Annotated in this window: 38 protein-coding genes and 1 riboswitch (2 of these 39 cut by a window edge); of the genes, 27 read left to right on the forward strand and 11 right to left on the reverse strand. The window is 63.5% G+C overall.

Going from position 1 to position 57671, the window contains the following annotated elements; all coding sequences use genetic code 11:
* From GX515_00605 to GX515_00615, 3 genes are all read left to right on the forward strand, one after another.
* Window positions 1-70, forward strand: partial view of a TIGR00300 family protein gene (locus GX515_00605; protein HHY31511.1) — the 3' end only. It extends 1151 nt beyond the left edge of the window; only the last 70 of its 1221 coding nucleotides appear in the window; the start codon falls outside the window, past its left edge; its stop codon occupies window positions 68-70.
* Between the two features lie 185 nt (window positions 71-255).
* Window positions 256-1200: a signal peptide peptidase SppA gene (gene sppA / locus GX515_00610; GenBank protein HHY31512.1), complete on the forward strand. Its 945-nt coding sequence runs from the start codon at window positions 256-258 to the stop codon at window positions 1198-1200.
* A gap of 45 nt (window positions 1201-1245) precedes the next feature.
* A complete protein-coding gene (locus tag GX515_00615) occupies window positions 1246-1854 on the forward strand; it encodes a YIP1 family protein (GenBank protein ID HHY31513.1) in 609 nt (202 codons plus the stop codon).
* 205 nt (window positions 1855-2059) lie between these two features.
* On the opposite strand, the gene GX515_00620 is transcribed toward GX515_00615, so the two are convergent.
* From GX515_00620 to GX515_00630, 3 genes are read right to left on the reverse strand one after another with little or no spacing between them, the layout of a single operon-like run.
* Window positions 2060-2695: a LemA family protein gene (locus GX515_00620; protein ID HHY31514.1), complete on the reverse strand. Its 636-nt coding sequence runs from the start codon at window positions 2693-2695 to the stop codon at window positions 2060-2062.
* On the reverse strand, window positions 2692-4767 hold the full coding sequence (locus GX515_00625) for a TPM domain-containing protein (GenBank protein ID HHY31515.1): 2076 nt from the start codon (window positions 4765-4767) through the stop codon (window positions 2692-2694). Before GX515_00625 ends, GX515_00620 begins: the two co-directional genes overlap by 4 nt.
* Window positions 4764-6281, reverse strand: coding sequence for a radical SAM protein (locus GX515_00630; protein ID HHY31516.1), 1518 nt, complete (start codon window positions 6279-6281; stop codon window positions 4764-4766). The genes GX515_00625 and GX515_00630 overlap by 4 nt, the downstream gene beginning before the upstream one ends.
* 310 nt (window positions 6282-6591) lie before the next feature.
* Between GX515_00630 and addB the strand changes: the two genes are divergently transcribed.
* Both addB and GX515_00640 read left to right on the forward strand, forming a co-directional pair.
* The gene (gene addB / locus GX515_00635; GenBank protein ID HHY31517.1) at window positions 6592-10203 is read left to right on the forward strand and encodes a helicase-exonuclease AddAB subunit AddB; all 3612 of its coding nucleotides are present in this window, start codon (window positions 6592-6594) and stop codon (window positions 10201-10203) included.
* A complete protein-coding gene (locus GX515_00640) occupies window positions 10200-14291 on the forward strand; it encodes a UvrD-helicase domain-containing protein (GenBank protein ID HHY31518.1) in 4092 nt (1363 codons plus the stop codon). Before addB ends, GX515_00640 begins: the two co-directional genes overlap by 4 nt.
* Before the next feature lie 64 nt (window positions 14292-14355).
* Here the strand turns inward: GX515_00640 and GX515_00645 are convergent, their stop codons facing one another.
* Both GX515_00645 and thiT read right to left on the reverse strand, forming a co-directional pair.
* Complete coding sequence (locus GX515_00645; protein HHY31519.1) at window positions 14356-15291, reverse strand: hypothetical protein; 936 nt, start codon at window positions 15289-15291, stop codon at window positions 14356-14358.
* Between the two features lie 983 nt (window positions 15292-16274).
* Window positions 16275-16904 carry an energy-coupled thiamine transporter ThiT gene (gene thiT, locus GX515_00650; GenBank protein HHY31520.1) on the reverse strand — a complete coding sequence of 210 codons (630 nt, stop codon included), beginning with the start codon at window positions 16902-16904 and terminating at the stop codon, window positions 16275-16277.
* A 193-nt stretch (window positions 16905-17097) separates the two neighbouring features.
* A riboswitch (TPP riboswitch) is annotated at window positions 17098-17219 on the reverse strand.
* A 73-nt stretch (window positions 17220-17292) separates the two neighbouring features.
* Here thiT and GX515_00655 point away from each other — a divergent pair.
* Window positions 17293-18291, forward strand: coding sequence for a hydroxyacid dehydrogenase (locus GX515_00655; protein HHY31521.1), 999 nt, complete (start codon window positions 17293-17295; stop codon window positions 18289-18291).
* Between the two features lie 8 nt (window positions 18292-18299).
* Here the strand turns inward: GX515_00655 and gmk are convergent, their stop codons facing one another.
* Window positions 18300-18869, reverse strand: coding sequence for a guanylate kinase (gmk, locus tag GX515_00660; GenBank protein HHY31522.1), 570 nt, complete (start codon window positions 18867-18869; stop codon window positions 18300-18302).
* 94 nt (window positions 18870-18963) lie between these two features.
* On the opposite strand from gmk, the gene ade reads away from it, so the two are divergent.
* The 3 genes from ade to GX515_00675 all read left to right on the forward strand — a co-directional run bounded on the left by ade (window position 18964) and on the right by GX515_00675 (window position 21301).
* Window positions 18964-20796 (forward strand): adenine deaminase, encoded by a 1833-nt coding sequence (gene ade, locus GX515_00665; protein ID HHY31523.1) that lies wholly within the window; start codon window positions 18964-18966, stop codon window positions 20794-20796.
* A gap of 101 nt (window positions 20797-20897) precedes the next feature.
* Entirely contained in the window at window positions 20898-21101 is a 204-nt protein-coding gene (locus GX515_00670; protein HHY31524.1) for a hypothetical protein, read from the forward strand.
* A complete protein-coding gene (locus GX515_00675; protein HHY31525.1) occupies window positions 21098-21301 on the forward strand; it encodes a hypothetical protein in 204 nt (67 codons plus the stop codon). The genes GX515_00670 and GX515_00675 overlap by 4 nt, the downstream gene beginning before the upstream one ends.
* A 237-nt stretch (window positions 21302-21538) precedes the next feature.
* Here GX515_00675 and GX515_00680 read toward each other — a convergent pair whose 3' ends face one another.
* Window positions 21539-22225 carry a YIP1 family protein gene (locus tag GX515_00680; GenBank protein HHY31526.1) on the reverse strand — a complete coding sequence of 229 codons (687 nt, stop codon included), beginning with the start codon at window positions 22223-22225 and terminating at the stop codon, window positions 21539-21541.
* Between the two features lie 235 nt (window positions 22226-22460).
* On the opposite strand from GX515_00680, the gene GX515_00685 reads away from it, so the two are divergent.
* From GX515_00685 to GX515_00720, 8 genes are all read left to right on the forward strand, one after another.
* Window positions 22461-23948 (forward strand): efflux RND transporter periplasmic adaptor subunit, encoded by a 1488-nt coding sequence (locus GX515_00685; GenBank protein ID HHY31527.1) that lies wholly within the window; start codon window positions 22461-22463, stop codon window positions 23946-23948.
* A gap of 39 nt (window positions 23949-23987) precedes the next feature.
* Window positions 23988-24686, forward strand: a complete 699-nt coding sequence (locus tag GX515_00690) for an ABC transporter ATP-binding protein (protein HHY31528.1) — start codon at window positions 23988-23990, stop codon at window positions 24684-24686.
* Entirely contained in the window at window positions 24683-25879 is a 1197-nt protein-coding gene (locus tag GX515_00695) for an FtsX-like permease family protein (GenBank protein ID HHY31529.1), read from the forward strand. Before GX515_00690 ends, GX515_00695 begins: the two co-directional genes overlap by 4 nt.
* A gap of 178 nt (window positions 25880-26057) precedes the next feature.
* Window positions 26058-28766, forward strand: a complete 2709-nt coding sequence (spoIIE, locus tag GX515_00700; protein HHY31530.1) for a stage II sporulation protein E — start codon at window positions 26058-26060, stop codon at window positions 28764-28766.
* A 105-nt stretch (window positions 28767-28871) separates the two neighbouring features.
* Entirely contained in the window at window positions 28872-30599 is a 1728-nt protein-coding gene (gene tilS, locus GX515_00705; protein ID HHY31531.1) for a tRNA lysidine(34) synthetase TilS, read from the forward strand.
* Between the two features lie 273 nt (window positions 30600-30872).
* Entirely contained in the window at window positions 30873-32840 is a 1968-nt protein-coding gene (locus GX515_00710; GenBank protein ID HHY31532.1) for an ATP-dependent metallopeptidase FtsH/Yme1/Tma family protein, read from the forward strand.
* Window positions 32841-32923: 83 nt separating this feature from the next.
* The gene (gene hutU, locus GX515_00715) at window positions 32924-34585 is read left to right on the forward strand and encodes a urocanate hydratase (GenBank protein ID HHY31533.1); all 1662 of its coding nucleotides are present in this window, start codon (window positions 32924-32926) and stop codon (window positions 34583-34585) included.
* A 53-nt stretch (window positions 34586-34638) separates the two neighbouring features.
* Window positions 34639-34848, forward strand: coding sequence for a DUF2294 family protein (locus GX515_00720; protein ID HHY31534.1), 210 nt, complete (start codon window positions 34639-34641; stop codon window positions 34846-34848).
* 359 nt (window positions 34849-35207) lie between these two features.
* On the opposite strand, the gene GX515_00725 is transcribed toward GX515_00720, so the two are convergent.
* Window positions 35208-37139, reverse strand: a complete 1932-nt coding sequence (locus GX515_00725; protein HHY31535.1) for a HAMP domain-containing protein — start codon at window positions 37137-37139, stop codon at window positions 35208-35210.
* Between the two features lie 449 nt (window positions 37140-37588).
* Here GX515_00725 and GX515_00730 point away from each other — a divergent pair, with 449 nt between their 5' ends.
* The 5 genes from GX515_00730 to GX515_00750 all read left to right on the forward strand — a co-directional run bounded on the left by GX515_00730 (window position 37589) and on the right by GX515_00750 (window position 42903).
* Entirely contained in the window at window positions 37589-38701 is a 1113-nt protein-coding gene (locus GX515_00730; GenBank protein ID HHY31536.1) for a GGDEF domain-containing protein, read from the forward strand.
* 76 nt (window positions 38702-38777) lie between these two features.
* The gene (locus tag GX515_00735; protein HHY31537.1) at window positions 38778-39260 is read left to right on the forward strand and encodes a 4Fe-4S dicluster domain-containing protein; all 483 of its coding nucleotides are present in this window, start codon (window positions 38778-38780) and stop codon (window positions 39258-39260) included.
* A complete protein-coding gene (locus GX515_00740) occupies window positions 39260-41071 on the forward strand; it encodes an aldehyde ferredoxin oxidoreductase family protein (GenBank protein ID HHY31538.1) in 1812 nt (603 codons plus the stop codon). Before GX515_00735 ends, GX515_00740 begins: the two co-directional genes overlap by 1 nt.
* 16 nt (window positions 41072-41087) lie before the next feature.
* A complete protein-coding gene (locus GX515_00745) occupies window positions 41088-41366 on the forward strand; it encodes a MoaD/ThiS family protein (GenBank protein ID HHY31539.1) in 279 nt (92 codons plus the stop codon).
* A gap of 265 nt (window positions 41367-41631) precedes the next feature.
* Window positions 41632-42903: an NAD(P)/FAD-dependent oxidoreductase gene (locus GX515_00750; protein HHY31540.1), complete on the forward strand. Its 1272-nt coding sequence runs from the start codon at window positions 41632-41634 to the stop codon at window positions 42901-42903.
* A 232-nt stretch (window positions 42904-43135) separates the two neighbouring features.
* Here the strand turns inward: GX515_00750 and GX515_00755 are convergent, their stop codons facing one another.
* Both GX515_00755 and GX515_00760 read right to left on the reverse strand, forming a co-directional pair.
* Window positions 43136-43354, reverse strand: coding sequence for a NifU family protein (locus GX515_00755; GenBank protein HHY31541.1), 219 nt, complete (start codon window positions 43352-43354; stop codon window positions 43136-43138).
* Window positions 43355-43465: 111 nt separating this feature from the next.
* The gene (locus GX515_00760) at window positions 43466-44347 is read right to left on the reverse strand and encodes a LysM peptidoglycan-binding domain-containing protein (GenBank protein HHY31542.1); all 882 of its coding nucleotides are present in this window, start codon (window positions 44345-44347) and stop codon (window positions 43466-43468) included.
* A gap of 303 nt (window positions 44348-44650) precedes the next feature.
* Here GX515_00760 and GX515_00765 point away from each other — a divergent pair, with 303 nt between their 5' ends.
* The 4 genes from GX515_00765 (at window position 44651) to GX515_00780 (ending at window position 55366) form a co-directional block, all read left to right on the forward strand.
* Window positions 44651-45493 carry an AMMECR1 domain-containing protein gene (locus tag GX515_00765; protein HHY31543.1) on the forward strand — a complete coding sequence of 281 codons (843 nt, stop codon included), beginning with the start codon at window positions 44651-44653 and terminating at the stop codon, window positions 45491-45493.
* Window positions 45490-50655 carry a hypothetical protein gene (locus GX515_00770; GenBank protein ID HHY31544.1) on the forward strand — a complete coding sequence of 1722 codons (5166 nt, stop codon included), beginning with the start codon at window positions 45490-45492 and terminating at the stop codon, window positions 50653-50655. Before GX515_00765 ends, GX515_00770 begins: the two co-directional genes overlap by 4 nt.
* Window positions 50656-50914: 259 nt before the next feature.
* Window positions 50915-52285: an MATE family efflux transporter gene (locus GX515_00775; protein HHY31545.1), complete on the forward strand. Its 1371-nt coding sequence runs from the start codon at window positions 50915-50917 to the stop codon at window positions 52283-52285.
* A 459-nt stretch (window positions 52286-52744) separates the two neighbouring features.
* Window positions 52745-55366 carry a vitamin B12-dependent ribonucleotide reductase gene (locus GX515_00780; protein ID HHY31546.1) on the forward strand — a complete coding sequence of 874 codons (2622 nt, stop codon included), beginning with the start codon at window positions 52745-52747 and terminating at the stop codon, window positions 55364-55366.
* Between the two features lie 34 nt (window positions 55367-55400).
* Here GX515_00780 and GX515_00785 read toward each other — a convergent pair whose 3' ends face one another.
* A complete protein-coding gene (locus tag GX515_00785; protein HHY31547.1) occupies window positions 55401-57065 on the reverse strand; it encodes an amidohydrolase in 1665 nt (554 codons plus the stop codon).
* A 504-nt stretch (window positions 57066-57569) separates the two neighbouring features.
* Between GX515_00785 and GX515_00790 the strand changes: the two genes are divergently transcribed.
* Window positions 57570-57671, forward strand: the 5' end (the start) of a protein-coding gene (locus GX515_00790) for a MarR family transcriptional regulator (protein ID HHY31548.1). It continues 387 nt past the right edge of the window; 102 of the gene's 489 nt are visible here — the first part of the coding sequence; it begins with the start codon at window positions 57570-57572; its stop codon lies beyond the right edge, outside the window.

Raw genomic sequence — 57671 nt, forward strand, 5'->3', positions numbered from 1 at the left:
GCAGGCCGTGGGCATCGTGAGCGACGTGGAGTGGTTCCTGAAAGAACTCGTCGCACGGCTCTCCGCTTGAAGCCCGAAGCCAAGACCGCTTGTGTTTCGTGAGCCGGGAGGAACTCAAGCGCCATTATCGAAACATACGGCTGTAATCGCGCGAATATGGTGAGAAAGGGCGCACCGCTGGCAGCCCGCCGGCCTCCTGCGTGATACGGGGCGGGGGCCGATAGGGCTCGGCGGACGGCAGGGGGTGGAGACGCGGTGAGGAAGAGGAGAGTCCTAGTCTTCGGCGTGATCGGTCTGGCGCTCCTCTCCGTGGTCGTGCTCATCCAGATGGGGCCGTCCTCTCCTTCGAACCAACCACTGGCGACGCGCGGTCGCTTGGGGGCGTCAGGCAACAAGATCGCCGTGGCATACCTGGATGGTGCGATCGCCGAGGGGCGATCGTCAGTGGCGACGACGGGGGGCATAACCCCGAGGTTGGTCGCCAGGTACCTCAAGAAGCTGGAGGCTGATTCCTCGGTCAGAGCGGTCGTCTTCAGGATAGATAGCCCAGGAGGGTCGGTTGCCGCTTCCCAGGCCATAGCCGGAATGATCGAGGAGTTCTCAAAGCCGGTCGTGGTCTCCATGGGGGACATCGTTGCCTCGGGAGGCTATTACATAGCAGCACCTGCGGACCGCATCTTCGCGATGCCGGGCACGATGACTGGCTCAATAGGGGTCATCACAAGCATCATGGACCTACACGGGCTGTACGACAAGCTCGGCATCAAGGATCAGGTCATAAAATCCGGCCAGCACAAAGACATGTACCAGCGCACCCTCACCCAAGAAGAACGTGAGCTCGTTCAGAAACTATCCGACGCAGCCTATGAGCAGTTTGTGGCGTACGTCGCGACTCATCGGGGCCTGCCCGTCGAGAGGGTGCGCGAGCTCGCCACGGGCGAGTTGTTCTTGGGAAGCCAAGCAGTGGAGCTCGGGCTCGTCGACTCTCTCGGCGACCTCGACGACGCTGTGGCGGCTGCTGCGGAGCTTGCGGGCGTGGAGTCTCCGGTCGTGTACGAGGTGCCGGCACCCGTGTTCCTGGTCGACTTGTGGGGCCTCCTGGGAGAGGTGCAGGCATTTGCGAAGACCGTCGTGCTCAGCCCTGAGGAACGCCTCCTGTGGCGGCTGCGCGAACAGCCGATGTTGGAGATGCGTTATTGAGGGGATGCCGCGAGGAACGGGTGGGGCGCGAAGGGGAGGATGGATGTGTCCGGCCGAGTTCTCGATTGGCTGTACGGGGTGATGGCGAGCCCCGTTGAGGCGCTCCGGGCCGTGGCCGAGGAGAAGCCTGTGTGGTGGGCGTTCGCGGTCGTCGTCGGAGCCGTGACGCTTCTGTCTTTCGGCATGCTCTCCCAAGCGAACCTGGACGCTTTGCCGGGGGTGACGTTCGAGGACCTGCTGGGGTCGGTTCTCATCGTTGCCATCGTTGCGTCGACCGTGGGCTACTTCATCGGAGTGGGCATCCTTCACCTTGCAGCGTTGCTTTTCGGTGGCGAGGGGAGTTTCGCCGGGCTTGTCTCGGCGATGGGGTTTGCCCAGTTCCCAGCGTTGCTTCTCCTTCCTCTCATGGTGCTCGCGCGAGTGGGTGGTCCCGTGGTGGCAGGCTTGTCCACCGTTGCATCGATCGGGGTCGTGGTCTGGGTGGCCGCTCTGAGCGTGATCTCACTGCGCGAGGCACACGGGATGTCCACGAGGGCAGCCATCGGCACGTGTGTCTTCAGCATAGTGATTCCAGTGGCGGCCCTGGTTGGCCTCGCGCTTTTGGTCGTCGTGATCGCAGGGATCATAGGCGCCGGGTCGTCCATCGCCCTTTGAGCCATCGGAGGTTGAAGCGACAACGCGGGAAGCTCAGGTTGGGCGGGCCGGGCCGCCGGTGCGCGCACTACAGGTGCCGGGGTTTGGCGGGCTCACGTGCGGAATTCGCGAACGAGGCGCGCCGCAGGCGGCCGTCCCAAGAGGGCAAGGCCGGCAGCCCTTGGCGCGCATCCTCAGTGATCCTGCGTGATCCCTTGGTGATCCCTCAGTCTTTCGGCATGAGAGCATCCATGTCGAGCTTCGCTTTCTCGGCCTTGTAGTAGTCGTAGGAGGCCGGGAAGTTGAGCGCCCCGCCCACGAAGCTTTGCGGCCATTGCGACCTATACGTGTTATAGTCCCTTATAGCCACCTGCCAGTCATCGAGCGCTGTGCGGATCTCGTTCACTGCCTCCTCAAGCCCTCTCATGGTTTGCTGAACTATGGCTGGCGAGAAGAGCTGCGGATACGCTTCACGCAGGGCATTCACGTTGACCGAGAGCGCAAGGCCCTCGGCAGCCTCACGAAACCGCGTCGCGGCCTCAATGGTCTTCTGTGGGTCTCCTTCGGCCGCCGCAGCCGCAAATTCCTGCCCGGCGCTGTCCAATGCCTGGGCGCGGGCCTTTATAACGTCGGTCAGCGTATCCTTCTCATGTTCCAGGAAGTCTTTCTCCATGGCCCATATGCCTTTGATCTTCTCGCTTAGAGTCTCGAGCGCGGCGCCGTATCGTCCTTCCTGGGCGAGCACGCTTTGTTGGAGATTGACCATGTTGCGCTGAATCCCCATGACCCACGAGAATCCAGCAGCTGCCACCAAGAGCACGATGACCAGGCCCGCGATTCCGAAGAGGCATCCCCTTCTCATTGCTCTCCCTCCCCATAAACCTTGCGCAGAATGTCGTCGATATTCCTCGCGATAGACACAACAGCTCCGTCGAGGTCTCCAGCGTTGGCGTAAGATGCGGCCTCCTCTATGAGCGGTCCCAGGTCAGACGACGTGAGACGCGGCAACCCTCGGCCGACGCTGTACCAGACCCGCCCTTCCTCGGGACGGGCATCGGGGATGATCAGGAACACCAGGCCGTTGTTACGTTGGGAGCCCTCTCGTTCCCCCAGCATCAGCCAGCGACCGTAGTGCGTGGACCAGTCGGCGGGGTGCTTCACGCCAGGCTGCACGACTATGACCGTCTCCGCCAGCCCGGCCGCACGCAAGGCTTCGAGGGTCTGGTCCGCGGCTCTGGCCGCCCGCTCCCCCACGAGCCCCTGCGGGTCGACGACCCAGTAACGACCAAGGCGTGGAAACGCCGGGTCGCCGGTAGGCACCTCAACGTTCTCGTCGTATGGGCCTCTCTCGTGCTGCGGCGCGGAAGACGCGCCGCCTCGGACGCAGCCTGCAGCGTTTGAGGCCACGAAGAGCGAAAGCCCGGCCGCGACGACCACCATCAGCAGCAGAGAGAGCGTGTGGGCGCCCCTCGGGTGTTTGCCCGGATCCTCAGCTCCGGGCTGACCGGGCTGACTACGGTCTCTCGGGCGAGCTTCCGGGCGAGCTCCAGATGGCCCAGATGCCTCGCATGCTCCGGGCGCTCCAGATGCCCCAGGCGACTTAGCCGTTTCGGGCGCTCCGGATGCCCCGGGTGTCGCGGACGCATCGGTGGAGACTGCGGTGGCGACTGCATCCCCTGGCGAAGGGGATGCTGCGATGGAGGCTGAGGCGCCCGCATGGGCCGGACGTGCGCCTCCGCCGTCGAACTTGCGGGCACAACCGGCTCCGCCGCCGCCCGCGCACGCGCAGGCGCAGGCGCACGATACGCACGCGCAAGCGCATGAGACGCAAGCACAGCCGATGGCTCTGCCGCCGAAGCCGCCTCCTCCGCCTGACTTGCGAGACCCGCCTGACTTGTCGCCGGAGTCGCCCGCGTGCGGGGAACGGCCAGGCCTTGAGCCCCACGAAGGATGCCCGACCGGGGGGATGGGGAAATAGGTGCCGTAGTAGACACCGCGTCTGCCTGTGTACCCGCCCCGTGTGGCGGCCGCAAGAGCGACGATGATGGTGACCAGGATCACGACTGCAATGACTACCATCAGCGCGAACACGGCGACCACCGCGGGGGCCGCGCGCCTCGCGGCTGATTGCTGGCCCACCGCCCCGGTCCCCCGAAGCCCATCGCCTCCCGCGCCGGCTCCCGACTTGGTCGGGGCTTTCAGGTCGGGAAAGAGGCCTGACGAGAACGCGAAACTTACCCTGAAACGCTCCCCCCGGTCGAGGCTGGTTCGCCAGACGAGCTCTTCACCGGTCCTCTGTGAGGGCTCCGGCGACGCGTACAAAACGTCCTCGGGACCGCCCGGGTTCTTCACGCGGATCTCTAGCTGCTCGACCCTTGCCCGGTCGTACCACCCGGGGACGAACTCGAATCCGACAGCGTCCGCTCCGCTGGGGTGCCCCATGCTCTCCTGACGGACCCGGAAGCTGAGGTCGAAGACATCGCCCGTGCCGTAGTCTGCGTCGAGATCGACCCGCACGCCGCTCCAAGAGCCGTAGTCAGCGCGGCTAACCTCTGCGGCCGCGCCTCCGCGGGAGAGAATGACGTAGTCGTGGTCCGGGAGACCCACGGTGACCCAAGGAATGTGGCCGCCCGTCACCTCCCACTCCTGGTGGTAATCGGCTATCCAGCTGCCATCCGGCTCAGGGGCGATGCTCACGACGTAACTGCGTATGCGGTACGTGCCGGTATCCTGGGCAGCGCATGCCACGCTCGCGCCAGGACCGGTGACCCGCCACCCGGCGGCGAGGAGACACGCGAGGCACATCGCCAGAGCCCATACGAGTCTGCGCAAGTCTCGGGTGGGGCGCGACCCGGTTACTTGCCTTGACACTGCCGCGCCTGGTGTCTCCGATAACGCTGTCGGGGGGTGAAGCCTTCTGGGCACGTTCGTCATCGTGCTTTCCTCCCTGTCAGGCTCGTGCTGGGCTGCTCCTCCAGGCCGCCTTCGCTGCGGCTACGCGGGGCGCCGCAAGCGACGTCGCTCTCCGCACCGGCTTTCCCGCGCTCCCCGTGCCCGCCCCGCGCGTTCAACATCTCGAGGGGACACGCGCCCCCGCACAAGACGAAGTGACGGCATCGAGCACACTCCGGCGGAGCGAAGCCGTGGGCCCTGACCTTGCGTGCGAGCGGATGGTTGAATATGCGTTCCCACGGGGTCGTAAGGATGTTTCCGAGACCTTCGCCGTGCAGCCAGGACTGGCAGGGCACGACCACCCCGTCCGGCCGCACCGCCATGTTCGTGTGGCACGCCGAACACGATTTGGCCCCGAACCCCATTGCCACCGGGTCGAGGTCCTTGTAACACGTGGGCGAAAACCAGCTGAACTCCAGGTCCAGTTCGCGCGCCACGGCCGCGGCCTCGGCAAGCACGCCCTTGAGGGCCTGGGGTTCTATGGCGTCGGGATGTCTCGCACCACGTCCTGTCTGGATGAGAGTGTTGCAGCCCACATACCTTACCCCGATGCCCGCCAAGAAACGCAGGAGCTTGGGGAACCCGTCGGCGTTCGCCTTTGTGAGCGTGGTATTGGTGGAGACATACATGCCCGCGCCGAGAGCCGCCTTGAGGCCCGCGCACGTCTCCTCCCAAGCGCCCGCCGAGCCCACGATGGCATCGTGCACCGTCGGGTCGGCCGACTCGATGCTCACCTGAACGTAATCGAGGCTCGCGGCCTTCAACTTGCCCACGAGGTCCGCAAGTGCTCTGCCATTGGTGATGAGCCCCGTCACGAACTTCTCGGCGTGGCGTACAAGCTCCACCAAGTCGCGCCGCATGGTGGGCTCGCCACCCGTGAAATTCACCATAGGTATCCCAGCGCGCCACAAGCGGTCGAGCACCTGTTTCCATGACTCGGTGTCGAGCTCTCGCACGTTGGGCATATCCGAGGCATAGCACCAGGCGCACGCGTTCTGACAACCTGAGCGCCCCATGGAGGCGATCATGAGGTCCATGCGGGCGGGAGCTCGCCACTCGACCCGAGACATGACGCGCCCGGGAACGCCACGCTCGGCCGGGCACGCGCCGCGCGAAAGCTCCGCGATGAGCCCATACATGTAGTCGATGTCCGCTTCTATCTCGGCTGTCGGCACGCGCGGGTAAAGCTCATGCACGCGGCGGGCGGTCTCGCGCTTCACCTCTGACCAGGTCTCCTCCGAGACCTCACTGCCCGGCCGCGTGAGCTCGTGAACCACTTCTATGAGCGCCTGCACCACGTCGGCGGCGCTTTCGTCCAGGAGCAGGAGCTGGCTGCCGTTTATCCATAGGAGGTTCCTGGGGCGCCTCGCGATAGCAGCGAGCACCGTTCCTCCAGACCGCCTGAGGTGGAGGCGGATCACGCCTGGTCCCTCAGGGTCTATGGTCGCGTGGAACATCCCTGGGTCCCTCGAGAACCGTCGACGTCGCGCTCTCAACTTGCCTCGCTCCTCCTTCTGCCCGTCTCCGCGGGCGGGGCGTGCCACCACGTGTGTGCGCCTGCGCCGGCTCGCACCCGCTTCCTTGCCCGTCCGTCGGGGGCGGAAACGCACGAGGCCGGCGGCGCCGCGTCCATATAACCAGAATGACGTAACGAGCGCCGTTCGTCAAGGCTTAATCGACAAGGCTAATCGACCGGGCGACGGGGCTTGACGGTCGCCAGGGAGGTGCAGGATTTCCAGGCGCGGCAAGGAAAACATAATAAGATACGGCACTCCCGGTCATCTCTTCCGGAAGCGGGGTGCGCTTGTGGGAGTCAGGTTTGTTCTCGGTCGCGCGGGAACGGGAAAGACCACGCTGTGCTTGAACGAGGTCCGCGAGGCCCTTCGCAAGGATCCGTGTGGCCCACCCATGATAATCCTCGTCCCCGAGCAGGCGACGTTTCAGGTGGAACGCGCGCTCGTCAACACCCCGGATCTGCCCGGCTTCATGAGGGCGCAGGTCCTGAGCTTCAAACGGCTTGCCGGCCGCGTGCTCCAGGAGCTTGGCGGCGGCGCCCGCCGGGACATAGGGGATCTGGGAAAGCTCATGGTGCTGCGGTCTCTCATCCGGCAAAAGGCGGGCGAGCTTTCGCTCTTCGTGAAAGGGTCGGAGAGGTACGGGTTCGCGCAGTGCCTTGCGGAAACTCTCCGGGAGCTCGCGATGTACCGGGTAACCCCCGAGGATCTCGAAGCCAGGGCCGCCGAGTTGGACAAGGCAGGCCTCGGCATGACGCCAGTCGCCCTCAAGCTGCATGACCTTGCGGTGGTGGTGCGGGCATATCGCGAGTACCTGGGCGACAAGTTCCAAGACCCCGACGACCATCTCTCGCTAGCCGCCTCGAGGATCGCCCACTCCACGCTGACGAGAGGCGCTTTGGTCTGGGTGGACGGCTTCCGAGGGTTCACGCCTCAGGAGTACTCGGTGCTCGAAGCGCTTCTCTGCGCGGCTCGTCGGGTTAGCGTGGCGCTGTGTTTGGACCCCGATGCGATCGACCACCCTTTTCGTGACACGGATGTGTTCCGCCCCACGAGGGAGACATACGAGAGACTGGTCGCGCTTGCGCGAGAGCTCGGCGTGGGGGTCGAGCCCCCCGTGATCCTGCGGGCGCCTGCGGCGTCCGGCGCCGGGCCGGGAATGGGCGGGAGCACGTCGACGGGCGTGCGGTCCGCTCCCCTTCGCCACCTCGAGCGGGAGTTCGGGCCACGGCGTCCCGCACCTTTCAAGGGGGAGCCGCACGGAATACGGCTTGTGGCTGCGACGAACCCCCGCGCCGAGGTGGAAGCCGCCGCGCGTGAGATCCTGAGGTTGGCACGCGAGGACGGGATGAGATTCCGGGACATCGGCGTGATAGTGGGGGACCTCGAAGCCTACCACGACCTCATCGAGCCCATCTTCAAGGACCACGGCATTCCGTTTTTCATTGATCGTCGGCGTTCCGTGGGCCATCATCCCCTCGTGGAGCTCGTGAGGTCCGCCCTCGATGTGGTGTGTGAGGATTGGGCTTACGACCCAGTCTTCCGCTATCTCAAGACAGACCTCGTTCCGCTATCCCGTCGCGAGGTGGACCTCCTCGAGAATTTCGTGCTGGCCCGCGGCATAAGGGGCACGCGCTGGTTTGATGACAAGGTGTGGACGTGCACGCGCGCCTCGGACTCGGCCTCGGGCTTGGGCTCCGACTCAGCCTCGGAATCGGGCTCGGACCCAGGCTCGAGCCGCGTGCGCTCCGAAGACGAGGACATGACGCGCACGCTCGGTGAGGCGCGCGCCAAAGCCACGGCGGCGCTCGCCGAGTTCCATCACAAGGTGGCGGCGTGCGACGCAAAGCCTGTACACGACATGGCGAGGGCCCTCTTCGAGCTTCTTGCCGCGCTCGGCGTGCGCGAGCGCCTGCAGGAATGGGCGCGCGAGGCTGCGGATGCCGGTGACGTCGAAGGTGCCCGCGAGCATCAGCAGGTGTGGAAGGCTGTGCTCGACCTCCTGGACGAGGTGGTCCAGGCCCTGGGCGACCAAGTCACGGACGTTTCGAGCTTCAGGGAGCTCGTCGAGGCGGGCCTCCAGGGAATGACCCTTGGCCTCATCCCCCCTGCTCTCGACCAGGTTATCGTGGGGTCCGTGGAAAGGTCGAGGCACCCGGCCCTTCGCGCTGCATTCGTGCTCGGAGCCACGTATGACGCCTTCCCCAGGCGGGTGTCGGAGGGAACCGTGCTCTCCGACCGGGAGCGAGAGATACTGCAGGAGAGAGGGTTGACGCTCGCGCCCACAAGCCGTGTGGAGCAGTTCTACGAGCAGTACCATGTGTACGTCGCACTCACGAGGGCTTGGGATCGCCTTTGGGTGAGCTATCCTATGGCGGACGGCGAAGGGCGCGCAATCCGCCCCTCGCCGGTCACGGCGCAGCTCAAGGCCATGTTTCCCACGCTCTCCGAGGAGTTCGCGTGCGAGGACGTGCCGTCGTCATCTGAGAAAGCCCTCGACGCAATCACATCTGAGGCGAAAGCCGCGGCCTTGGTCGTCCGCCACTTCCGGGGAAGCCTGGGGCCGGCCAAACCGGGCCCGCATGGCGCCGCCGGCGAGTGGGACCCCTTCTGGCTGGACCTCTACGAGTGGCTCGTGGAGGATCCCGAACGTCGGCAGCGTGCGCTGCGAGTGCTGAAGAGCCTCGCGTTCACGAACTACGTGGGGAAGCTGGGAGACGACACGGCCCGCGCTCTCTACCCAGACCCCGTGACGGCCAGCGTCTCGCGACTCGAGGCGTTCGCGCGTTGCCCGTTCGCTCACTTCGCCGGGTGGGCCCTCCGCCTCGCCGAGCGAGAGCTCTTCCGGCTCGAGCCACCTGGCATGGGGACGTTCATTCACGAGACCCTTCGCAAGCTCGTGGACGACCTTGGGGACGAACGCGCTCTTGCGGGCCTGTCTGACGCCGAGATAGACGCGAAGGTAGCCAGGATCGTCGAGGAGCTCGCCCCTCGGTTGCAGAACGAGATACTAAGGTCATCAGCAAGGTATGAGTACATCGAGCGGGTCCTCACTCGAATTCTCAGGCGGTCTGCCAAAGTGCTGAAGGACCATGCCTGTCGCAGCGAGTTTAGGTCTGTTGGCCGAGAGGTGGCCTTCGGGCACGGTCGCCTCGAGGGCAGCAGCATTCCCGGCCTCAAACTCGAGATCGACGACGGGCGACGGCTAGTGCTCGTGGGGCGCATAGACAGGGTGGATGTGGCGGAGGCCGGGGGCGTTTCGTACTTGCGCGTGATAGATTACAAGAGCAGCCAGCGGTCGCTGGACCTCCGGGACGTCTACGACGGGATCGCCCTTCAACTCCTCGTGTACCTTGCCGTCGCGGAGGACCATTCGGAGGCGCTCACGCGCGGGCGGGCCGAGCCCGCCGGGGCGTTGTACTTTCCCGCGGCGGACCCGCTGGTAAGCGCGTCAGGTCCGGTCGACGACGATGACCTTGAAAGCAGGAGGAAACGAATGCTCAAGATGACCGGGGTGATCGTGGGCGGTCCGGACGTGGTGCGGCTCATGGACAAGAAGATCCAGGGAGCGTCCGACATCGTGCCGGCTCGTCTCACGAAAGACGGGGAGGTCGCGAAGAGTAGCGGGAGCAACGTGATCGCCCGCGAGAGATACAGGGCGCTTCGGAGGTTCCTGTTGGCGAAGGTGAGGGAGCTGTCGTCGCGGATCGTCGCGGGCGAGGTCGCCGCGAGGCCGTACAGGCGCGGGAAGTTCAGGGCCTGTCAATGGTGCGAGTTCAAGCCCGTCTGTGGTTTCGATATCCTTTTGCCCGGCAACGAGTACCGCGACGCCGTGTGTCTGGAGAATGACGAGTTCTGGGCCGCGGTTGAGCGCAATGTTTCCTCTGAGGGGGACGTGTCATGACCGCCACAGCTCGCGGGAACGTCAATGCGAACAAGGCTCGCTGGACGCCCGAGCAGTGGGAAGCCATAAGCACGAGGGGACGGAATCTCCTCGTATCGGCTGCTGCAGGGGCCGGCAAGACCTCCGTGCTGGTGGAGCGGGTGATCGGCCTTGTCACCGATCCCGAACACCCTGTGGACATCGACAGGCTTCTGGTCGTGACGTTCACTGACGCTGCAGCGGCGGAGATGCGGGAGCGGATATGCGCGGCGCTGGACACGCTGTTGTCGAAGGGCGATGCGAGCAGGGGGCCCGACCCCGCCAGGCTCGCGAGGCAGCTCGTCCTCGTGAAGAAGGCTGACATATCCACGATCCACTCGTTCTGCCACAAGGTCGTGCGCCAGCATTTCTACCGGCTCGATATCGATCCCGCGTTCCGCGTCATGGACGAGGTGGAGGCCGCTCTCCTGCGGCTAGAGACAGCGGACGACCTGTTCGAGGAATGCTACGGAGGGTCGCAGGGCGGCGCGTTCATCGACCTCGTGGAAGCGTACGGGGGCGAGCGGGGGGACGAGGCGCTACGGGAACTCGTGGTTCGCATCTACGAGCGTTCCCGTGGCCAGTCGAGGCCTGGCGCGTGGTTCGACAAGATGGCGGACGCGTTCCACATCGAGCCCACGGCTTCGATAGACGCTCTGCCGTGGACTCGAACGGTGGTCCAGGCGGTGAGCCGCGATCTCGTCCGGGCCAGAGGTCTTCTCGAGCAGGCTCTCTACCTTGCAGGCTCGCCCGACGGACCACGCGAGTACGCTGCCGTGCTACAAAACGACATCGCGGCCTGCTCCCGGATGCTCGAGGCAGCGAAGGCCAGCGGGTTCGCGGGGCTCTATGAGAGCATGTCGGGGCTCTCCTTCGAGAGGCTTCCGAGGATCAAGGGCGGGGCCTGCAACGACACGCTCAAGAAGAGGGCAAAGGACATGCGTGACGCTGCGAGGCGACTCGTGCTGCGCGCGCAACAGACGTACTTCTCCCGTCCCCCTGAGGACTACATCGCGGATGTCCGCAAGGTGGCCCCACTCATGGAGGAACTCGTCAGGGTGGTGAGAGAGTTCGCGCGTCGGTATGGCGAGGCCAAGCGGGCACGGGGGCTCGTTGATTTCTCTGACCTAGAGCACCTCTCGCTGCAAGCGCTCGGAACGTGGGACGAGGAAAGCTGCCGATTCCAGCCCACGGATATCGCACGCGAGCTGGCCGAGAGATACGAGGAGGTGCTCGTGGACGAGTACCAAGACATCAACCCGGTCCAGGACGCCATCCTCACCCTCGTGTCACGCGGCGCCAACACCTTCGTCGTGGGGGACGTGAAGCAGAGCATATATGGGTTCCGCCTGGCCGAGCCGCGGCTTTTCACAGAGAGATACCGCTCGTATTCCACGGCGGTCTCCGGCATGGAGCGCACGATCGACCTCTCCAAGAACTTCCGCAGCCGGCGGGCGGTGATAGATGCCGTGAACTTCGTGTTTCGCCAGGTGTTCTCTGACAGCGTCGCGGGGATCGTGTACGACCGCCCTGCCGAGCTCGTGTACGGGGCAGACTACCCCGACGAATCGGGCGCGGGGTCCATTCCCGATGCAGGTCCAGGCGCGGGCGTCGGCTCCGACGTGAGAACGGCGGGCGCTTTCCCTGTTGAAGTCCATATCATCGAAAGGAAGCCCGCCATCGTTCACGAAGGGGTGAACGAAGACGGCGACGACTCGGCTGAGGAAGCAGGCGAAGGCGCGGGCGGGATGGGCGGTGACGAAGGAGAGCGGCCGGAGACGGCCACGGAAGCCTCGGGAGGAGAGGACGAGCCCACACCCGAGGAGGTAGAGGCCCTCGAGCTCGAAGGCCGGTTCATAGCGGACCGAATCTTGAGGATGGTGACGGGTACTCCCGAGAAGCCCGGACCGGAGTTCCTGGTGTGGGACCGCAACGCCGGGGCGTATCGGCCTGTATCCTACCGTGACATCGTGGTGCTTCTCCGGTCCACACGGCAACGTGCGAACGTCTTCCTGGAGGTGTTCAGGCAAGCGGGCCTGCCCGCCTACGCCGAGCTCGGCACCGGCTATTTCGAGGCCACCGAGGTGGAGGTCATGCTCTCTCTCCTCCGCGTGATCGACAATCCCATGCAGGATATCCCGCTTGCCGCTGTGCTGCGATCGCCGATATTCGGCTTCAGCGCCGACGACCTCGCGCGCGTGCGCGTTTGCCACGAACACGGGGACTTCTATGCCGCTCTCCAGGCGGTCGCGGCCGGGGGGGAGGGCGCGACGGACGCCGCCCAGTCAGGGGGCGATGGTGGCACGGTGCCCGGCGCCGGACGCGTGAACCTTTGCTCGGAGGACCTCCGCACGAGGGTCCAGAGGTTCCTTTGCGACATCGAGCGATGGCGGACGCTCGCGAGGAAGGTGCCGCTCTCCACCCTCATCTGGAGCCTTTACCGCGAGACTGGTTTCCTCGACTACGTCGGCGGGATGCCCGGTGGTGTCCAGCGACAAGCCAATCTCCGGGCGCTCCACGAGCGGGCGCGCCAGTTCGACAGATTCGCCCGGCAGGGCCTGTTCAGGTTCCTAAGGTTTGTGGAGCAGCTCCAGGACGCCGAGGGCGACCTTGGCACGGCGCGGGCTCTCGGCGAGGCAGAGGACGTCGTGAGGATCATGAGCGTCCACAAGAGCAAAGGCCTGGAATTCCCCGTGGTCTTCCTCGCCGACCTCGGAAAAGAGTTCAATCTGAGGGATCTTGCGGGTGACGTCCTCCTCCATCCCGATGCCGGCCTTGGGCCCATGCTGTGCGATGTCCATCGCAGGGTGAAGTACCCCACGCTCGCCCACCGCGCTGTCAAAGAAAGGGCCAGGGTGGACGCGCTTGCAGAGGAGATGCGCATCCTTTACGTGGGCATGACGCGTGCGAAGGAACGCTTGATCTTGGTGGGCTCCGCAACCGACCTCGGAAAACAGGCCGAGCGGTGGTGCGCGGTCGTGTCCCGCCAGGGCTGGGAGTTAGGTGACGACATCCTCCTTTCCGCACGCGGCTTTCTCGACTGGGTCGGCAGCGCGCTGGCGCGCCACCGATGCGGTGCCTGCATCCGCGCTCTCGCAGGGATCAGCGGGGACCCGCTGGACGCAGCGGTGCGCGAGGACCCATCCTGTTTCGAGGTCAAGATATGGAACGCTTCGGACGTGCCTCGAGCCGGCCGGGCATGGGGCCATCCGGAACCCGGGGCGGCGGACGGCGCCGTCTTGGAAGCGATGGCTCTTGGCAAGTCGCTCGGCCGCACCCTCGCGCCCGAGTTCAGGCAAGCGGTCGAAGCGCACATCCGGTGGCGCTACCCGTATGGCGCGCTGGCGGGGCGTGCGGCAAAAACGACTTGGTCCGAGATAAAGCGCAAGTTCGAGCCTGGGCGCGACGATGCAGAGCCGAGAGGGGAGGAGGTGGGCGATGTCAGTCGGGGACTCGCGACCTTCCCGGAGCAGCCAAGGTTCATGCGAGAGTTCAAGATCACCCCGGCCGAGCGCGGACAGGCTATACATCTCGTGCTCCAGCACGTCGACCTCGCCGGCAGGCTGGACGTGCCAGGCATCCAGGCCCGCGTGGACGAGATGGTGGCGTGCGACCTCCTCACGAGAGACCTCGCAAGGACCGTTGACGTCGAGGCTGTTGCGCGGTTCTTCGCGAGCCCGCTCGGGAAACGCGTGGTGGAAGCGCGGGACCGCGTGAGAAGAGAGGTCCCCTTCTACCTAGGTATGGATGTACACACGGTTTATCCGGACATCCCCGAGCAGGCCGCGTGCGACGCCGAACGGGTCGTGGTGCAAGGCATCATAGACTGTCTGGTCGATGAGGGAGACGGCTTCGTCCTCATCGATTTCAAGACTGGGCCGCTTGGCGAGCGAGACCCGCGCGCGGCGGCCGCGGCATACGAAGGACAGATAAGGGTGTACGCCGCAGCCGTGACGGCCGTTTACGGCCGCCCCGTCAAGGAAGCCTACGTTTACTTCCTCGACGCCGGGGCAGCCGTTCGGGTTCAGGCGGACTCTTCCCACGTGGCGGTGGACTCCACCGCGCCGTAAGCATAGGCGTAGGCGCGGGCACGGCATTCGGTCGATGGGCCGCGAAATGGCCTCGGGCGACGCGTCACGGGACGACCACAGGCCGTCTCCTGATGACGTTGCCGAACCGGTCGATGACCGTCTCGACCTTCACGGTGAAATCGCCGAGGACTTTCAGCTTATCTATGGACGACAAGTTCATGAACTGGTGTAGGGTCATCTCGAGCTGACTGTAGAGGTCGTTGAGTTCCTCCTCGCGCTCGTTTATGCGCTGGATCTTCTTTTGCATCTCCTCTTTCATACGCTGGATCTCGCGTTCCTTCTGGGCGAGCTCCTCGAGGAGCTGTTGTTCACGATCGAGCTGTCTGTTGATGTCGATCAAACGGTCTATGAAGCCCTTGAGATCGAGCATTCCCGAAAGCCTTTTCTCGATCCGCTCCACCCTGCCCGGGAGAGTCAGGAGCTCCTCCATGGGGTCAAGCGCAGGGCGCGCCAGGCCTTCTCCGGCGTCCTGTGTCTGCTGAGATGGTCGGGCGGTCACGGCTTCCTCCGCACGCTCCACCACCTCGGTGACAGCCGTCGGGCCCGCCGGTCCTTCCGAGACCTTCCGTTTGATGACGGTGTAGAACCTGTGGCGCAAAGTAAGGTACGGCACCCCGAAGAGGCTGGCGAGGCGCTCTAGCTCTTGCTTGCGCTCGCCCGGCCTTCTTTCGAGCACCTTCATCAGGAGCTTGTCTTCATACTCGGTGAAGATGTGCCTCTTCCTTCTCTGTCTTCTACCCTGGCTTCCGCCCCGGGCACCCTCCGGAGCCCGTGGTCCCGTCGCCGCGTTCTCCTCCGCTTCGACCGCGGTCCCCGCTATAGGTTCCATCCCGGCGTTCAAGCCCGGGTCGGGCGATGCCGCGACGGGCGACGCAGCGAGAGCTTCCTGGGCCCGAGATTCTCTGCTACGGGCCTCGAGCCTGGTTTCCACCTCCGCCATGTCGCTCTGTACCGTTGTGACCTCTCTCACGCTTTCCATCCCGTCATACCTCCTATTTGTATTGCGAGTCTACGCTTTGTTCCGAATGCCTTAACCCGAGTTAACCCGAGTCTACATCGGTCGTCATCCGCCACAATGTTGCGTCATCCTCCAGCACGTGAGTTTCGTCCGGTATTGCCGCTCTTTGTCTCGGGGAATGCCGTGCTCTTGCGAGCCTCGTTCGAACTCGGCGCTTAAGACACTTAAGACAGCCGAATTCCCCACGCCGCGTCGTGCAAGCACGGCAACCCTGACTCCGTCAAGAAAGGAGACGACAACTCACGGCGCCATACTTAGGTCTCTTTCTCTAAACCCTTCAGACAGCCCGGTACCCCACCTGACCCGGCTCGCGAGGGGCGCACGGCGCGGCGCCGCCCGGGCCACATCGGATCGGTCGATAACAGTATGCCTTTTCATACGGGTCATTATGCCCTCCATTTACACAGTATGCATACGCGCCCGCGCCGCGATCGGCTGGTCCGGCCCGGGCTGCTGCTACACATGATCACGATCGACTCGGAGGTTGCACAGACTGCATGCTCAGTCACGGAGATGGCAAGTGGAGCACGTGCGCTGCGCACGTGGCGGTCGCTTCAACTTCGGAGTGGCTTGTGCATAACTGAGGCCTGCAAGAGGTCACGAGCCTGCGCAGGTGCTGTGTCCGGGAGCGCCCCCGCTGCGAGTCGGGTCTGGCTTCCGACGTCTACGGCCGGTGCCGCTTAACACCGGAGCGCAGCTCAAGGCGTTGCTCAATGGGCGTCACCCAAGATCCCAAGAGAACTTGGGAATGGGTGACGCCCACAGCTAAGGAGCGGAAAGAAGGAGTGGAGCGTAGGTATGGGGATGAGATCAAGAGCGCGATCAAGAGCGCCCCATGTCAGACGCTTTCCGCACTTAGTTCATCGTCAGCGCCCCTCGCACGATACGCACAACACACATGGACAGACAACACCGCAACGCTCGCCGTTGCGAAGCTTACACCCTTACACCCTGCGCGCATGAGCAGCGCGGCGGCCGCGCCCGCGGCCCAGCCCGACCCCGAGAAACACCATGATTATCATGGCGATTATGACCTCGGGGACCATGTAGGTCGCGTTGTAAGTGAGCGAGTACACCCACACATTTGAGCCTTCGGGCGCGTAGCTGGCGAAGTACACAACGCCTGAGATAACGTGCATGAGGAGCCTCAGCGCGCCGCCCACCAGCACGCCCACCAGCGGTATGCCGGGGAACAGCCCAGCTAAGCCCAGCACTCCGAACGCAAGCGGGTAGTCAATGAGGAATTGAAGCGGGTGCACCACGTACGGGTCCAGCACGAGTTTCACCATGCCGAGCACGAGCCCGGCCAACACGCCCGTGCCGGCCCCCCTCCGCAGGGCAACGTAGAAGATGGGCACCATCTCAAGGGAGATCGACCCACCCTGAGGCATCCTGAACACCCTGATGAGGCTGAGCACCGCCGAGAGCGCGACGGCCACGCCCACCTCCGTCACCACCTGAGCGGGCCCGCGTCCCTGGCCCTCCTGCAGGGGCCTCGTGAGCCTGATAAGGCCGATGAGTAACGCCAGGGCCGCTACTACTTCCGCCACGATCCGCCAGTCGACGCTGTTCATGTGAGAGCCCTCCTCGGTTTCATGTTGGTGTTGCATCGGTGTCCGTCAGGAAGCAAACGCGACGCAGGACAGCCGACGGCCACGGGAGACGGCCACGGGTGAGAGAGACGATACGGGGAGGCGCGAGACGGCGAGACGCGAGACGGCCGCGGAACCCGCCCGGTGTCGTCCGGAGTCCACGGCCGTCGAGATGTGGTCTTGCGAGCCGCTTCCCTACGCTGGTATTACCCAGACGGAGTCTTCCGAATCAGGTTCGAAGGGTAGACGCCAAGACGCGCCTTCTCAGCCGCTTTCGCAGCACCCCTAGCGAGCTCCCGTGTGAACTTTTCCAGGTACATTATGCCACGGGGCCACGAATGAGCGCAAGTGGGTGTGGGAAAATAAGCGCATGAAGGTCGCCTTCTTTGAGGTGGAGAAATGGGAGAGAGAGCGGTTCCGCGCGCGGCTCCGCGATGTCCAGCCGCTATTCTTCGCAGACACCGTGCAGGAAGTCGAGCGGGGAGAGTTCAAAGACGCGGAGGGGCTTTGCGTCTTCATATACTCGCGCTTGACGAGAGATGTCATTATGTCCCTCCCGAGGCTCCGCCTGATTGCAACAAGGTCGACCGGTTTCGACCACATCGACCTCGATGCGTGCAGGGAGCGCCATATCACGGTCACCAACGTCCCTTACTACGGGGAGAACACTGTGGCGGAGCACACATTCGGGCTCATCCTGTCGCTTGCCCGCAACATCCACAAGGCGTACCTGCGAACGATCCGGCAGGACTTCTCCCTGGAGGATCTGCAGGGATTCGACCTAAAGGGCAAGACCATCGGGGTGATCGGCGCGGGAAGGATAGGGCTCCACGTCATTCGCATCGCGAGAGGGTTCGGAATGGAGGCGCTGGCGTACGACATCAGGCGAGACCGGTTTATCGCAGAGATACTGGGTTTCAAGTACGTCCCCCTGGACGAGCTGCTTGCATCGTCCGACGTGATCTCTCTGCACACCCCGTATAGCGAATCAACTCATCACATCATCAACCGGGATACCCTTGCGAAAGTCAAGCGTGGCGCGCTGCTCATAAACACGGCGCGCGGGGCGCTCGTGGACACGGAAGCTCTCCTGTGGGCGTTAGACCAGGGGATACTTCGCGGGGCCGGTCTGGACGTGCTGGAAGGCGAGGAACTCATGATGGAGGAAGGGTATGTTCTACGCAAGGAGTACTCAGCTGACGTGCTGCGGACCTTCGTCCGCAACCAGATGCTCCTGCGCCGGGAGGACGTGGTGGTGACGCCGCACAACGCCTTCAATAGCAGGGAGGCCGCTATAAGGATCCTCGAGACGACCATCGAGAACATTGAGAGGTTCATGGAGGGGCAGCCGCAGAACGTGATTGTGTAGCATTCATATCACATCGTTTCGTCTCGCGTGGCGCGGTGACGGGCTATGATCCCGGCGATCTCGGCGACCGCCTGGTCAACCGACCGGTTCACCACGATGTGGTCGTAAGTCGGCGCGAACGCCAGCTCCTCGTCGATGCGGGAGATGCGCGCTCTGAGCTCGTCCGCTGGGCAATCGCCGCGCGATGCAAGCCTCTCGAGGAGGTCATGTACTTCGGCGGGCATTATGAATATCGACACGCACGACGGCCATCTTCTCACGAATTCCTCCTTTCCATACACATCGAGAACGATCACAAAGTCGAGCGTACGGGACTGAAGCGCTTCTTCCACCGCGTGCTTAGGCACACCATAGTAGTTGCCGTAGGTCTCTTTCCACTCCGCCAGGTCGCCGTGCTCGATCATCCGGAGGAACTCCTCCCTCGAAACGAAACGATAGTCCCTGCCATCCACTTCGCCCTCCCGTGGGGCCCTGGTCGTGGCTGTTGTCAGGCGGGCGAGGTTCGGGACGCGCCCCACGAGCTCCTTCACTATAGTGGTCTTCCCCGCTGCAGACGGTGCCGAGATGATGAAGAGCATTCGCGTCCTCCTTCCGTCTTTACAGGAAGGAGTTTCCCCTAACCCGCCGAATTTCCTTCAAGACTCGCGGCGGCTTGGAAAGGAGCGAGGACGGATGTTGCATTCCGGCGCGCGCAGGCCTTTGTACGATGTAGGTCGGGAGTTAGTTGCGACTGCTATGGGGCGTGAACCCGCGGACGTCGTTATCCGTGGGGGGAAGCTGGTCAACGTGCACACCGCGGAGATCCAGGATGGTGTGGACGTGGCAGTGCGCTCCGGCCGAGTGGCCCTGGTCGGAGACGCCTCGCGGTGTATCGGGCCAGGCACGCGGGTCATGGACGCGGGCGGGTATTACCTGGTTCCGGGCTTCTTGGACGGGCACGTCCATGTGGAAAGCAGCATGATGACTGTGCGGGAGTTCGCCAAGGCCGTCCTCCCGTGCGGCACCACCGCCATATTCATGGACCCTCACGAGATCGCGAACGTCCTCGGCGTCGAGGGCGTGCGCCTCATGCTTGAGGAGGCGCGCGGCCTGCCGCTGAAGGTCTTCGCCACGATGCCGTCATGCGTGCCGGCGGCGCCGGGCTTCGAGGACGGAGGCGCGGTCATCGGCCCTGACGCCATTCGCGAGGCCATGGCCTGGGACGAGGTGGCAGGCCTGGGAGAGATGATGAACTACCCTGGGGTTCTTGCGGGCGACGAGAAGGTCCATGAGGAGATCCGGCAGACTTTGAAAGCGGGCAAAGTGGTCACCGGGCACTACTCGATTCCGGACACAGGGCCTGACCTCGCGGCATACGTGGCCGCGGGGATCATCTCGGACCACGAATCCACACGGGCTGAGGACGCCCTCGCCAAGCTGCGCCTTGGGATGTACGCGAAACTGCGAGAAGGGTCCGCGTGGCGCGACATCAAGGCCACGATCAAGAGCTACACCGAAACGGGGATAGACCCTCGACATATCGTCCTCGTGACCGACGACGCACATCCTGATACGCTCGTCACCCTCGGACACGTGAACCACGTGGTGAGGCGCGCCATCGAGGAGGGAGTCCCTCCGGTAAGGGCGATCCAGATGGCCACCATCAACACCGCCGAGTGCTTCAGAATGAGCCAAGACCTCGGAAGCATCGCGCCGGGCAAGGTGGCGGATATCCTCTTCATCGGCGACCTCGCGGATCCTCGTCCTGACAGAGTCATGGCTGACGGAGAGATCGTGGCCGAGGGCGGGCGCACGGCGGTGGACATGCCCTCGTTCGCTTACCCGGATTTCGCGACGCGGTCGGTCCGCCTCGCGAAGCGCCTGGAGCCCGGGGACTTCCGGATCACCATCGATCCCGGGTTTTGGGCTGGGGTGCGGCCAGGGCAGGCTCCGAGCCGGAGCGTACGGGCGCGCGTGATCGAGGTTATCGAGGCGAGCGCTCTCACGAGGCACGTGGAGATCGACATCCCCGTGGACGAGAACCGCGAGGTGCGGGCATGTCCCGAAAAGGATGTGGCGAAGGTCGCGGTTGTGGAGCGTCACAGGGCATCTGGAACCATGGCGGTGGGACTGGTCCGTGGTTTTGGCCTCTCGGACGGCGCTGCTGCGTCCACCGTCGCACACGACAGCCACAACTTGCTCGTGGTGGGCATGAACGACCAGGACATGGCCGTGGCGGGCAACATCCTCGCAGAGGCGGGCGGCGGGATGGTCGTGGTGAAAGGCGGGGAGCCCCTTGCGTTCCTGCCGCTCCCTATCGCGGGCCTGATGTCAGCGGAGCCTGTGGAGAGGGTCCGCGCTGGCGTGGAGGAGCTCGCGCGGGCGTGGAGGGCGCTGGGCTGCACCATGACGTCGCCGTTCATGACCATGGCTCTCTTGGCCCTGCCCGTGATCCCGGAGCTCCGGATCACGAACAGGGGCCTCGTGGACACGCGGGAGTTCAAGTTTGTAGGCTTGCTTGTGTAGCCTTGTGTGACACGGCTTGGCACGCGGCGCGGTTCGCACGGAACAAGTCCTGCAGCCGAGAGGCGAGGAGGCTCCGGCGAGGAGGAGGGAGGTCTGGCATCGTGGCTCAGATCGTGGCCTTTCAGGGCGAGAGAGGCGCGTACAGCGAGGAAGCGGTGGTGAAGTTCTTCGGCGAAATCGTCCCAGGAAAGCTGGACGTGTTGCCTTGCCGAAGCCTGCCCGATGTGTTCAAGGCGATCAACGAGGGGGTGGCCACGGACGGGCTCATACCTATTGAGAACTCCGTGGCTGGTGCCTCGGCGTGATAGCGTACAGGCAAATCAACATGACCAGGCTCGAATCCCGGCCTACCCGTGGCAAGCCATGGCAATATACATTCTACCTTGATCTGGAGACTCACATCTCGGAGCCCGCGTGTCAGGACGCCATCTATGAGCTCAGACGGAAAACCGTCTTCACGAGAGTCCTCGGCTCCTTTCCAACCGATGCGGCAGCTACGGGCTAGCAACGGCCAAGTGGAGACCCGAGAGTGCTTCTGATCATTCGGATGGGGTGCCGGTTATTGCACGAGGACGCATGGAGAATCTGGCTATCTCACGCGCCAAATCCGGATTGGTGTACGCAACAGAGAGGGCCCATCACCCGAGGAGGGCGGGGCCCGCAACCCTGGACAGGATATATCTGCCGGAGAGCAGCGTGAGATGTGGCGATCTAACCCACTGGGTGACCTACCGCCACACCTCTATTGTGGCACCTGGAGCATCTCGGTGAACTGACGCCCGAGGTGCGCGCTCGCCACGGACAGGCCGACCACGATGAGCCAGAGCACGATGGTCGCAGCCGCGGACTTCGAGGTGCTGACCTTCCAGAGCTTGGCGAGGGCTACTGTGCTCAACGCGATGTAGATGAGCCCGAACACGTTGACCGCGTTCAACACAACGCCGAGAGGCGTCGCGGCCTGCTCTGCGGAAAGCATCATGCCGAGACCCAACGTGACCGAGCGCCCCGTGGTCGCGAACGCGATGGCGGAGACGAGCGCGGAAAGCACCTGCGTCACGTTGAGATAACCGGACACCGCCAAGCTCTGTGAGAACGTGGACTTTGCCCCGAGAAGCGAGCCGACGCCCATGAAGATCAAGGCACGTATGGGCCACCACACGAGAAGGCCGAGGATGAGCCCGAGTATGCCGCTTACCGCGGTCAAAGCAGGCGGCGGCATGGGGACGCCGGTTGGCGTCGTCTCGGGAAGGGTGTTCAGGGTTGAGATTATCGATACAACCGAGAGCGCTCCGGTGATGATGATGAAGAGCACCGGCCCAGCTGCGTCGGGCCTCGCCACTATGTCATCGAACGTCGCGCCTGGGTCGATCAGCACGCCCGGCATGCGGGCGAGGAGTCCTTTTCGGGGCTTTACGGTCGTGTCTGTCATTGCAGCCGTCCCCTTTCTGGCTTTCTTCGGGCCTGTTCGTCGTCTGCCACGGCATGTTAATTCGCGTGCGGCGCCCTGTTTCCTTCATCATGATGAGACCACACGTTGAAATTAAGATCCGCGTCCCACCGGAGGTGACGTCGTTCCTCAGGCGAATAAGTGTGATGGGGGCGACGTCAAAACAAGTTGAACATATGCGGCTTCACGCGGCTATACGCGAAGGGAGTGTGCTCGATTGTCGCGCAGGCGGAGAACGATCCTCGTCGTTGCAGGTCTCGTGGGCATCGTGGTCCTCACCATACTGGGCAGCAAGCTGTCGGGCGAGAGGAGACCCACGTACACAGTGGATACCCTCGTGGTCGAGCCCAAGGAGTTCGCGGTGACCGTCTCGGCGCAAGGCACGGTGGAGCCCATATCCACGGTTGAGGTAAGGGCGCAAGTGGCCGGACGTGTCGCGGAGGTCCTCGTCGAAGAGGGTGATGTGGTTGGAGCCGGCCAGGAGATCGTCCGGCTCGACCAGTCCGATCTGTTGGCCCAGTTGGAGCAGGCAAAAGCGGCCATCGCCTCCGCGGAGGCGGACCTCGCCCACTTCGGACCGCCGTCTACCGTCGAGACGGGGAAATCTCTCGAGGTACAGCAGGCGGAGGCGCAGCTCGCTGCGGCGCGCGCCAGGCTTGCTGAGACAGAACGAGGCCCCTCGGAGGCGCAGATCGCCCAGGCCCGCGCACAGCTGACCCAGGCGGAAACGGCTCTCAAAGACGCAGAGAGGAATCTCCAGGCCATGGAGACGCTGTATGAAGAGGGCGCGGTCGCCAAATCCGCGCTTGACGAGGCGAAAACCCGGGCGGTAAATGCCCGGGCTGCATACGATTCGGCAAAGAGGCAGTACGACGCCCTTATCGCGTCACCGACCTCTGAGGAATTGGAGATAGCTCGCGCGCAATTGAAGGAAGCCGAGATAGCTCTGGCCATGGCGAGAGAGCGTGAGTTATCCAACGAGAAGAGCAGGCAGGCCGCCATGGCCCGTCTGGAGCAGGCCAAGGCGAACCTAGCGTTGACTCAGGTCCAGCTCGCGAGGGCACGCATCGTGGCGCCCACCGACGGCACGGTCATCAGCGTACCGGTCAAGAAATGGGCTGTGGTCACCGACGGGATGCCCGTGGCGACGTTGGCACGGCCGGGCGGCGTAAGAGTCAGGGCACGCGTGGACGAGACGGATATCGCCGCTGTTGCTCCGGGGCAGCGAGCCACCTTTACGACGGACGCGTTGGCCGGGGTTGAGTTCAGCGGCAGGGTGTGCGAGATCGCGCCCGCGGCCGTCGCGGATGGCACCGTGCCCCGATTCCCCGTGCTCATTCAACTGGATGACGGGCCGTCGGGGCTGCTGCCGGGGATGAGCGCGGACGTGGAGATCGTCACCTATTCGAGGCCAGATGCCCTTGTTGTGCCGCTTCAAGCCGTTCTCGAGAAGAACGGGGACAGAACGCTGTTCCTGGTGGACCCGGAGACCTCCACGGTGAAAGAAGTCAAGGTGACCGTGGGCCGGGAGAGCCTTATGGACGCGGAGATCCTCGGCGGAATAGACCGCGGCGACGAAGTCGTGGTCGGAGACGCGACGGTCTTGAAGAAGCTTAAGGACGGCGACCGCGTGAAACGCAGGGCTGAGAAGAAGGACGATGCACAGACCTCAGGCCTCGAGGTGCGCGTGCAGACCGGGCCGTAAGGCCACGAGCACCGGCAGCGGGAGGAAAGGTGAAAGCAAGTGATCGTCGTACGAGACCTCGAGAAGGTATACACAACCGGGGCGATCCAGGTGGCCGCGCTGCGCGGAGTGTCTCTCGAGATCCGGGCGGGAGAGTTTGTGTCCATCATGGGCCCGTCCGGCTCGGGCAAGTCGACCCTTATGAACATCCTTGGCTGTCTCGACAAGCCCACCCGAGGCATCTACCGCCTCGATGGGAGGCTCGTGAGCGACCTTTCCGATGACGAGCTCGCGGAGGTAAGAAACAAAAAGATCGGCTTCGTCTTTCAAACGTTCAACCTGCTGCCAAGGGCTACCGCGCTGGAAAACGTGGAACTGCCGCTCACGTACGGCGGGGTTCCCGCTGCCGAGCGCAGGCGCAGGGCGGTGGAGGCGCTCGAGGCCGTCGGTCTCGGACAGCGCATCAAACACAAGCCCAACGAGCTTTCGGGTGGCCAGGCGCAGAGGGTGGCCATCGCGCGAGCACTCGTCACCGCTCCGTCCATTATCCTTGCGGACGAGCCCACGGGAAACCTGGACAGTAAAGCGGGAGAGGAGATCATCCGCATACTCGAGACCTTGAACGAACAGGGGATGACAATCGTGATGGTTACGCACGATCCCGACGTCGCGTCCCATACAGACCGCGTCATTCGACTGAAAGACGGCATGGTTGTTGGTGACGAGGCTGCTGGAGAGGGCGGGGTGGACGAGGGATGAGCCTCTATGAGTGCGTCAAGCTTGCTCTCCGCAGCCTCCATGCGAACAAGATGCGGTCAGTCCTTACGCTGCTAGGCATCATCATAGGTATAGCCTCTGTCATCACCATGATCTCCATGGGCGAGGGCGCCAAGAGGTTGGTGACCGGGGAATTCGTGGGCATGGGCGCCAACCTCATCTTCGTTCAGCAAGACTACACCCGCCAAGAGGTGATCTGGGGACACGTCAAGCCGCTTACCGTGGATGATGCGGACCTCATACGAAAGGCGTGCTCCGCTGTGTCCGACGTGAGCGTCACCAAGGTCGCGCCGGCGGTTGTGAAGTATGGCGCGAAACGTCAGAACGTCAACGCGACTTTCACGGACGATGGCCTTTCTTCGACACAGGGTGGGATGCTTGCCGAGGGAAGGCTCCTCACGGAGCTTGATGTCACAGCCCGCCGTCCTGTTGTCGTCTTGGGAGGAGGCCTGGCTCGAAAGTTGTTCGACGCCAAGAATCCTCTCGGGGAAAAGGTCAAGGTGAACGGGCTTTCGTTCGTCGTGGTCGGGTGCCAGAAAGAGCAAGGCAGGAGCATCTTTGGAGACAGCACGGCGGACATGTCCGTCTACCTGCCCATAAGCTATGCCCGCCGCATGACGGGCACGGATGACGTGGCGGCGATCACGGTCGAGGCCGTGGACGTCGCTCACGTTAAACAAGCCACAGATCAAATCAACGCGGTCCTCGCCCGCAAGTATGGTGAAAATCCCCCGTTCATGGTGATCAGCAGCTCCACGATACTCAAGTCGGCTGAGACTGTGATGAGCATATTCACGGTTATCCTCGCGGGCATAGGGAGCATATCATTGCTGGTCGGCGGCATTGGCGTCATGAACATCATGCTCGTTTCGGTGACCGAGAGGACGCGCGAGATCGGCATAAGGAAGGCGCTCGGGGCCAAGAGGCGCGACATACTGAGGCAGTTCATAGTGGAAGCCGTCGCGCTCTGTCTCGCCGGCGGTGTGGTGGGAACCTTGCTCGGTAGCGGCGGTGCGGCCCTCCTGTCTAAGCTGGCGAAATGGCCGACCTACGTATCTCCGCTCGCGATCTTCGTGGCGTTTTTCTCGGCGACCGCGGTTGGGCTCGTTTTCGGGGTATACCCTGCATACAAGGCAGCGAACCTCGACCCTATCGAGGCTCTTCGTTACGAATAGAGAGCGGGGCAGATTCCCGCCCTTCCCCGCAAGTCCTGGCGATTCGTCGCCGTGTGTGTCGGTCGATTCCTCCGGGGCGGGTACAATTTCCGTCAGGTTCCCCCCGTGGCCCTATGGTATCATCCTCGCGGATGCGGAATTGCCGCAAGGTATCAGACTCGAGAAGGGGGAACCATGCATGGCAGGACGCACTGTACACCGGTTTTCCAACGCTTCCACGCGACCGGAGGTGCCAGGATGCAAGGCAGCTGAGGCTCTGGGTTCGGGCGAGACCGGGGCTGGCGGCGGCGCGGTTCGGAAGGTGTACATTCCCAAGGGAAAAACTCGCGTGTGGGGGGTGCCGGCCGAGCTCCCGAGCGACCTCGACCCGGATGGAACAGGGGGCGGCGGGCGAGGCGGGCCTCGACCCGGAAGTGGCGGCCGGGCCCTTGCGTTCTTGTCGGGGACGTTCTCTCCTGAGTCGGTGACGTCCAGCATTGTCGGCTTCCTCCTCGGGAGGGCGATGCTCCTGGGCACAGCGTCTCCTTTCGGGCTCGCCTATCTTGCCCACGTGGCCGCAACACGCGACGATGCGCTTGTGCTGACCGCCATGGGAGTCTTTCTCGGCATGGCGGGGCCGGTTCTGAACGCGCGTACCATCTGGCCCGCCCTTCCGGTGGCTCTTGTGGCTCTCGCAGGGCGTCTTGCGTCGCGAAGGGTGAAACAGAACGTGTTTGTCCTGCCTGCCGTGGTCCTTTCCCTCGGATTCGCGCTTCCCTGGACCGTGAAGACTCTCATAGGTTTCCCTGCGTCCTCGTTTCCTGTAGCTGCACTCGAGGCGATCATCGGCGCAGTGGCGGCGGGCGTGTTCTCGTGGGGCAGAAACGGCTGGCTTGCCGGCTCGGACGCAGACCGGCGAGACGCGGCAGACCTCGAGGATATCGCTTCACTGAGCCTCCTGTGCGCTGGGATCACCATGGGCCTCGCGGGTCTTGAGTGGCGCGGCGTCGGTGCCGGTGCGGTCGTGGCCGGTTTGGCGACCATCGTGATAGCCTACGCAGGAGGTGGAGCGCTCGGGGCAGTTTCAGGTGCCCTCATGGGCCTTGCGTGTGCTATGTCCGGGCAAGGGGGAGCACCCGTGGTGGGAGCCTATGCGGTGGGCGGGTTCGTGGCCGGAGTATTCCGCCATCACGGCAAGATCGCTTCGGCGGGTGGATTCTTCGCCGGCGCGTCGCTTCTCGTGTTCCAGGTGGCTTCCGGCGCCGCCGTCCCCGCGTTCATGGCGCAGCTTGCTGCGTCGGGAATCGGGTTCATGTGCGTGCCACACAGGTACCTCTACAAGGCTAGGGCCCTCGTTCCCTCGGTCACCCGCACGTCGGCAAGCGGAGACGCGCACGCCCGCCGAGTTCAGGAGGTTCTGTCCAGGAAACTCCAAGACTTTTCCAAGGTCTTCGATGACCTCTCATCCATGCTGAAGCAGACGCCGTACGATCCTGATCTCGCGGAGCGCGCGGACGTCGCATGTGTCCTCCACAGAGTAGCCCAGCTGGCTTGCAGCCGCTGCAGGTCATACCTCTTTTGCTGGCAGGACGTCTTTCACAGGACCTTCCGCGACGTGCTCGACCTGGTTGCCCTCGCTGAGCTCAAGGGCAGGGTGGACCCGTCGGAAGTGAAGGGCCAGCTGAGGCGACGATGCATCGACATCCCTGGCCTTGTGGCCGCCGTGAACAGCACGACCGGGACTTTCCGGCAGAATCTCACATCCGCGAGACGCCTTGCAGAAGGCCGCCAGATGCTGTCAGGGCAGCTGCAGGGGGTGGCCACGATCCTGCGCGGCCTTGGAGAGGATGTGTGGCAGCGTGTGGAGTTCGAAACCTGGTCGGAGGAGCGGATCGCGAAGGAGCTCGCGCGGTTTGGCTTTGGGATATCTGAGGTGAGCGTGGTAGCGCGGAACAGGGGACGGCTGGACGTGACAATCAAGAAAAACGCTTGCTGCGGCGAGGAGGAATGCAAGAAAGCCATAGCGCCTCTCGTTTCGCGCCTGATGGGGCGGCATATGGAGGCATCGAAGATCCGGTGCGGAGCGAGGGGCGGCCTTCCCACGTGTGAGGTGCTTTTGTCACAGGCACGTGTGTTCGGGCTGGCCACGGCCGCGAGCGTGCTTGCCAGAGGCGGAAGCGCTGTGTCAGGAGACACCCACTCCGTGTTGGAACTCGCCGACGGCAGGATGGTGTTCGTGCTGAGCGATGGCATGGGCGCGGGCGAGGCCGCGGCGGTCGAAAGCTCCACCGCGGTCAGCATGTTGGAGCGGCTGCTCGAGGCTGGGTTCGATGATGAGTTCGCCGTGAAGACCGTGAACCTCATCCTGCTCCTGCGGTCCTCGGGGGAGACCTTCGCCACGCTGGACGTAGTCACCGTCGACCTCGGCACGGGCGATGCACAGTTCATAAAGGTTGGATCGCCTCCAAGCTTTATCAAGGGCGCGCGCGGGGTGACCGTGATCGAATCCGCGACGCTGCCCGCAGGCGTCTTCGACGCGATAGATGTGGAGAAGACCCACGCGAAGCTGTCCGATGGTGACCTCCTCGTTATGGTGAGCGATGGTGTGCTGAACGCCGCGGAGCGCTCGCAGGAAAGAGGCGAGTGGGTCACGGCTGCCCTTTCGCGGCTCTCGTCCGATGAGCCTGAGGAGGTGGCCCGTTTCATCCTTGACAAGGCTCGCCAGTACTACAAAGGGAGGACGCCGGACGACATGACGGTCGTGGTGGGCCGTGTGTACCGCCGCCTATCTGACAAGAAGCTTGCGTACGGTCCCGGGATGCCTGACCTCGCTCCCGCGCGAGCCCGAGGACCGGTGGCGCAGCGTGGCCTGGCTGCAATGCCCATGACCGCTGTCGGCGACCGGTAACACGCGCGCATGGCGCATAGCGCGGCTCCCGTCCGAAAATGGTATAATCATCGCGGAAAGGATTCTTCCGGTAAGGAGCCGGTTGGCACATTGCGAGGAGGCTCGATGGAACATCCGCGCGGCGTGAGATCTGGCGTAGCGCGCACAGGCGTGACAGGTCTCATCGACAAGGTGAGGGCGACTATTCAAAAGTATGAGATGACGAGGCCGGGTGACCGGGTGTTGGTCGGAGTATCGGGCGGCCCCGATTCGGTGGCGCTCTTGCACGTCCTCTGGATGCTCTCGGAGGAGCTCGGCATCGTCCTGCATGTCGCGCACTTGAATCACATGCTTCGCGGCGAGGCGGCCGACGAGGATGCTGGTTACGTGAGTGACCTCGCGGGCCGCCTCGGCCTGCCTGTGACTGTGGAATCCCGGGATGTGGCGGCGATCGCGCGCGAGGAGCGGGTCTCGCTGGAGCTTGCCGCGCGGGAAGCCCGCTACGAATTCTATCGCGAAGTGGCACGATCGACCGGCGCAACCAGGGTGGCGCTGGGCCATCACGCAGGTGACCAGGCTGAGACGGTTCTTCTGAGGCTTCTACGAGGCACGGGCACCACGGGGCTCGGCGGGATCCCTCCGGTGCGCCCCCTCGGGACAGGCGAGGGCGGCGCTGGCAACAGCAAGGACAAGGAGGGCCCGGTCATCATCCGTCCCCTCATCGGCGTGCCGCGTCGGGAGATCGAGGCGTATTGTGTGGACAACCATCTCTCTCCCAGGGTTGACGCGTCAAACCTCGCCCCGGTGTACGCGCGGAACAGGGTGAGGCACGAGCTCATTCCTCTCCTCGAGCGTCGCTTCAACCCGCGCATCGTGGAGAGCATCGCGAGGACGGCCGAACTCGTCAGGGAGGACGATGCGTTCATATCCGGTGAGGTCCGGCGGAGGATGGGACATATCATCCTCGGGAAGTCCCCGGGGGGACCACTGCTCAGCGTCACCCGGCTTCTCGCCGAACCCGTCGCCGTCCAGCGGCGGGTCGTGCGCGAGGCCATAGCGCTCTTGGGGCTAGGGGTGGAGGATGTGGGATTCGAGCATGTAGAAACCGTGCTCGAGCTCGCCCGGGAAGGTTCCCCAGGAGCGGCCGTGAGCCTGCCCAGGGGGATCTGGGCGAGGAAGGCCTACCGTCCAGCGAACCCTCTTGATGGCTGCGATAGGCAAGGGGCGAGCCTCGCCATCGGGTCTCCGGTTGAGCTTATCCTCGAGTTCGGCAGCGGGCCCGCGCCGGAGCCCCAGCCTGAACGCTGGCCGTGCGGGGAGACGGAGGCGTGGGCGGCGTCCGAGTCGGCCGCGCGGTCACACCCTGGAGGCCCGCTTGCCACCCGGGGGTTCGAGCACACCTTGAACGTGCCGGGAACGACGTTCGTCCCCGAGCTTGGGCTGATCATAGATGCCGAGGTCTTCGAGACGAAGAGATGCGGGTGCGGCGAGGACACCCGCGTAGGCCGTGTAGGCCATGTCGGCCGTGTAGGAGCCGATCCGTGTCCAGAACCCGACCCGTATGAGGCGTTCTTCGACCTCGACGCGCTCGGGCCTAGTCTTGCTGTGAGGACGAGGCGCGAAGGGGATCGGATTCGCCCGTTCGGGATGGAAGGCCACAAGAAACTCAAGGATCTGTTCATCGATGAGAAGATCCCACGGAACATTCGGGACCGGGTGCCCGTTATAGTAGCTGGGAAGGATATCCTCTGGGTCGTCGGCGTCAAGAGGAGCGACCTCGCCAGGGTGAGCCCGTCGACTCGCAGGGTCTTGCGTCTGGCAGTGCGGGCTGCGGAGCATGGCGGGCCCGGGTGAGCAAGACGGCCGTTCTTCTCCCCGCCGAAAAGCAACGCGAACTTCTGGCGACACATTTAGAGGTGCCTAGTCCCGCGCGCGGATTCGCACGGAGGCGACGAGGGCGCAGGGGTACGTTCGGTTGTGATTGATAGGACCGTGTGCTATAATGTGCTTGCATATCATGGGATTTCTGAATCCTAGGTCTTCATGGCGGAGATGAACTGGTCCGGTCGGTGGCCTCTCATCAAGGCCCAGCCGGGCGCGTGGTGATGACCAGTGGGAGGAGATCAATTGAACAAAGCGCTACGCACGCTTGGCTTGTGGCTGCTCCTGGGGCTCATGACGGTGTCCATTGCCAGCAGCTTTTACAGCCAGAGGGAGCAACCCAAGAAAGTCAGCTTGAGTACGTTCATGGAGAAGCTCGACGCAGGCAGTGTGTCGGAGCTTCACATTATTGGTTACGACAAAGTGGAAGGGAAATTCACCGACGGCACCGAGTTTGAGACGTACGTGCCCGACATAAGCCTCGTCACTGACAGGCTGAAAGATGCGCAGGGGCCGCTCGCCGGGGTCGAGGTCACGGCGGATCCGAAGCCCTCGGCTCCGTGGTGGTACACGATCCTGCCCCAGATAATCTCGATCCTGTTCTTCGTGGGGTTGTGGCTGTTCATACTCAACCAAATGCAGGGAGGCGGCAACAAGGCGCTCTCGTTTGGAAAGAGCAGGGCCAGGCTCCACGTTGAGGATCGGGGCAAGACCACGTTCGCCGACGTTGCAGGTGTGGACGAGGCTAAGGAGGAGCTCGCCGAGATAGTGGAGTTCCTCAAGCACCCGAAGAAGTTCGTGGAGCTCGGGGCCAAGATACCAAAAGGCGTGCTGCTCGTGGGGCCTCCGGGAACCGGCAAGACGCTGCTCGGGCGGGCCATCGCAGGCGAGGCGGGTGTGCCGTTCTTCATCATAAGCGGCTCCGACTTTGTTGAGATGTTCGTTGGTGTCGGCGCAGCGAGGGTGAGAGACCTCTTCGATCAGGCCAAGAAGAACGCGCCGTGCATCGTGTTCATCGATGAGATAGACGCGGTGGGCAGGCAACGAGGCGCGGGCTTGGGCGGCGGACACGACGAGAGGGAGCAGACGCTCAACCAACTTCTCGTGGAAATGGACGGATTCGAGCCGAACACCGGCATAATCCTTCTTGCCGCAACCAACAGGCCTGACGTGCTTGACCCGGCCCTTCTGCGGCCGGGGAGGTTTGACAGGCAGGTGGTCGTGGATATGCCCGACCTTCCGGGCAGGGAGGCCATCCTGAAGGTGCATGCGAGGAACAAGCCCCTCGCGCCTGATGTCGACCTCAGGGTTCTCGCTCAGAGGACTCCTGGCTTCACCGGTGCGGACCTGGAGAACCTGCTGAACGAGGCCGCCATACTGGCAGCGCGACGTGGTAAGCGGAAGATCACCATGGCAGAGTGCGACGAGGCCATCGATCGCGTGGTGGCCGGCCCGCAGAAGAAAGGGCGGGTCATGAGCGAGCGCGAAAAGAACCTCGTGGCTTTCCACGAGGCTGGTCACGCGCTCGCAGCGAAGCTGCTGCCGCACGCGAATCCCGTTCAGAAGGTCTCGATAATACCTCGAGGGAGGATGGGCGGTTACACTCTCATGCTTCCCGAGGAAGATCGGCACTTCCTGACGAAGTCGGAGATCCTTGATGAGGTCGTCGTAGGGCTCGCGGGCCGTGTGGCCGAGGAGATCATCCTGGGTGAGATCTCAACCGGTGCCGAGAACGACCTCAACGGGGTCACGAAAGCGGTGCGCAGGATGGTGACGGAGTACGGGATGAGCGAGAAGCTCGGTCCGCTCACGTTCGGTAGAAAGCGGGAGGACACCGTATTCCTCGGCAGAGACCTCGCCCACGACCGCGATTACAGCGAGGAGGTTGCCGCGGCGATCGACCGCGAGGTTCGGCGGATAGTCGACGAGTGCTACACGAAGGCGAAGGAGCTCATCGGCGGCAACAAAGACAAGCTGGAAAGGCTGGCCAACGCACTCAAGGAAAGAGAGACCATCGAAGGGGCGGAGCTTGACGCGCTTCTGTCTGAGGCGGCGCCGTCCAGGGAGGCGGACGCCGGCCAGACGATACCTGCCGCCGCGGCGGCAGCGACCCTTGGCGAGGCTCAGTGCGGTGCCTCGGATGAGGAAGGCGGTGCCAAGGGGCGGGTTCCGTCCAGGCCTCCGAAGCTTGCGGAGAGCCCGGGCAGAGCGTGATGGAATGAGCGGGCCGGGTGCTCGTGCGCGATAATGAGAAAGCGCGGGCACCGGGCCCGTTTTCGTTAGAGGAGGGAGAACCGGTGGCAGAGGTGGTTCGTGCACCGAGGGGACGGGAGCTTTCGTGTAAGGGCTGGCAGCAAGAGGCTGCCATGCGTATGCTCATGAACAACCTTGACCCAGAGGTGGCGGAGAAGCCTGAGGAACTCGTGGTTTACGGCGGTCGAGGCAAGGCGGCGCGCAGCTGGGAAGCATTCCATGCCATTGTGGATTCCCTCAAGATCCTGGAAAACGATGAGACCTTGCTGGTCCAATCAGGGAAACCAGTGGGTGTCTTCAAGACGCACCGACTTGCGCCGAGGGTCCTCATCTCCAATTCCATGCTCGTTCCGGCGTGGGCGACGTGGGAGAAGTTCTGGGAGCTCGAGGCGAAGGGCCTCACCATGTACGGCCAGATGACCGCGGGAAGCTGGATCTACATAGGCACCCAGGGTATCTTGCAGGGGACGTACGAAACCTTTGCGGAGGCCGCGCGCCAGCATTTCAACGGCACTCTCGCGGGCAAGTTGGCCCTCACGGCCGGGCTCGGGGGTATGGGCGGCGCTCAGCCGCTTGCAGTGACCATGAACGGCGGTGTCGTCATAGCCGTGGAGGTTGACGAGGAGCGCATCAAGCGCCGCCTCGCGACCAGGTACTGTGATGTCATGGCCCGCAGCATCGACGAAGCGGTGTCGCTCGCGCGCAGGGCTTTGGAGAAGCGCGAGGCTCTCTCCATCGCCCTCCTGGGGAACGCCGCCGAGACCCACCCTGAGTTGGTGCGCCGTGGGGTTATCCCCGACATCGTGACCGACCAGACATCTGCGCACGACCCATTAGGAGGGTACATCCCGGCGGGCCTTTCTGTGGACGAGGCCGCTGAGCTGCGCAGGCGCGATCCCAAGCTATACATTGAGCGCGCTATGAAGTCCATGGCCACGCAAGTGGAAGCGATGCTCGAGATGAAGCGCCGCGGCGCGGTGGTGTTTGATTACGGGAACAACCTGAGACAGCAGGCGTTCAACGCCGGGGTGAAAGAGGCTTTCAGTTACCCAGGCTTCGTGCCCGCTTACATACGCCCTCTCTTTTGCGAAGGCAAGGGGCCCTTCCGATGGGTGGCGCTCTCAGGTGATCCCGAGGACATTTACAAGACCGACGAGGTCGTGTTGCGTGAGTTTCCAGAGAACGAGCGTCTTACCCGCTGGATTAAGATGGCCCGCGAAAAGGTGCAGTTCCAAGGGCTGCCTGCCAGGATATGCTGGCTGGGATACGGCGAGAGGGCGAGGTTCGGGAAGGCCATAAACGAGCTCGTTCGCCGGGGCGAGATCTCGGCGCCCATTGTGATCGGTCGCGACCATCTGGACACAGGATCAGTGGCGTCGCCCAACCGCGAGACCGAGGGGATGCGCGACGGCAGCGACGCCATCGCAGACTGGCCCATATTGAACGCCCTCCTTAATGCCGTTTCTGGAGCGTCGTGGGTTTCAGTTCATCATGGGGGCGGCGTGGGGATCGGCTACTCCATCCATGCCGGAATGGTAGTGGTGGCTGACGGCACGGACGATGCCGATTGGCGCCTCGAGCACGTGCTTACCACGGACCCGGGTTCGGGCGTGATCCGTCATGCGGACGCCGGCTACGAAAAGGCCATCGAGACCGCACGTAAGCACGGAATCAACATACCGATGCTACGGGAACGGTGCTCGTGACGGCAGCAAGCCGGGGGAAGGCGCGCTAGCCGAAGGGCGGGGGAAGATCGCGGGTGGCAAAGACCAAGGGCCAGATCGAAGCCGAGATAAGCAACGCCGTTCTCAGGTTTGAGAAGGAGCACATGGGCAGAGGTCCGGACGACGAGGTAGCCCAGGATGTCAAGATCCTGGCCACTGTGCATAACCCCCGGCGACCTCGCGCGCTGACGGCCGGAGCAACGGCGACCTTCAGCTCCGACCAGGTATTCCGCCTCTTTTCTTGAAGGTGTTAGGGTTGCCGGTGCTTGCACGACGGGGCGTTGAGAATTTGGCTAGCCCGCGCGCCAAATTCGAACGAGGCGCGCGGCAAGCGCGCCGTCCCCGGAGAGCAACACCGGCAACCCTGGATGCAACACCAGCAACCTTGGACGGGACTTCCGTGGTAAAAAGTAGCGCGAACCTGCGGTAATCTGCTTAGGGGACCTGCACGCACTACCTCTCTAGGCGCCGGAGCCCCCGTCCGCGCACGGCCGTCCCCGGTTTGTCGGGCCCGGCCGTTCGGACCGTCAGGTCAGGGCCGCTCGCCGGGCGGCGCCCCACGGCGCGGGAGACATGCCGTTTGAGGCGCCTTGACGCTCACACCTCACACCGCGAATGAGCTTACGAGCTTGCTCAGGTCGGCAGCGAGCTCCGCCAAGCGACGTGCCGAGCTTGTTACCTCTGCAATGGTTGCAGCCATCTCCTCGGTCGAGGCGGAAGCCTGCTCCACTGAGGCGGCTGTCTGGGTCGAGACCGACGCTACCGCCTCGACGGCTTTTCGCACCTCCTCGCTGGCGGCCGCCATTTCCTCAGTGGCCGCCGTATTTTCCTCGGTTATGCTCGCAGCGCTCTCGATGGCTTTGATTGCCCGCGTGCTATGGGCCGCCATCTTTCGAACGAGGTCGGCGATGGCGTCCACTTCCGCGGCCATGTGTTCCACCGCACCCATTATGTCCGAAAGCGCCTTGCCGGCTTCGCCTGCGAGCGCGTTGCTGCCTTGTGCTTCCGTTGCCGTCACGTTCATAAACTTGTCGGCTGTCCCGACGCTATTCTGCATCTTCTCGACGATAGCAGAGATCTCTTTAGTGGCTTCGCTTGACCTCGTGGCGAGCTTTCCGACCTCGTCAGCCACCACGGCGAATCCCCTGCCGTGCTCGCCCGCCCTGGCAGCCTCTATGGCAGCGTTCAGGGCGAGGAGGTTGGTCTGCTCGGCTATCTCGTCGATGACCTCGATTATGTCGCCGATCCTTATGGAATCCTCCCCGAGCTGCTTGGTGGCTCCGGCTGTCTCAGCGATGAGGTCCGCGATCCTCCTCATGCTGTTTATCGCCTTGCCGACAGCCTCCTTGCCCGAGAGGGCCGTGGCCCGCATTCCGTCAAATGCGTGAACAAGGGAGTCCGCGCTCTTGGCCACCATGTCAATGGCGCTCACCATCTGCGAGACGGTATCGCTTGCCTCCGTCACCGACGCGACCTGGTTTTCGGCGCCCCTCGCTATCTGGTCTATGGCCTCGCCCAGTTGATTCATGGTTTTGTGAGTCTCATGGGCTCGGCGGGTTTGCTCTGACGCCCCCGCGGCCACGGTCTTCATGACCTCAGCGATCTGGGTGGTTGCTTGGTTTGCCCCTGCGGCGCTCTCGGAAAGACTCTCCCCGGTGGAGGCGAGTTCGCGCGAAGACTCGCCGATGTGTGAAACAAGCGTCCTGAGGCTTGACAACATATCTGCGAAGGCTCGGGAGAGCGTGGCTATCTCGTCGCTGCGTTTCAAGGTCGGGATATCCTGCGAGAGGTTGCCGCTGGCGACCTCGCGTGCCGCTCGCGTGAGCCGTGAGACCGGCTTGGTGATGTTCCACGTGAGGGTAATTCCTATCAAGAGACCCACGAGGGCGGCCGCGGCCATTCCCCCCACTAGGATCAATCTTACCCGTCTGCTTTGAGCTGTCGCAGCCGCCACCTGATTCGCATGCTCCTTGTTGGTCGAAGCGATCCACTCATCAGCGACCGAGCTGAGCTCGGTGATGATGGGCAGCCCGTCCGTGCGGATGAATTCGAGGGCCTTTTGCGAATCGCCCGACTGGACCAGCATCTTTGCGACGTTCGCGCGCGACGCGAACCTGCTGTTGGCGTCGCCGAGCTGCTGAAGGTACTGCGCACTTGCGCTGTCGTCAGGCATCACGGTCAGTATGTTGCTGAGCTCTGTCTTCGAGGCTTCATCGGTAGCTTCGAATTCCTTCAGGACTCCTTCGTCTTGCGTCAAAGCATACGACAGGATTGTCGCGGCCTTCTTCCACGTAGCGATCCGCAAGCTGTCGATATGCCTCTGCAGCGGCACGCCAGCGTTGAGGATCCTTGAGTACACGCCTTCCTGCACCTGCATGCCGTACATGCCTAGGTATGCCACGCCACCCATCAGCAGTAACAGCAACACGACCATGCCCATGATCTTCGATCCTATGCCCGGCTTTGGCCTGATCTTCGCGAGCCTCGCTCGCCAGGATCTGGTGGGACGCTCGCCGGAAGAAAGCCTGCTTCTCATGGGACCGCCTCCATGCGCGAGGCTCTTGCGACAGACCTCGCAGCTTGTTCAGATAGGTGGGATCTGTTGCATGTCATACCATTTTCCGACATTCGCCTTGGGGATTCGCCGTGGTTTGCCCATTTCCTCCTAACCAGGACTTTGTCATAGATGTGTCAGCTATCCATCATTACTTCTGCTCAGGTAACATGAAGTTCACTTGCCATTGCTTTCCTTCAGGTGCTATGGTAAAATCAAGGACACGGGGGAGTTAGGGAAGCCCTGGCGTCGTCTGTCACGGGCACATAGTAACGTTGTAAGAGGCCTGTGCCTGTGTTCGACTCGTTCCCTTATAGAAATATCGGCTTGACCGGGCGTAGACATTAGTGCTGCCGCAAGATTCGACTGGCCCACATGTTTTGCGATCGCCAGCAAGCTCCCCGCAGTTGCGGTAAGGCGAGGCCGGAGAAGTGACCCGCGAAAGACCTGATCGAGAAGGCATTCTTACAGGCCGCGATGCGCTGGTCATCGACAGGCTCTGGATGTCGGCTGCCGTTGTATCCGTGATGGTGGGCGTGGCGTTCCTCGATGAGATCCGGTGGCAGCCAGGGCTCTTTCCGTTTTCGCTTGCGGTTATAGGTCCTGCGTACGTGTTGGTCAGGCGGCGCCTCGCCTCGACCGAGCTCGGGAACAGCCTTTGGCTAAAGCTCCTGCTTACCAGCGCAGATATAGCCATCGTGGAGGCCGTCATATATGTCTCCGGCGGGCCTTCGAGCCCTTTCTGGCCGTTAGCCGCGCTGCCAATACTCGCCGCCACCCTCAGATTCGGTCTTAAAGCCGGGCTCGCGACCGCCATCGCCGCTTGCGCCCTTTCCGTTGCAGTCCTGGCCGCAGGAGAAGCCCCGGAAGGGTTATCCGGGCTCAACCTATGCAGGCTTGTGTTTACGGGCGCAATGTTGCTTCTCATCAGCTTTTTCTTAGGCATGCTGCTTGAAGAAGAAAGGAGACTGAGACAGGAGGTTCTTGCGCTCTCACGAACCGACCCTCTCACCGGTATCTACAACCACCGTTATCTCCTTGACGTCCTCGGCATAGAGCTCAAGCGGGCGGCCCGGTATGGGGAGCCGCTGGCGGTGAGCATGATAGATCTTGACCTCTTCAAGAGCGTTAACGATGCCTTTGGGCATCTCGCAGGCGATAAGATCCTCACTCAACTAGCGGACACTCTGAAGAAAACGTTCCGCACCACGGACTATCTGGCTCGATACGGCGGTGATGAGATCGCCGTCGTCATGCCGAATACCGGGTGTCAAGACGCTTTCGCGGCTCTGGAAAGGGCCAGGGACGCGGTTTCCGAGACGGGCTTCGTGGGGCCCAACGGACGCATCCTGAAGATCACCATAAGTGCCGGGATCGCCGTCTTCCCCGATGATGGCGAGGATGCCCTCGTGCTCCTTGATAAGGCGGACCGGGCGATGTACGCGGCGAAGGGATCAGGGGGGAACCGCGTACAACTGTACCGTCCATCCCTCGACGAGATGGCCTTTGAAACGGCGTCAGCCCTCGATTCACGCCTTCCGTGAGTTTCGATGCGGTAGAAGGAATCCAACGCGACTTCACGAATTGTATATTAAAATGCGAAGAAAGGGGGACGGTGCCTTGGAGAAGGTCCTGCTAGTGGAGCATGAGAAGTGCACGGCGTGCCGTATCTGTGAGCTGGTGTGTTCCGCGAAACAGGCGGGGTCGTTCAGCCCTGCGAAGGCGAGGATCACCGTCGCGACGTTTCTCGAAGACAACTTCTTCTTTCCCGTTACGTGCCAGCACTGCGATGAACCCCTTTGCCAAGATGTGTGCCCCACCGGCGCCATAGGTCGGCACCCGGAAACGGGGGCGGTGGTCATCGATGACGCGAAGTGCATAGGTTGCAGGATGTGCCAGGCTGCGTGTCCGTTCGGGGCCATCGCCTACTCGCCCGCCGAGGGTAAGGTCGTGAAATGCGATCTCTGCGGCGGTGAGCCCGAATGTGTCTTGTTCTGCCCGTGGGACGCTATCAAGTACGTCCAGGCGGACGAAGCCGCGCTGCGTAAGCGCAAAGCCGTGGGCGAGAGGCTGAAGAGCGCCCTTCAGGAGGTGAAGGCGTGATGTTCGGGTGGACGGGAAAGATCCTTCGGGTTTGTCTTAGCACGCGGTCCATAAGCGTGGAAGACCTGTGCCCCAACCTCGCCGAGAAGTACATCGGAGCGAGAGGTCTCGGCAGCAAGATCCTTTACGACGAGCTCGGGCCCGGTGTAGATCCTCTCGGTCCTGACAACAAGATCATCTTCGCCACGGGCCCTCTCACTGGCACCGCGGCCACCTCAGCGGGCCGCTACAATGTTGTCACGAAGTCGCCGCTCACGGGGTTCATTGCGGGATCGAACTCTGGTGGGCACTTCCCTGCCGAAATGAAATACGCGGGCTTCGACGCCGTTATCGTGGAGGGGGTCGCGGACGAGCCCGTTTACATCTGGGTACACAACGGCAAAGCCGAGATCCGCTCGGCGAGGCACGTCTGGGGGAAGACCACGGCCGAGACGACAGATATCCTTGTCCAAGAGACGGATCCGGATGCAAAGGTGGCATGCATAGGCCCTGCGGGCGAGAAGCTCGTGCTCTTTGCGTGCGTGGTGAATGACAAGGGCCGCGCCGCCGGGCGCTCGGGCGTCGGCGCGGTCATGGGCTCCAAGAATCTGAAGGCGATCGTGGTGCGCGGAACGGGCGACGTGAAAGTAGCCGATCCGTCGCGGTTCAGGGAAGCTGTGCTGGCGGCCTTCAAGAAAATCAAGGCGTCTCCCGTGACGTCTCAGGGTCTTCCAACATACGGGACGCCCGTTCTCGTGAATGTCATCAACCAACACGGGGCTTTTCCGACGCGCAACTACCAAACCGGCGTGTTCGAGGGTGCTGAGAAGATATCCGGCGAGACGCTGGCTGCGACGCTTCTCGTAAGGAAGCGCGCATGCTTTGGCTGCCCCATCGCATGTGGGCGGCCTACCGTGATAAAGAGCGGCAAGTACAAAGGGCAGGGTGAGGGGCCCGAATACGAGGCCATCTGGGCGCTTGGAGCGGCATGTGGCGTCGACAACCTCGAGGCGGTGACCAAGGCCAACCACATCTGCAACGAGCTCGGCCTTGACCCGATAACCATGGGGTCGACCATCGCGTGCGCCATGGAGCTGTACGAAAAGGGTTATCTGCCGGAGGGCGCGACAGATATGGCTCTGAGGTTTGGCGATGCCGACGCCGTGGTTGAGGCAACCCGCAAGACCGGGTACCGCGAAGGCTTCGGTGACATGCTCGCGAGAGGCTCGTACCGTCTTGCGGCGGAGTTCGGGCATCCGGAGCTTTCCATGACTGCGAAGAAGCAGGAGTACCCGGCATACGACCCGCGTGCCGTGAAGGGCATCGGATTGAACTACGCCACGTCCAACAGGGGCGGGTGCCACGTGAGAGGGTACACCATATCCTCCGAGGTGCTCGGCGTCCCGGAGAAGGTCGACCCGCTGGTGAAAGAGGGGAAGGCTGCCTTGGTCAAGGCGTTCCAGGACGTGACCGCGCTCGTGGATTCCGCCGGGATGTGCCTATTCACCACGTTCGCGCTGGGGGCGGAGGACGTAGCGACCATGCTCCGGTTCGCGACAGGGCTCCCCTTCACCACTGAGAACGCAGTGTTGGCCGGGGAGCGCATCTGGAATCTAGAGCGCCTCTTCAACATGAGGGAAGGACTCACGAAGGCTGACGATTCGCTGGTACCGAGGCTTCTCACCGAGCCGATGCCCGAGGGCCCGGCTGCTGGGAATGTGTGCGAGCTTGAAGAGATGCTCGCCGAGTATTACTCGGCCAGAGGTTGGAGCGAGGACGGCAAGCCTTCCGACGAGACGCTGGAGCGACTCGGGCTCACCATGTGTGCGTGAATGAGGGGTGCACGCGTTGCGCGTCCGATTCTTCTTCTTCCTGAAAGAGGCGGCGGGTACCGACGAGGTCTTGATACCAGCGGGATCTGCCCCATGCCTCCGGGCGCTGGTGCAGGTCCTCCAAGACCGCTTCGGAGAGCGCCTCGCGCGCCAGATCGTGACAGAGGATGGGGAGATCCGCCGAGACATCAATATCCTCGTAAACGGCCGGAACGTTCAGTTCTTGGAAGGGGCTGACACGAAGCTGGACGATGACGACACGATAAGCTTCCTTTCGCCAGTCGCAGGAGGGTGACGGGCGAGGGGACAGGCGGGATAGCTAGGCGTGGCACAGGCGCCCGCAACCCGCCTTTTTAGTGCGGGCGCCTGCCACCGCGCGGCTGGCCGGCTGGAGGCCGGCGCGGGGCGACACGCTTGAGGGGACATGCTTGAGGGACCGAAAAGAGACAAAGAGAAGAGAGGAACGAGCGTTCCAACGAGAAGGGGCGTCAACAGGGAGAACGAAGTGGGAGAAACGCGCGAGGCCCGCAAGCCGTGCGCATGGGATGGAGGATGGCCTCATGAAGTACGTGATCCTCGGGAATGGTCCTGCCGGGATAAGCGCTTTGAAGGCGATCAGGGAGGTGGACCGCACAGGTGATATCACGGTGGTATCGCCCGAGAGGTGGCGGTTCTACTCGAAGATCCTCTTGACCTACTGGATCGCGGGGAAGGTGAGGTTTCCGAGCCTGTTTCTCGTCGGCGAGGACTTCTACGAGCAAAACGGCGCCAAGACGCTCTTCGGGGTGGCCGCAACCCATATCGACCCGGAAGGAAGGGTCGTCGAGCTCTCCAACAGGCAAAAGCTCATGTACGACAAGCTGCTCCTCGCTATGGGGAGTTCGCCGCAAGTACCCGATGTATGCGGCGTGAGGCTTCCTGGGGTCTACTACCTGAGGACGTTCGATGACGCCGAGAGAATAGCCCAGGCCGTGTCCTTCGCCCGGCGCGTTGTCGTGATAGGGGGAGGGCTCGTCAGCCTCAAGGCTGCGGAAGGCCTGCTGGCCCGCGGGCTCGAGGTATGGATGGCTGTGTCTTCGAGGCGGCTGCTGTCGCAGGTTACGGCCCCTGAGGATGCCGCGCCGGTGCTCAAGGTTTTCCAGGGGACCCCTGGGCTTCACATACTCTTAGGGTGCGATGTGACGAGGATTGAGGGCAACGGGAGAGTCGAAAGTGTCATCCTCAGCACTGGTCAGAATATCGACTGCGAGATGGTGGTCGTCGGAAAAGGCGTCATTCCCAACCTTCTCTGCACGCGGGGCACGGGCATCGCCACGGGTCGTGGGGTCATCGTGAACGAGCTGATGGAGACCAACATGCCCGGGGTATATGCCGCGGGCGACCTGGCTGAAGGCTTCGATATCGCCCGGGGCGCGGTTGCTCTGAACGCCCTATGGTGCAGCGCGGTTTGGCAGGGCAGGGTGGCGGGCTACAACATGGCGGGCCTACGCGTGACGTACCCCGGCGACGTCGGGATGAACACTGTCACGTTTGGAGGCGCGTGCGTCGCGGCCATCGGCAGGACGAGGCCCGAGGAAGGCGACGAAGTGCACACGCTCGCTGGCGCGAAGGGCGGCGACGAAGGCGATTACGCACGGCTCGTCTTCCGTGGCAGCCGCTTGACCGGGGCGGTGCTGGTGGGGAGATACGTCCGGACCGCCGGGGTTCTGCGCAGCCTCATCGCACGCCGGGTTGACGTCTCGCGCATAAAGGATGATCTCGCGCGGGGCAAGATGTCGTACCCGGCTACGCTGAGACGGGTCGCAAGCCTGGGTGCGTCCTGGGTTTTCTAGGGCTTCGGCGGCTTCCCAGCTCGCATGTCCCGCCCCCTGGGATAGCCGCGTTTCGGCTCTTCGATCGTCCCGGGGGTTGCCGGCGTCCGCCAGGCGAACGAACGGCGGGGCTCAACTTACGCGTACCACCCCACTGACCTTCGGCGTGAGCAAGTGCGAGTGGTCGGCTTGCTGGCACGGCCTGTCGCCTTGCGGCCGCCGGCAACCCTGACGAAAGCAGTCGGCGCGGCGATCAGACGGCCTCCACCCGTTTGACCTCGGGCACCTCTTCCTTGAGGGCTCGCTCCACGCCGTTCTTGAGGGTCATCACGGACATGGGACAGCCTACGCAGGCCCCCGTGAGCCTGACCTTCACGACGCCGTCATTCACGCTGACGAGCTCGACGTCGCCCCCGTGTGCCTGCAAAGCGGAGCGGATCTTCGCCAAGGCTTTCTCGATCTTGTCCTGCACAACTCACGCCTCCCTGGTCAGAATCGCCGGAGCATGTCTTCCCACAGATTATACACCTTAAGTATGGCGGGAGTCGAGCGCGGCGATTCGAGCTGTCACCTTAGCCAATCATCACCTTATCGTGATCTGGAGGCTCAACCTCACCCCGGTCCCCGTATTGACCGCTGTGATGGTGTACACACCCGGCCCGACCGGCACTCCCTCGTTCGTGGTCTGGTTCCACGTCTGCTGGAAGACGAGGTTCTGGCCGGGCGGCAGCGTCACGCGCTCTATCGCGAAAGTGAAGAACTTTCCCGCGGACCAGCGCCAGATCTCTCTTGTGTCTCGCGCGACGATGAAGTCGAAGCGCTGGCTTGACCGGTAAGTTATCGCAACGGGGCCGGTGGTGAGGTTGGTCTTACTCAGGCTCATGCGCACTGGTTCGCCCTGCGCGTATGTGAGCTTGTTTACTATGAAGGTATGCCGCAGGCCGTCCTGCACCACCGAGACTTGGTTCAAGCCGGTCACGGGCGGCGCTGGCGGTGGCCCTGGAGGAACAGGCGGTCCTGGCGGCACGGCGGGCGGAGTCGGCGGCGTGGGTGGTGCCAGGACAGGCGGCGGCGGCGTCGGGACCGCGACCACCGGTCTCGTGGGCACCAACAATACCTGGCCTACCACGATGAGGTCGGGGTTGGGAATGCGGTTCACCGACGCGAGCGTTTCCACTGTGGTCCCAAACCTTGCTGCGATCTCCGCAAGAGTGTCCCCAGGCTGCACGATGTATGGCCGGAAGCCCGCCGGCACCGAAATGACCGGGGGCTGGGCGGGGGTAGGAGCAGGAGCCGGAGCCGGCGGTGGCGGCGCCGCAGTCACAGGGATCTGCAGCACTTGTCCGACGAAGATCACGTCGGGGTTGGTGATGTCGTTGGCCCTGACGATCGCGGCTACGGCGGTCCCGAACCTTTGCGCAATGAGCGAAAGGGTGTCGCCAGGCTGGACTATATACGTGATCACAAAAGTTCCCTCCCGGCGTCGTATGCCCTCCACCGGGGTTGGCCGGTCGTGTGCAGGGCCTGCCCGGTTCGGGGGTCGACACTTTCTCACAACATGTTATTCCGCGTGCGAAGCGGTGTTGCCTTCGCTCCTGGCCGCCCGTTGCATGGCCCAGCCGCGGGAGCGCTATTGGGTGGAAACGCGGCCTGGGACTTCATAGAGGAAGACACAAGGAAGAGTCGAAGTCCACAGAGTCGAAAACCAAGGAGAGGCACCGGAGAGGCACTAGAGAAGCACTAAACGCTGAAGGGGCGGGAAGAGATCTTGTTTGAGAGACTCCGCAAACCCAAACCTCCTGGGCTCGTCCGGGGCGTGGTCCTGTTCGCGTTGGCCGGCGTGGCTGTCGGGTTTGCCATCGCGGCGGCCGCCGGGGGCGGGGGATGGCACGGCGTAATGAGAGCTAGGCAGCCGGGCTTGCGGATGTCGAGCGCGGATCTATCCCAAGGCCCGGTCCTCTCTGAGGTAGTGCACCCCAACCCGCCCGGGGACGGGGCGCAGGGGCGCGGCGACTTCCTCAGCCGCCTGAAGGCGGCTCACACCCCTGCGCTTGAGAACGCGGTCCTCGATATCGCTCGTGGTGCGGTCGCCGACGCGACAGGCGCGCGAGCGCAGATGCGCTTCCCGACGGCCGAGGAGGCTCCCGAAGAGCGCCTTCTCGGGGTCCCGGCGGGCGTCTTCGTCGCGCTGATCCTCGATGGGAAGGTGAGGGGATGTATGGGGACGGTTTACCCCATGGAGGCCTCGCTTGCCGAGGAGATCGCATGCGCCGCGCGGATGGCGGCGACATCGGATCCGCGGCACCCGCCCGTGGACGCCGATGAGGTGGCACGACTTGATTATTGCGTGTCCGTGGTCGGGAGGCTCAGACGCTGCGCGCCCGGGGCTCCTATCGACCCCCGCACCGAGGGCGTCGTCGTGATGGCGAACGGCCGGTCGGGCGTGATCCTGCCGGGCGAGGCCAGGACGGGCGCATACGAGGTCGCCTGGGCGAAACGCGAAGCTGGTATCGGGCCGGCTGACGCGTTCGAGCTACTCGTGTTCGAAACCGAACGGTTCGGGAAGGCCCTGCCGCCAAGAACGCAAAGCGGAGGAGGTAAGGCGCGATGAGACGACAGGAGGCACGTTTCCCTCGGCGGGCAGGTTACGTGGCCGTGCTCGCGCTCGCTGTCTCGGCTGTGCTCGTGTTCCTGGCAAAGCCGCTCTCGGCGGACGGCACAGACAAGGGATACCTGTACATGTACGCGGAGGAACGGGTGTGGGCGCCTTCTGAACGTCCGTCCGTGATCGTCCGGGGACGGGCCGCGACGAGGGTTGATATTGCGGTCTGGAGATTTGACCCTGCAAGCCATTACCAGACGCACGGGTCTCTTAGCTCGGCAGCGGAACTCCTGCCGCGGAGCGGCGTGGCGCCGATGAAGAAGCTCGCTAGGTATCCGAAGCCAGACAAACGAGGGGGCGACTTCACGTTGAGCGTGCCCGTGCCCGTCAGCGGGACCGGGGGTTACGTCGTGAAAGCCCGAGATAACCACGGCCGTGAGGCCGCAACCTGGATCCTCGTAACCGACCTCGGCCTCGTAACCAAACAGGCCCAGGGGGAGCTCCTCGTATATGCACATTCGTTTGCGAAAGATGCGCCCATGGGTGGTGTAAACGTCTCGGTATTCAGCGAGGGCAAGAGGATCGGGGGTGGGAACACGGGGCAAGACGGCTTGTGGGTCTTGAACGCTCCCGGCCTTCCAAGGGGCGTGGCTGTGGTGGGCACATCCGGGGAGAGCTTCGCGCAGGTGACCTCGTCGTACTACTGGGAGGACTCCCGCTACAAGGCGTACATTTACACGGATAGACCCATATATAGACCCGGCCAGCGCGTGTACCTCAAGGGCATTCTCCGCGAGGATACAGGCGATGGGTATGAGGTATTATCGGGCGAGCCCGTCCGGGTGGAAGTGCGCGACGCGCGCGACGCATGCGTCTACAAGACCGAGGTTGCGACCAACGGCTTCGGTTCGTTCGCTGGCGAGTTCGTGTTGGGGGACGAGCCGGCGCTTGGGATGTACCGAGTGCTTGCCACGGTGAGGGGCAGCACCCACTCTGGCGCGTTCAAGGTGGCCGAGTACCGCAAGCCGGAGTACCAGGTACAAGTGGAAACGGCAAAGGCCCTGTATGTGGCAGGGGACGAGATCCCTGTGACGGTGAAGGCCGCATACTATTTCGGCGCGCCGGTTCCAGGCGCAAAGGTCACATATGCCGCATACTCCCAGCCGCGTTACTTTCCGTACTACGCGTATGAAGACCTCGGTTACTACCCAGTCGATGACGAGGGGTTCGGGTACTACGGTGAGCTCGTCGCCTCGGGCGAGGCCGTGACGGATGCGAGCGGGCACGCGTCATTTACCATAAAGACTCAGGACTCCGACCAGACCCGGACCGTGTTCATCGAGGTGGTCGTGACTGACGAGAGCCGCCGCGAGGTCGCCGGGAGAGCCACGGTAACCGTGGCGCGGGGCCTGTTCGAGGTGAGCGTTCAGCCGCAGGCCTATGTCGTGGAGCCGGGCAGGCCAGTGGTGGTGAGGGTTAAGGCTGAAACCGTGGACGGCAAGCCGTTTCCGACGCACCTGGAATGGCAGGCCATGCGGGAGACGTGGGAGGGCTCGAAGGCCAAGCGCTGGAATGAAGCGCGCGGTGAACTCGTCACGGGATCCGGCGGTGAGGGAAGCTTCGAATTCGCGCCACGTGAGGAAGGGGCCTACGTCGTGGAGGTGGCCGGAGCCGACCAGCGAGGGAACCGCATCGCCTCCGAGGCATACCTATGGGTCACGAGCGGGGCGAGCCGCTGGCCGAGTTACGGCGGCACGGAGATAGAGGTCGTGACCGACAAGGATGTTTATGAGGTCGGGGACACGGCGAAGGTGTTGGTCAACACCGCGTTCGACGACGCATGGGCCGTCGTCGCGGTCGAGGGCCGCGGCATCTTTTGGCACAAGGTCGCGCACATCACCGGGCACACCATGCTTTTCGAAGTTCCGGTCACGCGCGAGCACGTGCCGAACGCGTTCTTCACGGTGACCCTGGTCCATGGCAAAAGGCTCTTCACGAGGGAAAAGGCCATTTACGTGTCGACAAAGGACAAATACCTCAATGTGAGCATCATTCCCAACAAAGAAAGCTACGCTCCCGGCGAGAGGGCCACATACGTGGTGAAGACGACGGATGCGGCGGGTCGGCCGGTGCAGTCGGAGGTTTCGCTCGGGGTCGTGGACGCGTCCATTTACGCGCTCCAACCCGAGATCGCGCCGGACATAAAGAAAGCGTTCTACGGGTCCGTCTGGAACAGGGTTGTCACGAATTACTCGTTCCCTGAGTGGTACTACGGCGGCGCCGACAAGGAGGCCGGCTCGGAAGACGTGCGGAAGGAGTTCCAGGACACCGCGTTCTGGAACCCGATGATAGTCACGGACAGGAACGGAACTGGGAGGATCGAGTTCACCATGCCGGATAACCTCACCACGTGGCGTGCTACGGCGCGAGCCCAGACATTGAAGACACAGGTTGGGTCGGCGACCCGGGACGTCGTGACCACCAAGGACCTCATCGTCAGGCTCGCGACGCCGCGCTTTTTCAGACTCGGGGACCGGACCGTCGTCACGACCGTCGTGCACAACTACACGGGGCGCGAGGTCGTGGCGAGGGTCTCTCTCGAAGCCCAGGGCGTCACGTTGAAAGGCGCTGACCAGCGCATCGTGGAACTCGCCCCGATGGGACAGGCCGCCATCGATTGGGAGGTCGAGTGCGGCAAGGTGGGTCCCGCGCGCTTCGTTGCATCCGCGCGGGTCGACGCCGGACGGGCGCGAGATGCGCTCGAGGTGAGCGTGCCGGTGCTTCCCTTCGGGGTCCGCCATGAGCTGCACGAGGCCGGGGAGGTCTCTGCCGGTGCCGCGGACCGCGGCAAGGCGAAAGCGTCGGTGCAGCTCGACCTGCCGGGGGACGTGCTTGAAGGGACTACGAGCGTAAAGGTGCGTCTCGCGCCGTCCGTGGCTGCAACAGCACTCGGAGCGCTCGAATACCTGGTGTCATTCCCGTACGGCTGTGTGGAGCAGACCATGAACTCGTTCCTCCCTTGTGTCGTAGTAGCCCGGGTCATGCGAGACCTGGGTGTCAAGGCACCCGGCATCGAAGAGAGCCTCCCCAGGATGGTTTCAGCGGGTCTCGCCAGGCTGTACCGCTACCAGCACTACGACGGCGGATGGGGATGGTGGGAGTATGACAAGACCGACCCGAGGATGACTGCCTACGTGGTGTACGGGTTGCACTCTGCCCGGGCAGCCGGGTTCGACGTAGACGAGCAGGTGTTTTCGCGCGGCAAGGCCGCCCTTGCCGACCTCGTCAACCGGCCGCGGGACGTTGACGACCTCGTGTATAAGCTGTACGTCATGTCCGAGGTGGGTATGAAGAACCTTCCCAGGCTCGATGAGATGCTGGCGCGGCGCGATGAGCTCTCCGAATACTCGCTTGCGCTTCTCGTTCTGACCCTTCGCAACGTGGGCAGGACCGAGGACGCCCGGACGGTTTTCAAGGACCTTCTAGCGACGGCGCGAGGGGACGCGACGCAGACCTACTGGAACGCGCCGAAGGGAGAGCGGTATTGGGCGGACAATCGCGTGGAGACCACGGCCTACGCCCTCATGGCGCTGCTCGCGGTAGACCCAAAGAACGACAAGATCCCCGGGGCGGTGAGATGGCTTTCGGGCGTCCGACAAGGCGGGGCGTGGTTCTCCACAAAGGACACGGCTGCTGCCGTGTTCGCACTGGCAGAGTATCTCAAGCTCCGCGATGAGCTTCTGCCCAACTACACCGCCACTGTTAGTATCAATGGGAAGGAGATCGGCAGGTTCCGTTTCACAGGCAAGAGCGTCTTCGAGCGAGAGCTGGAGCTGGCGGTGGACCCGCGCGACCTCTCCCGAGGGCATAACGAGCTCGTCATCTCGAGGGATGGCGGGAGCGGCAACCTCTATTACGCCGTCTCTTGCGAATACTACACATTGGCAGGGTCCGTGGCGCCGGGTGGGGAAGGCATTGCGGTGACTCGTGGGTACTACCGGCGGGTTGCAAGCGGCGCGGCCCAGGCTCAGAACGAGGGCAGAAGCAGCGACGCGGGCGCCGGCGGCGCAGGCGCAGGCGCAGGCCGCGGCTCCGGAGGAGCGGGCGCAGCTTACGTGTACGAGCCTGTAACCGGTCCTGTCAAGCCTGGCGAGGAGATATACGTTCGCATAAACATCAAGGCCGACAATGCGTACACCTACGTGATAATCGAGGACCCACTGCCATCGGGCTTCGAGGCCCCGGACGATCCCATAGATGCTTACAGCTGGGATTTTTGGTACGGCAGGAGAGAAGTCCGCGACGAGAAGACCGTCTTCTTCAGCGCGTATCTGAAGGAAGGCGAAAGCGAGATCGTCTACCCCATTCGGGCCGAGCGGCCCGGGGATTATCGGGTCATGCCTGTCAGGGTCTGGGGAATGTATTCGCCCGACGTGTTCGGTCAGTCGAAGAGCTCGAGCATCTCTTGCGCGGAGCCGGTCCTCGCGACCTTCTCCACAACGCTCAAGGACCCGGAGAGGAATCGCAATCACAACGTCACGCTGGCGGCGGCGGCAATTGACGGGGTGGTGCTCCAGCCGGGCGAGGAGTTCTCGTTTGACCGGGTTGTGGGGCCCAGGCTCGCTGAGGCCGGATACAGAGAAGCCCGGGTGATTTCCGGGGGCAAGAGCGCCCCTGGGATCGGGGGCGGGGTGTGCCAAGTATCGACGACCCTGTACAATGTGGCGCTTCTGGCCGGACTCGACATCCTCGAACGACACCCGCACTCGAGGCCCGTAGACTATGTCCCACCGGGGCTCGATGCGACGGTGGCGGAAGGCCAATACGATCTGAAGTTTCGGAACCCGTTCGAAGTGCCCGTCACCTTGAGCGCGCGAGTCGATGGCAATAGACTGGTGATGGAGGCCAGCGCGCCTCTCGTAGACCCGCCTGACGTCCGGGTGATCACGGAACCACTTGAGACCGAAAGGCCGAGGCTCGTTGGCAGCCCGGATGAACGAGAGCGCGGTGCCGCGGGCGGCCTTGGGGAGCAAGGCGTTGCTTACGGAGGAGAGAAAGGCATCCGCGTTGCCGTGTGGCGGAGCGTTGCCTCGGGCGGAGAGATCATACGAGAGCTCGTGTCCGAGGACTACTACGAGCCGGTCCACGCGATGGCCGCGTCCTCCCGGTGACAAAGGACGGACCCGAGCGCTTCGGCTGCCTCTTTCCCGACGGACCACGAGAGCTCGGCTTCGCACGGAAGCCTGGCTCGAGTCCAAGTCGGCAGTGTCGCGCTTGGGCGCGGCGGCCCAAAGCGCGGCGTAGTCAGCCGAAATGCGGCGCGTGAGGCCCATAGCCGGATTGTGACGCCCGTTGTCGCATCACGGGCAACCTCTCCCGAGAGTGGGGAGCGTTTTTGTGCCCTCACTTGGGGAGAACGGAGGCAAAGAGATGACGGAACTCGCCCACGCTTTGCACCGGCCAGTTGAAGCGGTCGAGCTGGACCGCGAAATCCGCAAACTCGCATGGCCGGCCATCGCGGAGATGGTGCTGCACACCTGCGTATGGACTGTGGATACTGCGATGGTGGGCCGTCTCGGCGCGGAAGCCCTAAGTGCTGTGGGCCTCGGGGGCAACGTGTACTCGACATGCGCGTGGATTTTCGCGGCCATCGGCGTGGGTGTCCAAGCCATGGTGGCACGGGCGGTCGGAGCCGAAGACGCGGAAAAGGCCGGATTCTCCGCAGGCCAGGGCCTTCTCGCGGGGTTCGTGCTCGGGGTCTTGCTTGCCGCATGCACCGTTGTCGCCGCCCCCTGGGTCTACCGTCTTGCCGGTTTCGCGCGGGACGTGAGCGGGCCGGGCAGTGACTACATGCGAATCGTGGGCGCGGGCGCGCTTTTCTTCATACCGCTGCAGGTCGGTTCCGCCATCCTGCGTGGGTCGGGCGATACGCGCACCCCGCTCTACATAACGATGGTGATGAACTCCTTGAACCTCGTCGGCGATTACGTGCTCATCTTCGGCGTGCTCGGCTTTCCCGCTCTCGGTGTGCAGGGCGCGGCGATCGCGACCCTTGCTGCCCACGTCATCGGCGGCATCCTTGCCTTCAGGGCCGTTTTTCGCAAGAACGGCGCCGTGCACCTTCGCGCGAGACATGTCTTGCGAATCGACGGGCCCACGCTGCGCAGCCTGATCAGGCTTGGCGTGCCCGCGGCGGCAGAGGAGGGGCTCATGAATGGCTCCCGTGTTGTGTCGTCTTTCATCATCGCCGGGCTGGGGACTGCCGCGTTCGCCGCAAACCAAGTTACGGTCGCGGCCGAGTCGCTCTCCTTTATGCCGGGGTACGGGTTTGCGGTTGCGGCGGGCATTCTCGTGGGCCACAACTTGGGTGCTGGCAAGGCCGGTCGAGCGGTGCAAGTCGGCTATCGGGCGTTGCGCCACTCGCTGGCGGTCATGGGGAGCGTCGCGGTGGCGTTCTTCCTGGCGCCGCGTCTCATCATCGGAGTGTTCACGAGCGATCCGGCGGTTGTGCAGGTGGCATCGGTGTGTCTTCGGATAGCCGCCTTCGAACAGGTATTCATAGGGATGACCGATACCCTCTGTGGCTCTCTCCGGGGCGCCGGAGACACGCGCACGGCGCTTGTCATAACGGCCGCCGGCACGTGGCTGGTCCGGATGCCCCTCGTGATATTGGCCATCTATGTCTTCCGGCTCGGTCTCCCGGCCGTCTGGGTCGTAACTTGCATTGACTGGGCTGTGCGGTCTGCCCTTGCAGCCAGGCACTTCCGGGCCGGCAGATGGCAGACGGCGAGGGTACACTGAACCGTCACTGAGTACGTGTGTGTCGCCAAAACCTCGTGCTACTTTTCGGTGGGGCGGTCCTGCCCTAGACTATCGGCCTTGCCCTCTGGGGACGGCGCGCTTGCGGCGCGCCTCGTTCGAATTCGGCGCGGGAGACATCCGAATTCTCCACGCCGCGTCGTACAAGCACCGGCAACCCTAACGCCGTCAAGAAAGGAGACGAAAACTTATGGCACCGTGCTCAGCTACGGCACACTTGTAAGTTATCCACAAGGAAACCTACATGTTGTGTGGAATGCTATATCTAACCACTATATATCGATTTGCTGTCACGGATCGACCGGATGGGAGATCGCCCGACACGCGCGCGCGACACGCAAAGAGCAGCGCGCCTTGTCGCGCGAGAAGAGCGTGCCGGGGGCTGGGGTCACCGGGTCAGGCGAGTGACTCGGGATCCCGGGTTTTGCAGGAGGGGTTGGCGTGAGTTTGTGTTTGTCCTTGCCAGAGCCGCGGCTCTCCGAAAACGCAATTGCCGTCCTTGAGAGCAGGTATCTAAGAAAGGACGAGACCGGGAGGGTCGTCGAGACCCCGAGGGAGATGTTCTGGCGCGTGGCGAGGAACATCGCGCTGGTGGACGCTCTCTACGATCCCCGGGTGTACAGGCGGCCTGGGGACGAACCCGCCGAGCTGCCTACAGACTTGACCGTGGATGCCGCAGAGGTGGATGCCGCAGAGTTCGAGACTGGCGACTTCATCTCCGACCTCACGCCGTGGGACTGGGCCGCGCTCAGACACGCGTTCGAGGACATGGCGGCGCGCGGCCTGGTCGTGGCGTCGTGGGCTGAAATCGAGCGACTAGTGGCTGAGTCCTCGCGGTCGCTCGCCGCGACCGCGGTAGCGTTCTACAGCCTCATGGTTGAGGGTAGGTTCATGCCCAACTCGCCCGCTCTCAGCAACGCTGGTCGGGAGCTTCAGCAGCTTTCGGCGTGCTTCGTGCTTCCTATCGAGGACTCCATGGTGAGCATCTTCGATACTCTGAAGCATGCGGCGCTTATCCACCAGTCGGGCGGCGGCACGGGCTTTTCATTCAGCAGGCTGCGACCGAAAAACGACGTGGTCAGGACCACGGGCGGAGTGGCGTCCGGGCCGGTGTCGTTCATGAAGGTCTTCAACGCGGCCACAGAAGCCGTGAAGCAGGGGGGCGTAAGGCGGGGGGCGAACATGGGGATCCTCCGTGTTGACCACCCTGACATCCTGGAGTTCATCACGGTCAAGAACGAGCCTGGCCAAGTCACGAACTTTAACATCTCGGTCGCGATCACCAACAAGTTCATGGAGGCCCTGGAACGCGACGGCGAGTATGAGCTCGTCAATCCGCGCAGCGGCCAGGTCACAGGGCGGCTCCGCGCAAGAGACGTCTTCGACCTCATCGTGGAGTGCGCGTGGCGCACGGGCGAGCCGGGCGTCATTTTCATCGATCGCCTGAACGAGTTCAATCCCACCCCGAACGTGGGGATGTACGAAGCGACTAACCCTTGCGGGGAGCAGATGCTGCTCCCGTACGAGGCGTGCAACCTGGGTTCCATCAACGTCGGAAGGTTCGTTGGGAAGGGCGGCGTGACGCTCGGGCCTGGCGACGTAGGCTCGTCCATCGACTGGGATGGGTTGCGCGATACTGTTCGCACGGCCATGCACTTCCTTGACAACATGATCGACGCCAGCCGCTATCCCCTGCCGGAGATCCAGGCCATGCACAAGAGCAACCGGAAGGTCGGTCTTGGGGTGATGGGGTGGGCGGACCTGCTGGCTAAGATGGGGGTGCCTTACGATTCTGACGAGGCGGTGGCCCTCGCCGAAAGGCTCATGCGTTTCATACTGGAAGAGAGCCGCAAGGCCTCGGAAGACCTCGCGCGCCAACGCGGCGTGTTTCCGAATTGGAAGGGAAGCCGGCGCGAGGAGCAAGGCCTTCGCGTGCGGAATGCCACCACCACCACAATCGCGCCGACCGGGACCATAAGCATAATCGCGGGCGCATCGTCAGGAATAGAGCCGTTCTTCAGCCTCGCGTTCACGAGGCATGTTCTGGATCGCAAGGAGCTTCCCGAGGTGAATCCCGTGCTCGAGGCGCGCGCCAAGGAGCTCGGGATCTACACGCCGGATCTCATGGAGGAGATAGCTTGCCGTGGCACGCTCGCAGGCATCGCAGGCATCCCGGAGGACTTTCGACGGGCGTTTGTGACGGCCCACGAGATCGAACCCGAATGGCACGTCATGATGCAGGCAGCGTTCCAGAAGTTCACGGACAACGCGGTCTCCAAGACCGTGAATTTCCCACGCGAGGCTGCTCCCGAGGACGTGCAGAAGGTCTTCCGCCTCGCGTATGAGCTGGGTTGCAAGGGCGTCACGGTATATCGCGACGGAAGCCGTGAGGAACAAGTGCTAACGGTCGGGGCTAAGAAAGGCGCGATCGAAGGGCGCCGCGGGGCTCACGAAGACGGCAGAGGCGGAGCCGAAGCAGCGCGGCCAGCCGGCCCAGAGAAGGATCGAGGGGTGGGCGGCCACCGGGTTAACGGCGTGTGGGGGAAGATTCGTCCGATAGAAAGGCCGGACCGGCTGGAGGGGTTCACGGACGTCAAGGCGACGCCCCTGGGGAAGCTCTTTCTCACGCTCAACACCGTGAACCGTCACCCCATCGAGCTGTTCGCGCAGATAGGGAAGGCAGGCAGCGACGTCGCCGCATTTACAGAGGCGATAGCAAGGCTCGTTTCCATCGCCCTGCGATCCGGGATCGACCCCCAGGAGGTCGCTGACCAGCTGGTAGGGATCGGAGGGTCTAGGAGCATAGGCTTTGGGCCCAACAGGGTCAGGTCCGTCCCGGACGCCATCGGGCGGTTTCTCGACGGGTACCTGCGCGAGCTGCGGGGCGAGGCGGTTGACCGGTGCGATGGCGAGGGGGCGTCGGGCGAAACCGCCCCGGCCGCAGGCGACGACGATGCAGCGTCAGCAAAGCTCTTCAGCCTGTGCCCTTCGTGCGGCACGTGGAACCTTGTCCACGTGGAGGGCTGCCTCAAGTGCATGGCATGTGGGTATAGCGAGTGCTGAGGTGGGCGGCAAGTCCCGGTTCCCGGTGGCTCGCCTAGTCGTCGAGCCCAAACCGATCAAAGACCGGACGACCCTCGAGGACCGTCGCAAGTACCTTCGTGCTGGCGATCTCATCGGGCGGGACGGCGAAAATGTCCTGCGAAAGCACGACAAAGTCCGCAAACTTTCCCGGGGATATCGATCCCCTGACCGCCTCTTCGCCTGACGCGTACGCGGCGCCCAGCGTATAACCACGGACCGCCTCCTCCACCGTGAGGCATTCCTCCGTATGCCAGCCCGGAAGCAAGACCTCATCGGTGCGCTTTCGCGTCACGGCGGCGAAGATCCCTTCGATGGGGTTGGGCTCCTCAACGGGCGCGTCCGAGCCGAACGCAAGGCGCACCCCGGCGCTCGAGAGAGACCTGTAAGCGTAGGCGAGGGAGGCCCGCTTGCCCCAATGCAGGTCCGCCATGTACCGGTCCGAGGTAGCGTGAATCGGCTGGACCGAAGCGATGATGCCGAGGGCCGCGAGCCTGCGGACATCATCCGGGTGTATGAGCTGCGCGTGTTCTATTCGATGCCTCAGTCGTCCACCGCGCGCGATGCCGCCCGAGGCAGCCGGGCCTGCGGCGCTTGCGACCCCCGCGGACGCCGCGACCGCGTGTCGGGTGGCGGCCTCAAACGCGTCCAGGACCATCCTGTTCGCTCTGTCGCCGATGGCGTGGACTGCCACGGCGATTCCCGCTCCGGACGCACACGAGATGATCTCCGCAAGCTCCTCTCGGGATGTGGTAAGGATCCCCGTGTTATCGGGGTTGGTCAGATACGGCTCGAGCAGGGCCGCCGTCTGGGATCCCAGAGCGCCGTCGGCGAAGACCTTCAGAGGCCCGACGCGCAGGTTCGCGTCGCCGAATCCCGTCTGCAGGCCGAGCTGGATGGCGTGATCGAGGTTGGAGCGGGGGATCATCATATACACCCGCAGCCCCAGCGCGCGCCTGGACGCCATGGTCTGAAAAGTCCTGAAAGCAAGGCCATCCTCGCAATCGTGGATGCCCACCACGCCGAGCTCGTGCACGCGCGGTATGGCGGCCGCGACAGCTTCTTCGCACATGGCCAGGCTGGGGGCGGGGATGACCCTCTCCACCAAGGCTTGGGCGTTTTCGCTGAGGAGGCCCGTGGGCTCGCCTGTGCGTGAGTCGCGCTCGATCCTGCCTCCCTCAGGGTCTGGGGTGTTCTCGTTCACGCCCGCCGCGACGAGTGCGGCTGAGTTCACCCACGTGCTGTGACCGTCTTTGCTCGTGAGCGCGACAGGGTTCGCAGGAGAGGCCGCATCGAGCTGGGCGCGTGTCGGTGGGACCGCGTCCCTCCAAATGTTCTTGTTCCAGCCGTGACCGAGGATCCATTCGCCGGGGCCCGCGTGGGCCGCCCTCTCAGCGACCATCCGGACGATGTCTCCGATGGATGTGACACCATCAAGGTTCAGTCGACGCGCGCCAAGGGCGTACCATACGAAGTGAATGTGGCAGTCTGTGAATCCGGGCACGACGGTAAGACCCCGTAGGTCAACGCTTCGGTAGTGCCCGCTCAGGGCGGACTCGGCCTCCTCCCGCGTTCCGACGGCCGTGATCCTGCCGCCGCATACGCCTATGGCTGACGCCCTGGGACGTCGCGGATCCATCGTATAGATGGTCGCGTTATGATAAAGAACCTTGTCGTACATCTGGCTTTCAGCCCTCCCACGCCAGCTTCCCCGGCCTTCCACGCTCGGCGGCAGCGCGTTATCTGCACGGCATCCGCACGCTGGCAAGGATGAGGAGGGTTGCGGGCGGTGCGGCGCGCTGCGCCCTTCCTTCATGTCGAAGCGCTACGGAAACGCGTTTTCGTCGCACAACTCCTGTGCAGCTGTCACTTTGCCTCCGCGCCTCGCAGACGAGATGCGCCCACCACGACCGGAGTCCGTTCGCCAGCAAGACGCCGAGAGCCTGCGGGCAGGTTGGCCCCTCCCAAGAGGAGTATACGTGGAAGAACACTGCCGTGCAATGGGCAGCCGGAGTGGAACGGCCGGGCACGACGCGTGATGACGCGTGGTGTCCGCGGCTTTGCAGGAGGACGATTGCGGTCGTGGTTGTCCGGCCTCGCCATTCCCCACGATCGGCGTTGCAGAGATAATTGACTAAGTCAACCATTGTTGATATCATGGATTTGGTGTCTGGGAGGTGTGGTCATGGAAGACATGGAGGACGTGGAATACGCTGCGCAGATGCGGGAGCTTCTGAGGAGGCTGGTTCGAGGGATCGGGCTGCTGGACCGAGAGGATGCTGAGTGC

It is taken from the genome of Bacillota bacterium, assembly GCA_012842395.1.
GTDB lineage: Bacteria > Bacillota > SHA-98 > UBA4971 > UBA4971 > UBA6256.

Bases quoted from the DNA above. Each gene is read 5' to 3' on its own strand.
- GX515_00620 (HHY31514.1), bottom strand. From the start codon at position 2,695: ATGAGAAGGGGATGCCTCTTCGGAATCGCGGGCCTGGTCATCGTGCTC.
- GX515_00625 (HHY31515.1), bottom strand. From the start codon at position 4,767: ATGACGAACGTGCCCAGAAGGCTTCACCCCCCGACAGCGTTATCGGAG.
- GX515_00640 (HHY31518.1), top strand. From the start codon at position 10,200: ATGACCGCCACAGCTCGCGGGAACGTCAATGCGAACAAGGCTCGCTGG.
- GX515_00645 (HHY31519.1), bottom strand. From the start codon at position 15,291: ATGGAAAGCGTGAGAGAGGTCACAACGGTACAGAGCGACATGGCGGAG.
- thiT (HHY31520.1), bottom strand. From the start codon at position 16,904: ATGAACAGCGTCGACTGGCGGATCGTGGCGGAAGTAGTAGCGGCCCTG.
- GX515_00655 (HHY31521.1), top strand. From the start codon at position 17,293: ATGAAGGTCGCCTTCTTTGAGGTGGAGAAATGGGAGAGAGAGCGGTTC.
- gmk (HHY31522.1), bottom strand. From the start codon at position 18,869: ATGCTCTTCATCATCTCGGCACCGTCTGCAGCGGGGAAGACCACTATA.
- ade (HHY31523.1), top strand. From the start codon at position 18,964: ATGTTGCATTCCGGCGCGCGCAGGCCTTTGTACGATGTAGGTCGGGAG.
- GX515_00680 (HHY31526.1), bottom strand. From the start codon at position 22,225: ATGACAGACACGACCGTAAAGCCCCGAAAAGGACTCCTCGCCCGCATG.
- GX515_00695 (HHY31529.1), top strand. From the start codon at position 24,683: ATGAGCCTCTATGAGTGCGTCAAGCTTGCTCTCCGCAGCCTCCATGCG.
- spoIIE (HHY31530.1), top strand. From the start codon at position 26,058: ATGGCAGGACGCACTGTACACCGGTTTTCCAACGCTTCCACGCGACCG.
- tilS (HHY31531.1), top strand. From the start codon at position 28,872: ATGGAACATCCGCGCGGCGTGAGATCTGGCGTAGCGCGCACAGGCGTG.
- GX515_00725 (HHY31535.1), bottom strand. From the start codon at position 37,139: ATGAGAAGCAGGCTTTCTTCCGGCGAGCGTCCCACCAGATCCTGGCGA.
- GX515_00740 (HHY31538.1), top strand. From the start codon at position 39,260: ATGTTCGGGTGGACGGGAAAGATCCTTCGGGTTTGTCTTAGCACGCGG.
- GX515_00750 (HHY31540.1), top strand. From the start codon at position 41,632: ATGAAGTACGTGATCCTCGGGAATGGTCCTGCCGGGATAAGCGCTTTG.
- GX515_00770 (HHY31544.1), top strand. From the start codon at position 45,490: ATGAGACGACAGGAGGCACGTTTCCCTCGGCGGGCAGGTTACGTGGCC.
- GX515_00775 (HHY31545.1), top strand. From the start codon at position 50,915: ATGACGGAACTCGCCCACGCTTTGCACCGGCCAGTTGAAGCGGTCGAG.
- GX515_00785 (HHY31547.1), bottom strand. From the start codon at position 57,065: ATGTACGACAAGGTTCTTTATCATAACGCGACCATCTATACGATGGAT.